Origin of the sequence: Kocuria rosea subsp. polaris (assembly GCF_001483755.1) — a bacterium.
Taxonomy (GTDB): domain Bacteria; phylum Actinomycetota; class Actinomycetes; order Actinomycetales; family Micrococcaceae; genus Kocuria; species Kocuria cellulosilytica.
In genome coordinates this window covers 1-57,671 of record NZ_LQBK01000037.1, presented here as the reverse complement: position 1 = coordinate 57,671, position 57,671 = coordinate 1, and the positions used below count along the sequence as shown (strand labels likewise).

Sequence of the window (57,671 nt, the reverse complement as noted above, 5' to 3'; positions counted from 1 at the left end):
CGGCCGGCAGCATCATCAGGGTCGCGAAGCGGCGGTCCGTCAGCCCGCGACGGCGCCGGCGCCGGGACGGCACCGGCTCGACGGGTCGGGCCGGCGGGGCGGGAGCGGCTGGTGGAGGAGATCCGGGGACGGGGTCCCGGCGGTCGGTCACATGCACGGAATGCACCTTTGCTCGAGGGGAAGTGCCGGCGTGGTGGTGGGTGCCCCACCACCACGCCGTCCACCTACTGGGTGATGGCTTCGATCTGCTGCTTGGCCTCGTCGAGCAGCTGCTGGTTGTCGGCCCCCGGCTCCAGCGCCTTCTGCAGCATGGGCACGAGCACGGAGTCGACGATCTCCTGCCAGTCCTCGGTCGCCGGGCGCGGCTTCGTGTTCTCCGCCGAGAGCGTCTCCACCAGCGCGTCGAAGTGCTCGTAGCCGGGCTCGCCCTCGTACTGCTCGAAGGCCGAGACCCGCGCGGCCAGCCCGAGAGAGGACTCGATGCCCAGGGCGTTGTTGTCGTAGGCGAACTGCAGGAACTCGGCCGCCTTGTCCTGCTTCTCGGTCGACTCCGGGATGGACAGGTACCAGGGGCCGGGCACGCCTGCGACCCCGCCGGGCCCGCCGATCATCGGCGCGGCCCCGATGTCACCGGCGATCGGGGAGTCCTCCGGCGTCTGGGGGTAGGCGTGGGCCCAGAATCGCATCATGGCGGTCTCGCCCTGGTAGAACAGGTTCTGCGCGCCGGCCCAGTCGATCTGCGCGGCTCCCGGCGGGGCGGCCTCCAGCTCGTTGTTCAGCCCGACGTAGAAGTCCAGGGCCGCCAGGTGGTCGGCGTCGTTGACCGTGACCTCGCCCTCGGGGTTGAGCACCATGTGCTCCGCCCCCGCCTGCGAGACGGTGGCCAGCCACTCCGTCTCCACGGCGCCCTTGACGTCCGTGCCGTACAGGTCGGTCTCCCCGTCCCCGTCGGTGTCCCTGGTGAAGAACTGCGCGACGTCCTGGTACTGCTCCCAGGTGGTGGGCGGAGCGAGGTCGTATCCGTACTCGGCCTTGAAGTCGGCCTTCTCGGCCGGGTCCTCGAACAGGTCCGTGCGGTAGAAGAGGATCTCCGAGTTTGTCCACACCGGCATGCCGACGAACTCACCGTCGATCTGAGCCTCCTCGACCAGCGCCGGGAAGAGATCGGCCTTGACCTCCTCGGTGAACATGTCGTCGAGCGGAGTGACCGCATCGGCGAAGGTCGGCAACCAGATCGCGTCCAGGGCGGCGACGTCGAAGGAGGTGCTGCCGGAGGAGAACTCGGTGTTCAGACGGTTGTAGAGGCCCTCGTAGGGCAGCTCCACGAAGGTCACCTCGGTGCCGGTCTCCTCCGTGAACTTCTCGGCGATGCCGGTCAGCTCGGCCTTGCCACCGGCCTCGACCAGCACGGTCAGGGAGTCCTCGGCGGCATCGGCTGTCGCACCGCCGCCCCCGGCGCCGCAGCCGGCCAGGACGAAGGCGGACAGCGCGGCGGCGGTGGAGAGGAAGATCTTCTGCCGAGGGACGGCGGCGCCGTGCACCCGGGGATCAACGGGGTTGGCCATGACAGGGGCTCCATTCTGGGCGGCATCATCGCTGAGAGAGTGACAAAACGTTTTGCCAAAACGTCTTGGCGGTAAGCGTAAAGTGACCTCGGTCACTCGTCAACAGCTTTGGCGGGATTTTCGGGGAGAAGATTCTTTCCGATACGGGAAAGGGGGCTCCGGCTGTCCGTTGAGGCCAGCCGGAGCCCCCGTAGGCGGCCACCGGTCGTTGACGCACCAGGGGTGCGGTGTGGTGAGGCTGCGGTGTCAGCGGCTCCACATGGTCGGTGTGAGCGGGGTGATGTTGAGGCTTTCCAGCCGGGCGGTTCCGCCCTGGCTGTACAGGCCGATCTGTGTGGCTCCTGCGGAGGGGAAGACCTGGTCGGTGATGGTGGTCGTGCCGTCCTGGGCGAAGACCTCTACCGAGGAGCGGTCGAGGTAGATGCGTAGTCTCAGCCGGCCGTTGTCCAGCGCTACCGGGGCGTCGTCGAGGGAGGCGAAGGCCGGGTGGAAGCTGTCGTTGCCGGAGTTGCGCCGGTCTACGTACAGGCGTCCCTCGGTGGTGCTGTAGCCGATGCGTGTGGCCTCGGTGGCGTTGCCGAGCACGGTGAGGCCAAAGTCTTCGGCGGTGCCGGGGGAGAACTCGGCGTCGATCTGCACGAGCTCTCCGCTGACGGGTAGTGCGTGGGTTCCCGCCGGCACGTCCTGGGCCGGTGCGGTGTACTGGGAGGTGGTGTCGCGCAGCGTGGAGATCTCGGCGACCACGTCTTGTCGGAGCCGGGGGCCCTGTGGCGTCTGCGTCAGTGTCACTTCGCGCGGCAGTGCCATGGCACCGCGCCAGGTGGTGGTGGGGGTGTCCTGGCCGTAGTCCCAGTTGTTCATCCAGCCGAGCATGATGCGCCGGTTCTCGGGGGCGTTGTGGAAGGAGACGGTGGCGTAGTAGTCCTTGCCCCAGTCGAGCCAGTCGTGCTCTTCCATCCGGGGCAGGGCGCGGGTGTCCGAAAGGGTGAACTCGTCGGCGAGCACATGTCCCCATCCTGCGCGGTTGTTGTCCGTGATGCGGATGGTGGCTTGTTGTCCGCGGAAGGGGCGGAGGTCCCAGGACTTCCAGTCCAGTGTCTCGCTGTTGTCGCCGGTGGCGGAGCGGACCGTCTTGCCGTCGACGAGCAGGCTCACCGAGGTCTCGGTGCTGCGTGGCTGGGCCGGTGTCGATCCGAGGACCATGTGGTCCAGGGTGAGGTGTCCCCAGGGGCCGGTGGCGTTGTCGACGATACGGATGAACGCAGGCTTGCCGTAGTAGGCGCTCACGTCCCAGTTCTGCCAGTCCAGGGCACCGGAGTTCTTGCCGGTGGCGGTTCTGACGACTGCGCCGTCGACGAGCAGTTCGACCTGCAGCTGCCCGTCGGTACGGCTGCCGCCGCCGAGCAGGAAGCCGATGTTCGTGTCGGTCAGGTAGAACTGCGGCGAGGTGATGGTGCCCCGGTTGTCGTCGCCGAGGGCTCCACCTTCGAAGGTGTTGATCCGCTTTCCGATGGCGAATTCACCACCGGAGGTGGAGGGGTTCCGGGCCGCGGTGAAGTCCCCGGTGATCTGCCACCCGGCCTCGGTGAGTGTGCCCGGGTAGTCGAACCCGTCGAAGAGCAGATAGCCGGGAGGTGGTTCGTTGCCGGCCTGGGTACCGGGGGCGCGGGGATGGTGACCGCCGCCGATGAGGAAGTTCAGGTAGTCGTTGTTCACCGTGAAGGTCGGGGACTCGAGGCTTCCGATGGAGGCGTCTCCTCCTCGGAAGCTGTTGATCAATCCGGATCCGATGAAGCCGGTCACCGGGTTCTGCCCAGGCAGTGTTCCGGCAGCGGGGGCCGAGGCCCAGGGCAGTCCGGTGCTGGTGGGGTCGTTGCGGACGGTCCAGCCGTTGTAGGTCTGGTCGTTGAAGCCGCCCAGGGAGGGGCCCGGTGGCAGGCCTGCCACGGGATCTGTGGTCTGTGAGGTGAAGGTCGTGCCGTCGAAGTCTCCGACGAAGTACTGTCCGCCGCTGCCGCCGGCGACCGATCCGGGGTTGAGGTTGACCACGAGCACCCATTTGGTGTTGGCGGGGTCCCCGTCCACCGGAAGGGGAAAGAGGTCCGGGCACTCCCAGATGCCCTCGGAGGCGTTGGCGGGGCCGAAGTCGCTGAGAAAGGTCCAGGACTTCAGATCGGAGCTCTTGTAGAGGACCACTTTGCGCTCCACAGCCTCCACCGCCGCCATCACCCAGTAGGACCCGCCGTCGCCGTCGTAGCGGAACACTTTCGGGTCTCTGAAGTCGGCGGAGTTGCGGTCGAGCACGGGATTCTGGGCGTACTTCGTCCAGGTCTGCCCGTCATCGGTGCTGTAGGCCAGGGACTGGGCCTGCTTGCCGGCCAGTGTCGGGTGGGCGCTGGTGTACGTGCTGGTATAGATCGCCACCATGGCCGGATCCTGCAGCGTGCCGAAGCCCGTCGAGTTCGTCGTGTCCACCACGACGGATCCGGAGAAGATGTCCTCAGTGGACACCCCGGCATCATTGACGGTCTGGGGGATCGCTACAGGTTGTTCCTGCCAGTGCATCAGATCAGTGGAAGTGGCGTGCCCCCAGCTCATGTTGCCCCACCGTGTGCCGAAGGGGTTGTACTGGTAGTACATGTGGTAGACGCCCTGGTGGTAGACCAACCCGTTCGGGTCGTTCATCCAGTTCTGCTCAGGCGTGTAGTGCAGACCGGGTCGATACGGTTCCGCTTCGGAGCGGGCTGCGGTCGAGGCGGCTGCAGCGGTCTGTGCTGCGGCGGGGGGCAGACCGAGCAGGCTCAGCATGAGTGCGAGGACGACGAACAGCCCCGGCGTGGTCGTGGACAGGCGTGGTGGTGCCATGGGGTGGCGCCTTCCTGGGGAGCGGGTCGAGTCGGTGCTCGACGATCTTGTCGGTGCCGGCACGGCGGGGGGACCGGCAGCGGGCGCGCTGGGAGGGTTCGTGCACCGGCTCAGCCCGGCTCGGGGGAGACCTGAGGTCAGGGGGTCGGGCGGAAGGTGTGGTTCGTCGTCAGGGGGTCGAACTGTGCTGTGGTCGCGCTGTCCAGAACCTTGGTGCGGACGGTGGAGGCGTCCAGGACCACGGCCTTGACCGCGATACTGGCCACGGTGTTGTTGGTGGCGATGAAGTTGTCCTGCCCGGCCGCCACCAGAACGATTGTGGGCGTCCGCCCGGCGGGGGCGACGGCGTTGGCGGGAACATCGAAGGAGAAGTGATTGGTGAGGACGCTGTTGCCGTTACCGCGCAGGTGCACCAGGCCGAACAGATCGTCCAGGCCGTTGTTGTAGGGCTTGAGCGGGTCAAACGGTTCGATCTGCCGCAGGAAGTGGTTGCTCGCCACGAGGTTCTCGTTGCAGCCGCCCTCGAACACCACCATGCCTGGGTAGAAAGCATGGAACCGGTTGGCGGTGATGGTCGAGCGGCTCGAGCTCTTGAAATGAACCATGCTCTTGCCCCGGGGAAAGATGTTGTTCGCCGCGACGAGCAGGCCCCAGTGGTTTTCCGCGAAGATGGAGAAGCCGATGTAGCCGGCCCCGAGGAGGTTGTCGGTGACCTTGCTCGCCTGCCCGGAACCCACCAGCTCCACGCAGCTGCCGCACTCGGCGATGAAGTTGCCGCTGACGCTCAGCGCGTCGGCGTCGCGTACGACCAGCCCCCGCTCCAGATAAACCATGCCCATGCCCTGGACGCGGAAGGCGTCGTTGGCGGACTCCATCAGAATGCCCGTCTTGCCGTTGCGGTAGGAGTTCTGATTTCCCGTGAAGCCGACGCCGTCGAGGCAGAAGTTCTCGAAAATGATCGAGCTCAGCCGCGGATCCCCGGAGCGGAAGACCCGAAACGCCTCGCTGTGCCCGTCGGTGTTCTCCACCCGGATCCGGCTTCCACCGGGGTTGATCTCGAACCACGAGCCGGTATTGCCGGCGTTGTACCGAATGCTGAGAGAGGTGAATCCGTGCCCGGATCCCCGGATGGTGAGGTAGCTGACGTCCACATTGACGCGGGTCTTGAGGGAGTAGTCCCCCGGCGGGATGTAGATGACCGCCCCGGGCTTCGAGGCCTGGTTCGTCTGCTGGGCCTTGATGTCGCTGATGATGCTGTTGATGACCAGCCCGATGTCGTTCGTCGGGCTGGCGCCCGGGTTGTCCGGAACTGACCAGGTCGTCACGTCGTAAACGGTTGTCATGGCACGTCTTCCTGCGAAAATGGAGGGGGTTAGAGGAGACCGATAATTGAGCGGTAATCACTGGTGGGCTCGGCCGCGGCCTCCGGCGCTTCGGGGCTCGACGTGTTTGCGTAAGCCGGCGGATTCGCCGCTACGCAGATGGCCGCGGCAGCTCCTCCTACCAGCATCGCTTTGAGCAGCGAACGACGGTGCATGAAAAGACCAACGTTGGGCATGGGATTCCCTTTCACCGCGAAACGCAAAAACGTTTTGGCTACGCTAAAACAAGGGGAATTTACCCTGGCCGGAACAGGTCGTCAATAGACCTATGGCACCTTTCTGCCTTCTGAGATGTCCGCCGAATCGCTGGCACGAGGACGCCAACATGGCCCAAGTGCAGGCACGCCAGACGGTTGCGAGACCTGTGAGCGAGTAGATCCACAGCCTGACCCTGGGCGAGTGCGGCCAGCAATGCACGTGGGTTTTTCAGCGACGCATCGGCTGCGCCGACGGCGCGGAGGTCAAAGGTCTCAGGCGAGGTCAGGTGAGTCCGAGCGAGGACGGTCCGTTTCAATTCAGCAGCGACCACCACGCCTTCAAGACCGGATAAATATCTGCCGATCGCCCCGAGAGTAGCGCTACGCCATTCACCCAGTTCCGTCGGTTCAGCGCCCCAGCACATCGGGTTGCAACGCAGGCTGACCAGACAGGGAGGCAGGCCGCCCGCTTCCAGCTTCACATAAGGCCCGGTTCTCGGACACCTGCCTACGGGAGCTCTTGAATCTGCTTGCCGGGCGATTCAGTTTACGCTCCAGGCATGCCTGTAGATCCTGCACTCTCCGGCCTCGCCAGGACCATCGAGTCCGGCCAGCCGTGGCCTCGCCCCGCGTGCCCCAATTGCCAGACCGGGTACATCGGGTTCTCATCGCCTACCGAGGATGAGGGCCACGATTCAGTTTCAGCGCGCAGCCATCCTGCGTTCGAGCCAGAGTGGATCTCCGGCACGTTCGTCGTTCGCGGGCAGTGTGAGAACCCTAAATGTCAGCAAGCCGTGCATGGTACCGGGGACTACCGCGTCGACTCCTCCCAGAAGTCCAACCGCGACGACGAGTTTGAATACCAAGGCATTCCCTACTCCTCGTACTACACCGTCAGGCATTTGCACCCGCCGATACTGATGATGCCGATCCCTAAGTCGGCGCCCGACGAGGTCCGAGAGGGCGTCTTGCGCGCTTCTCGCGTGCTCTTCGTTGATCCCGGCCTAGCCGCAACCGCGCTACGTGCCACGGTGGAACGCTTTCTGAGCTCTGAGGGCATCTCGGCGACCCGATCAACCGGACAGTTTCGTAGCGCTCACGAACGCATCGAGGAGTGGCGGGATGCCGACCCCAATCGTCCTCCGGTCGCCGACCTGTTCTTCGCAGTCAAGTGGCTCGGGAACGCCGGAACGCACGAAGAGTCGGACTTGACCACCATCGAGGTATTGGACGGTGCCAGGGCGCTCGACGAAGCGTTCCACCGTCTCTTCACGGGGCCAGATATCGATGCGCACGCGCAAACCATCAACGCAGCCAAAGGGCCCTTCCGGCAACCCTAAGCCGCGACAGGCTTGGGACTGCCGCGCCAGCAGATGACAGTTTGACCTGACCTATGGTTTGGTTTCCAGTCGTGGTCGCTACCTTCCAGCGGTGTTGAGTGCCTGTGGTGTTCGAGCGAGGTCGTATTCGTGAACCGTCCCTTGGCGACGTGTCGTAACTGGGGCTGCTCCTTGTTGATATACCGGAATTGATTGGTGGCACGCAGGACGTCAAAGACTCCTTGATAATGCCTTTCAATCTAAGCTTCCCGCAGAATTAGAGGACGTTTATGTTGATCACAATAGCTGACTCGTGGCATGGTGTCTCACTTTCTCGCCTCCAAAATAGGGCGAGAAAGTGTAAGAACGAACAACTGTAGTTAACTTACCTTAGGTAAGTGTAAAAACTTTGTCGATAATGTCGGCCAGCTGTCGGGGCGGATCTGCGTCTATGCTCCGGGCCACTGTGCGATATATAGCATGGTTCTTCGAGATTACTTCACCGGTAGTTGCCTCATGTGCCGAACAGGAGTGGCTCCACTGTGGCCATTCGCCCTCCAGCAAAGCTTCGAGGTGATCTTCGAAAATAGCGACTCTGTCGCCCACTTGCTTGCAAGGAAGGTCCTCTTCCGCAAGTCCAAAGTGTTTCAGATTCCTACGGTTCATCTTGTGGTTGTTTGAAACCAGAGCTCTAACCTCGGCCGGTTTCTTACCCTTGTCTACTGCGCGGCCTTCAAGGCCTGAGTCTGCGTCGAATACGCTATAGACTGGAATGCCGAGGCTACAGAGAATAGCGTGCGGGAGTGGAATATTAGACTTGCCGTTAGCTGGCACCACTACAATTCCCGAAGCTTCGAATCTTCCAATCGTATGGCGGTCGGCGATACCTTCCAAGATTGCTTGGTCCGTGGTTCCTTCTACTAAAAGTACGGCATTTGCAAAGATTGCAGACGAAAGCTGGTTGCTAATCACTCCGTTCAATTGCCGCTTGATTTTCTCAGACTGAGTGGTGTCATTGATGCGCGCTTCAACGTCAGTCAGTGTGCACGAGTGTACGGAAACAGTGCGCTCTCCAGAGGCATCACGAACGAGTCGGCGCACTTCATCGAAATGAGCCCCATCCACGAAGTATGGGCTGTGCGTAGCATAAGCTACTTGAATGTTCTTGCCAGAGTCACTGGCGAGGTCGCGTAATACCTTAGCAAACGCCTGTGCTTGGACGGGATGCTGGAACAGCTCGGGCTCTTCGATGGCTAGAAATATAACTCCCGTATCTGACGCTGCCCCTACGGCAGCGAGCATCTGAAGGGCGGAGATAAGTATGGTTCGTTGAAAACCATGGCCTTGGCGGTCAACAGTGGTTTCGATCTCCCCGTCCAGTATGCTTACACCAAAAGACGTTCGTGGTGCCTTGAGTTCAATCTCCGCAGGCGAAACTTTCACGCTCCGGCCTGGGCTGTAGCTCCCGACCACTCTATTGAGACGTTCGGCGACGTCAGTCAATGGAGCTTCGAAGTGCTTCTTGTAGATTTCTTGCTGACTGAGGCGGCTGGTCTCGACAATCGCCGCGATTTCCTTGTCTGCAACTGACCTATCGATAGTTCGCTCTAGAATCCTTCCGACGATGCTGGTTTTAATGTCAGACGACTCCTCTGCTGCGCGTAAATCTGCCGTGATCAGTACATAATCAAAGAGGCCACTCATCTTTCCATTGCCGTTAAAGCCGAAAAAGTTGGTCTGCAGCTCTTCGGCAGCGTCCGTCAGAAGATGAGTGTTGGTTGCCTCGAACGTGCGCATTGCTTCGTCGATCGCCGCGCTGGTAGTTGCATTGGTAAGGTTTAGTGACTGATCTTCCTCTCGAAGAGCTTTATATCGTGCCTTTTTTTCCGCAGCGCTCAGTCCTTGTTCACGGATAGTCTCGAATGCCGCGTATGATTTGGCATTGGCTGACAAGTATTCGCGGCCCTCCGCTGTTCGTGTTTTCCACGCAATAAATGTTTTTGACGTTTCAGGCACATATGCGCCGAGAGCGTCACGATCTTCGTCTGTAAGTTCGGTAAACTGCACTTCGACACGGATCTTTTCACCAGAACATCCGCTAGTAAGGTCGTCGTCGCATAGAAGTCCTGTTTTGCCTACAGGCGAGAAGAACCAGTCGAGAGCTCTCAGTACAGATGATTTCCCCACTCCATTGGGACCAATGAAAGTTGTGATAGAGCTGAATTCTATCGTTATATCTCTCAAGGAGCGGAAGTTTTCAATATGTACCCGTGAGATTCTCAAAATTCCCCGATGCTCTACTTGTGATTTATATATTGTGCCATAAACGCGCTGTCTGTTTGCATCTTAACATTTCGAGCACAACGTGGGAACCGCGCCGCGCCGATCAATGTAACGTTGGCTGCAACGGCTGTGGTGCACCTGTGGAAATTCCACAGGGGTGGGTTGGCTGAGAATGAGGCCGAGGAAGCGTACCGCAACCTAAATCCCATGCTGGAATTCAAATTGCCTACAGAGGAGTGACGACAGCCTAGTGCGGACGCTATTTGGGTGATTTGGTACCGCAGAATTCAAAAAGGTTACCGCGATGTCTTGGTGACCTTCGTTATCGCAACGCCTTAAGTTATGAATCATTCTCAATATGGTCGGCAACCTGAGGTATGAAGCCTGGAGCTGCCGCGCCATCATATGACATCCAATCCCGCTTCAGTCTCCTTCCGTTTTACATTTGGTCGGCTACCGGCCACTTTTTAGCAAAAGTCCGGGCTGTTCCTGGCGTGGGGCAGCAGGGGGCGCCCGTTATGGGACGGGTGAAGGGTCCGGCCCTGAGGCTGTGCCGTAGCGCTGCTGGGCGCCCTGCTTGCTGATCTCCAGGGCCCCGCCCACCGTGGACCACGACAGGCCCACGTCGCGGGCATCCTGTACAACCCATCCGCGGGCTGTCTGTGATCCCCTCACGAGCGCTTCAGCGCCCAAGAGCGCGAGATGCGCCCGGCGTTGGGCTTCCCCGGTCTGGGCATCGGCGAAGCCTCGTGCGATGGCTTTCGCGACGTTCGCGAAGCTTCCCGAACTGGCCAGCATGCGCCCGAGCTCTTCGGCCTGACTGATGATCTGCTCGTCTCCGCTCATGGGTCAATGCTGGTTGACGCTGGAGCGCATCGTCAATTGGTATTGACGTCTGATGGCCAACCCGGGGCAGGGCCACTGGCAGTGAATGGTGAAGCCAGGCAAGGCCAGTATGTTGACATATCAACATAAGGAGTGTTGGCTGGTGCGTGTTCTAGAAGATGGTCGTGGAGGTGCTGGGTAGCGTGTGAGGGAGATTCCCGATCGCAATCAGGAGATCCCCCCATGGCCCGAGCCCGTAGAAGGACACAAGTCGAGGGGCAGTTGAGCATTGATGCCTTTCTCTTCCCGGAACCCGAGGAGGTTCGTGATGAACACGTACGGCAAGTTCGCGCAGGAAGCGTGGAGGACGACCGCGCCGGCGGAGTACGCCCTGATCCCGGACCCGGATCAGTGGTTCGAGCAGCTGGGGGAGGAGGCCTCGATCAGGGTGGAGGACTTGACGACGGCGTTGGCCGGCCCGGACCCGGTGGGGGAGAGCTTCCTGGAGAAGTGGGGGCGGTTGAACGCGGCGAAGCTGCAGGCCGAGGAGATCGTGCGGGTCGAGATGCTGACTCCGGACCCGTCGGTGCAGGAGGAACCGGAGGAGGAGGACGAGGAGGAGTCCGGGGTGGCGCGGATGCTCCAGGCGATCCAGGAGTCGAACCGCGAGGACCGGGAGTACTGGGAAGAGGTGAACCGGCTGGACGCGGAACAGGCGTAACTCCAGACGCTCCTGAGCCTGCGGGGCCGGGGCGCTTCGTCCCCCGCGCCCAGGACGACCTGGCCCCGTCCGGGGCGCAGGCGAGGTTCCGGGCCAATCTGGCAGCGCTTCACGTGCTGCGCTCCCTGCAGGCCGAGGATCGGGCCGCCACCGAGGCCGAGCGCACCACCCTGGCCCGGTGGGGTTCCTGGGGCGCCAGCGGGGTGGCGGAGGTCTTCGACGAGTCCCGCACCGAGTACGAGGCCGAGCGGGCCGAACTGCACGAGCTGCTGGATGAGACCGAGTACGCCGCCGCACGGCGCACGGTGATCAACGCCCATTACACCGATCCGGCGATCGCCGCCGAGGTCTGGGGTGCCCTGACCGGGCTGGGCTTTGCGGGCGGGCGGGTGCTGGAGCCCGGCTCCGGTGCCGGCACCTTCATCGGCCTGGCCCCGGAAGGCTCCCAGATGACCGGGGTGGAACTGGACCCGGTGACCGCGGCCATCTCCCAGGCCATCTACCCGGACGCCATCATCCGCCCCGAGTCCTTCGCCGACACCCGGATGCCCGGTGGCACTTTCGACGCCGCGGTGGGCAACGTCCCGTTCTCCCGCAACTCTCTGCACGATCCCCGGCACAACGCGGCGGGGCATTCGATGCACAACCACTTCATCCTCAAGTCTCTGGCCCTGACCCGCCCCGGCGGGGTGGTCGGGGTAATCTCCTCAGCCTTTACCCTGGACGCGCAGAACCCCGCGGCCCGCCGGGAGATGGCCGAGACCGCCGATCTGCTGGGCGCGGTGCGCCTGCCCACCGGGGCCCACCGTCGGGCGGCCGGCACGGACGCACTGACCGACGTACTGATCTTCCGGCGCCGCCTGCCCGGGGAGGAGCCGCTGGATCAGTCCTGGGTGGAGACCGCACCGGTGGAACTGGGCGGCCAGCAGGGCCGGATGAACGTCTACTTCTTGGAGCGCCCTGAGCGGGTGCTCGGTGAGCCGGTGATCGGCAACGGCATGTACGGCTCCGCCACCCTCACTGTGCGCGCTGAGGACCTGGCGGCCACCGGGGCCCGGCTGCACGAGCAACTGGCGGACATCACTGCCGAGGCCCTGGCGGCCGGGCGGGGAATGGTCGAGCGCACGAGTGAGCACGAGCTCGAGGCGGCGGCCCTGGTGCCGACCACCGACCAGGAACAGGTCGGACACATCACGGCGCGAGGGGACGGGACGTTCACTCAGGTCACCCTCGAGGGGGTGCACGCACCGTTGCCGGTGCCGACCACCCAGCAGGCCGAACTCCGTGCCCTGCTCGGGCTGCGTGACCAAGGACGGGCCGTGCTCACCTTGGAGGCCGCCAACGTCGAGGACACTCCGGAACTCGACGCCATGCGCGAGCAGCTGCGCACCACCTACCTGAGCTACTACGACCGCTACGGAGCGATCAACCGGTTCACCGAACGCCGCACCGGCAAATACGACGAGGCGGGGGCGGACATCCTGGCCCGCGTCACCCCGCCGGCGGTCCGCTTGCTGCGCGGGGATCCCTTCGGGCCGTTGGTGAAAGCGTTGGAGCACTTCGACGAAGGCACCGGCACCGCCGCCCCAGCCGATCTGCTGTCGCAGCGGCAGGTCCAGCCACGCCGACCCGTGCTCGGGGTGGACACCCCGGATGAGGCCCTGGCCGTCACCCTGGACACGCTGGGGACCGTGGAGATGGCCCACATCGCGGCCCTGCTGGGCACCGACGAGAAGTCCGCGCGCGAGACCTTGGGGGAACTGGTCTACGAGGTGCCCGGGGAGGACGGGGTCTACGAGACCCGGGCGGAGTACCTGTCCGGGGACGTGCGCGAGAAGCTGGACACAGCCCAGGCCGCAGCGGCCGCCGATGGCCGGTTCCAGACCAACGTGACCGCCCTGGAGGCGGTGCTGCCGGCCCCGTTGGGGGCGGATGAGATCGAGGCCCGCATCGGCGCGGTGTGGGTGGCCCCAGAGATTCATGAGCAGTTCCTGCGCCACATCCTCAAGGACCCCAGTGCGCAGGTGGACCGGATCAGCGGCGCGAACTGGGATGTACGGGCCAGCCGTCATGTCTTCGCGGCCCGCAACGACTGGGGCACCGAGCGGATGGCGGCCGGAGACATCTTCAAGAAGCTGCTGGAGCAGCGCCGGGTGCAGGTCACCGACCCCGACCCGTCGGATCCCGAGGGCAACCGCCGAGTGGTCAACGCCACCGAGACCACCGCCGCCCAGGAGAAAGCGCAACTGATGCAGGAGCGCTTCGGCGAGTGGGTGTGGGAGGACCCGGCACGAGCGGCCGGGTTGGTGGATGAGTACAACCGGCGGTTCAACTCCATCGTGCTGCGCGACTACACCGTCGAGGGGGAACGCCTGACGTTCCCCGGGCTGGTGAAGAACTTCACCCCCCGCCCCCACCAGCGCGCCGCAGTGGCACGGATGCTCTCGGAGCCCTCGGTGGGGCTCTTCCACGAGGTCGGAGCGGGCAAGACCGCCGAGATGGTCATCGGCGCGATGGAGCTGCGCCGATTGGGGATGGCGCGCAAACCGGTGATCGTGGTGCCCAACCACATGCTGGACCAGTTCTCCCGGGAGTGGCTGCAGCTCTACCCCCAGGCCCAGATCCTGGCCGCCTCCTCCGAGGATCTGGCCGGGGACAAGCGGCGGGTGTTCGTGGCCCGGGCGGCGGCCAGTGATTGGGACGGGATCATCATGACCCGTACCGCGTTCGAGCGCATCGAGCTCTCCACGGACTCCCGGATGGCCTACCAGCTGGCGGAGCTCGAGCGTCAGCGTTCCGAGCTGCAAGCGGCCAACGAACGGGCCGCGGCCAGCGGGGCGGACACCATGTCCATCAAGCGCATGGAAGCCCGACTGCAGGCGAGGGAGGAGAAGCTCAAGGCCAAGTCCGACCGGGCCACCGATCCGGGGATCACCTTCGAGCAGACCGGCATCGACTACCTGTTGGTCGATGAGCTGCACGAGTACAAGAACCTCGACACCGCCTCGAACATCTCTGATGCGGCGATCGATGGGTCCAAGCGGGCCAGTGACCTGCATTCCAAGGTGGAGTACCTGCGGTCCCAGCACGGGGATCGGGTGATGACCGGGGCGACGGCGACGCCGATCGCGAACTCGGTGACCGAGATGTATGTGATGCAGCGCTATCTGGGTCCGGAGTTGTTGGAGCGGGCCGGGATCCACGACTTCGACTCGTGGGCGGCGACCTTCGGTCAGGTGGTCTCCGAGATGGAGCTGTCGGTGGCCGGCGGGGACAGCTTCAAGATGAAGGAGCGGTTCGCGAAGTTCCAGAACGTCCCGGAGCTGTTGAAGATGTTCCACACTTTCGCCGATGTGAAGACCGCCGAGGACTTGCAGCTGCCCACCCCGGATCTGGTGGTGCGGGAGGACGGGAAGCGGCTGCCGCGCATGGTCCCGGTGGAGGCTTCTGCGGAGCTGCAGGACTACATCGCGGAGATCGGCCGGCGGGCCGAGGCGATCCAGGCGCGGTTGGTGTCCCCGACCGAGGACAACATGCTCAAGATCAGCTCCGACGGGCGCAAAGCCGCCTTGGACCTGCGCCTGGTGGATCCGGAGCTGGGGTCGGTCGTGGCGGAGACCAAGATCAGTGCCGCCGCGGACCTGATGGCCCGGGTGTACGAGGACCACCGGAACGATGTGTTCACGGATCCCTCGACCGGGGAGGAGCACCCCGCCCGGGGTGGGTTGCAGATCGTGTTCTGCGACCTGGGCACCCCCTCGGAGTCCTGGAACGTCTACGACGAGCTGCGCGCCCAGTTGGTCGAGCGGGGGGTGCCGGGGGAGAAGATTCGGTTCATGCACGAAGCCCGCAACGATGCGGAGAAGGGCCGGTTGTTCTCGGCCGCGCGGACCGGGGAGGTGGCGGTGCTGATCGGGTCCACACAGAAGATGGGGGTGGGCACGAACATCCAGGCCCGGGCGGTGCACCTGGTGGATCTGGACGCCCCGTGGCGCCCGGCCGATGTCGCCCAGCGCCACGGGCGGATCATCCGGCAAGGCAACCAGAACCCGGAGGTCGCCATCTCGCAGGTGGTGACGAAGGGTTCGTTCGACACCTTCATGTGGCAGACGTTGGAGCGGAAGTCGAAGTTCATTGACCAGATCATGCGCGGGCGCCTGGACGTGCGCGAGATCGAGGACGTCGGGGACAACACTCTGTCCTTCGCCGAGGTGAAGGCAATCTCCAGCGGCAACCCGTTGATCCTGGAGAAGTCGAAGGCCGATCAGGAGCTCGCCCGGTTGGAGCGGTTGAACCGGGCCTGGCACCGCAATCAGTCCTCGCTGGTGTTCCGCAAGGACGCCGCCCAGGTGCGCGCTGATGCGCTGGAGCGGGAGATCCCCGTGCTCCGCGCAGCGGCGGAGCGGACCACCGATGAGCTCGGCGGTGAACGGTTCCGGATGACCATCGACGGGGCCACCTACGACAAGCGCGCCGAGGCGGCGGAGGCGTGGCAGCAATGGGCCGGGGTGCACGCCACCTCGCGTCCGCCCCGAGCCGGGGAGACCGATCTCGGTGTCGCCGGCGCCATTGGTGGGCACGACATCCGGGTCGTGCAGCGGCCGGGGAACCTGGCCGATCTCAGTGCGTCCCCGGTGGAGCTGCGCATCGACGACGCCCCCGGTGTGGCCGTGGAAGTCACCCGGGCGACGTCGCTGAACCCGAGCGTGGGCATGATTCAGCGCCTGGAGAACCAAGTCCGAGCACTGCCCGAAGAAGTCACCAAGCGCGAAGCGCGACTGACCGCCGCCCGGCAGGAAGCCGTGGACGCCCGGGAGGCGCTAGGGGTGCCCTTCAAGCACCAGGACGCACTCGAGGCCGCCCGGTGGGAGGTGGAGCGGATCGGGCGCGCCATGCGCGGTGAGGAGACGCCACAGCCGACCCTGGACCCGGAGCTGGAGGCGTTGAAGAAGAGAATGCGGATCAACTTCCCCGACGCTCCCACTGTGGGTCGTAGCAGTGCCGGGCGTGGCGGCAACGGCTCCGGGCGTCCCCCGGAGGTGGCACGACGGCACGACGAGCAGCGACCCCAACAGGGCGGCTTGGAGCTGTAAATACTCGCTCTGCTTGGACTGTTCAGACGGACGGTGCCCGCTCCCCATTGTGGGAGCGGGCACCGTTGATGCGTGGTGACCACGTGCTCGGGAAGCCGTCCACAGTCGGCGGGAACGGAAGTGCCACGGTCGCGCGTGAGGTGACCTGCCGGCTGTGGTCGGGTGGTCGGCGGGGGTCCCCGTGTCCATCATGGGTGCGGGAAAAGCCGCGGAGCGAGGAGAGCTTTTGCCGTGCCCATGTGGGCACGGGGCCAGGAACTCAGCCGCGGTTGTCCAACTCACGGTCCGCTCGAATCTGGCGTGCTTCACGCCAGATGACGAGCAGCGAGACCACCAGGAGTAAGCCAGCCAGCAACCCGATTTTCGAGCCTCGGGCCACCAGGACGATGGAAATGATCAGGAGCGCGCCGTAGCTGGCTGTGAGAACCCAGCGACTGGCCGTCACTGCTCCGGCTCGGTGCCGCCGCCGTCCTGCGCAGACGCGGTATGGGCATCTGGGGAGGTCGAGGTGGCCTTCCGCCGGCGCTGCACGCGCTGCACCTTCTCAGGTGCGGAGAGCCCAATCTTGCGCAGCTCCTCGGCGCTCCAGCCGCCGTTGTTCACCGCGGCCTGGAACGCCTGAACGTCATTCTTCTCAGCTTCCTTGAGGGCCTCGCGGGCCTCGTCGAGGGCGCCGCGGGCGGTGATAGCACGGCGGACGTAGTCCATCCGGTCGTTGAGCAGCCGCTGGGCTGCTTCTTCTGCTTGCTGGGGGTCGGTGAGCTTAGCCATGCCCCTACCTTAACGAACGCACACGGTGCGTTCCAGAGACCACGCCTGCTCAGCTGCCGCTTCGCACCCGTGGTGCCCCAGCGGAGCAAAGCTATGTTTTATGTGCCATAAAACGGGTGCACCGCTGGCCCGCGGGGCTTTGCGGTGGCACACTGGTCGTGTGGGGCCCACGGGAGTGGGGGCGCTGCGCTGGGCCGGCAAGGAGAGGAGGTGCTGTGGTGGAGCAGGAGAATCCGCGTCGGGTGTGGAAGTCCCGTCGCAAGCGGATCGAGGGCAAGACCCAGTACGTCCGGGTGTCCATGTCGGAGTCCGAGCGTGCCCAGTTGATGGTGCTGGAGCAGCAGACCGGGCTGTCCCCGTCGGCGCTGATGGTCGAGGCCGTGTTCGGGTCGGCGGATCCGGTGGCGGTGCAGCTGCGGCGGAACCAGCTGGTCGAGTTACTGGCGATGCGCCGGCTGATGGCGACAATCTCGAACAACGTGAACCAGATCGCCCGGCACGCCAACAGCACCGGTGAGGTGTTGCCGGAGGCGGTCGAGACGATGCGCGAGGCGCGGCGGTTCGGTGAGGAAGTGCTGGCGAAGCTCGAGGAGCTCGCGCCGTGATCCCGAACATCACCAAGGGTGACAAGCCGGTCGGGCTGATGAAGTACCTGGTGGGGCCGGGCCGGGCCAACGAGCACACTGACCCGCACCTGGTGGGCGGCTCGCCGCTCATCATGGCGTGGTACGACGACGTGCAGCTCAACGAGGAAGCCGCGGTGGGGATCGCCCGCGAGGTGGATCTGAACCGGCGGATGCTGGGCTTTGAGGCAGACACCAAGCACATCTGGCACTGCTCGTTGTCGATCCCGTACCAGGACCGGGAGGTCACCGACCAGGAATGGGCCGACATCGCTCAGAAGTTCATGGACGAGATGGACTTCACCGACGCCGGGGCCAAAGCCCCGTGCCCGTGGGTCGCGGTGCATCACGGACGCTCCACCAAGGGCAACGACCACATCCACATCATGGCTTCCACCATCCGGGAGGACGGCACGAAGTGGGCCGACGGCAACGACTACGCCCGGGCGCAGAAGGTCGCCCGGGGCATCGAGAAGGACTTCAACCTCATCCAGCTCGGCAACCACTCCGAACGCTGGCTGCAGCAGGGTGAGATCAACCGGGACAGCACCCGGGAGCCGGTTCGGTTCGCCCTGGAGCGCACCGTGCGCGCGTGCGCGGTGGCCGCCGAGACGGAGGCGCAGTTTGTGCGGCAGATGCGCCGAGCCAACCTGCTCGTGCACCCCCGCTTCGCCGCCGGCACTGACTCAGTGGTCACCGGGTATTCGGTGGCGGAGCGTCCGCCGAAGGGGATGCGGCCGTTGTGGTTCGGTGGCGGCAAGCTCGCCCAGGACCTCACGCTCCCGTCCCTGCGGACCCGCTGGCCCGACACCCCCGAGTCCGCCCAAGAAGGATCCGAGGAGTGGGTGGCGGCCAAGCGGCACCGCCGCATCGTCCACCCCGACGCCCCCGGTGCGGTTTTGGATGAGGAGACCGCCCGGCGGTTGGCCGGGGAATTGAAGGAGGTGCGCCGGCGGCTGGTGAAGATCGCACCGGACGACCACCAGTCCTGGGCGCACGCGGCCCGGGAAGCCTCCGGGGTGTTCGCGGCGTGGTCGCACGCGACCGAGGACGGCCAGGGGCCGCTGGGACGGACTGCCCGGGTGCTGGCACGGTCCGCGCACCGTTCCGGGGTGAAGATCACCACCCCGCTTCAGGCGCCGCTGCGCACCAGCGGCACCACGGCCTTCCTGCTGGCGGCCACCCGGGCCCCGTCTCCGGTGGCCCAAGCCTTGATCATGAACCAGATGCTGCGGATGACCCAGGCGTTCTACGAGATGCACCAGGCCAACCAGGACCTGCGCGAGACCCAGTTGATCAACGACGCTTTCGAGCAGCACCTGGCCGCCGTCGCCGCACCCTTACCGGAGGTCGAGACCTCCGGGCCGGCGCGCTCGGCCTCCCACGCCGGCCCCACCCGTGACCGCGGGGCGCTGCGGGAGACCCAGGGGCCCACCGCCACGGTGCGCCCCTACGTGGACCACACCCGAGACGAGCACGGAATGGAGCTGTAGTGATGAGCACCCACCCCGATGGCGTGAATGACCTGCTCTTGAGGGACCTTCAAGCGGCGATGGCCGTGGCCGGGCGCTGGGGCGAGATGATGGCCCGCCAACGCGCCGAACAACTCCGCCAACGCCAGATGGAGCAGCAGCACCGGCGGCGTGAGCTCGAGGAACGCTTCGAGGCCGAACGCGCGGTGATGCGCACCGAGCTCGCGCCGGTGGCGACGGAGCGGTTCTGGGAGTCTGCGAAGCCGACTGACATCGCCGGCCACTACGGGCTGGCCCGGCAGTGGGAGCACCACGACGAGGTTGCTAAGGCGGCTCGAGGGCGGATCGAGTCGGAGGTGAAGGACCGCCACGGATTGAAAGTGGAGGACTACCTGAACGACCACGCACCGCAACAGCAGCGCACCGATTCCCCGGAACAGGGGTTTGCAGCCCGTGAAGCAACAGACGCGCAGCACGACCACGCCGAAGCCGCCCGCAACGCCGCTATGGCCGCACGAGGTGACCTGCGGAACGACTCGGACACCCGCCATACGGCCGCCGACGCCGAAGAGCTTTGGGACTCAGGAGACCGCAGAGCGCGTCTGGCCGAGACGCTCCTGGCTGCCCTGGGCGACACCGAGGAAGGCCGCGACGGGGTCCAGGCCCGTCTGGCCGCCGAGCGAGACCAAGGCACGCCCCCGGTCGACGCGGTGCGGTCTATCAAACGAGGGCCTAAAGCTGGCAAGAACACTGGGCGTGACGCGGGGCGGGACAGGGGCCTGGGCCTGGGTTGAAATGCAGGTGTGCTGACCGCTGCAGGGGCCGTGGGGCTATCTGCGAGGGTTCCTGGTGCTGTGGTCGGCGTCTTCGTGTGAGAACTCAGTCACGCGGGCGCCGGGCGAGCACGCTGCAACCGATCAGCAAGGCCAGCACATAAACGAGCAGCAGAGCCCAGGAGACAACCGTGTTCGCTCCGGCTAGCAAGCCCAGCAGAACGGCGGCGGCCACGGTGACCGTGCCGGCCTTCCAGGCTCGGCCGACCAGCAGTAACGCGCCGGCCGCGACTGCGGCCAGGGACGCGAACCGCACCTGGCGTGCACCAGCGGCCCGCAACCTGTCAGTCTCATCGGCACCCCAGTCCACCAGCGGGACGGCTGTCACCAGACCGAAGTAGAGAGCCACAGCGGCGGACAGGCCGATCAGCCCGGCCACGACGGCGATCAATGTGCGGCTCATGCGCGACCACCTATCCTGCTCACCGGAATTTGAATCGGACGGTGGCGCTGGAGCCGTCGTCGAAGGTCATCTGCATGTTTCGGCACTGCCCGGCCCAGGCCGCAGATGTCTTCCACACGTAGGTGTAGCGGTCGGTGGCCGGGTCGTACTGCAGGGTGCTGGAGCCGGCTGCCACGGTTTCTTCCACGTCGCTCACCTCAGTGCCGGAATCGCAATCCACTTGCCGCGAGGCAGGGCTGCCCTCGACCAGGATGTCCATTCCCTGGTCTCCGCCGAGACCAAACCGCAGCGGCACCGCCCGCCCGGCCTTCATCGCATTGACCGTGGGCAGCGGCTTCACCGGGTTCTCGAAGCCGGTGAATTCGTAGGCGGAGATCACAACCGTGCTCTGGGCGGTGGCCACATCCACGGACTCGCGGTCGTCGACCACGGTGAGGGTCGCCAAGTACTCCCCGGGCTCGGCGTACTTATGCGTGACGACCGGGCCCTCCAGCACCGTCCCGTCGTCGAACTCCCAGATGTAGCGGACCACCTCGCCGTCCGGGTCGTGGGAGGCGCGCCCGTCCAGGGTGACGGAGCGCCCGTCCTGGGCGAGGTCGAACTCGGCCACCGGCGGTTGGTTCACCGGGGCCGCGGCGTGGGCGCTGAGGGTGACTGGTTCGCCGGAGCCGGCGACATCGGCGCCGTAGAGCTCGATCGTCCATTCCCCTGCTTCGGGGTTCTGCACGTAGTAGAGCTCCTGGGTGGGGGCGACTTGGTGCACCACATCGGCGGCCGCCGTGTCACGGTCGATCACCCGTCCGCTCGGTGAGCGCAAGCGCATCACGACATCGCTGCCCGGCCAGGAGGTGGAGAACCCGACTGCCGGGGAGTCAGCGGGGACCTGGTATGGCGCGGTGAGGGTCTGCTCGGGGTGGATGACCAGCTCTTCCCGGAGGCTGTCGGTGGTGGACCTGGCCGTGAACCCGTTGGCGCCCACGGCAGAGAACTCCTCCTCGAGCCGATCGGCGATCATCTCGAAGCCGAGCCGAGTGGGGTGGAAGGAGTCTTGTCGGTCGTTGTTGAGGGTGACCCCGTTGAGGAACGTCTCATTGCCGTCAGGATTGCACAGCTCCCGGCCCTCGGGGGCGTCGTAAAGGTCAACGGGCCGCACGCCCATGGTCAGGGCGGCGTCGACGATGGCGGTGTCCAGCCGACGGATCTGGTCGTTGATCCACAGCTGGTCGCTGACCCGCAGGTTCTGGCAGCGGGGGACGAACGCGCCCGAGGTCCAGGTGCCGCGTCCGCCCTCGACGGGGAAGAACTTCGGGTAGGTGAGCACCATCGTGTCGGCGCGGTAGGCGTTGAACCGGACGTCGCGGTAGACCTTTTGCAGCGTCGTCAGCCCCTCGGCGTCCGCGGTGCCAGCGAGAGCATCGAACCGGTCATCGATGTTCTCCGCGTGCTCATCCTCGCACGTGCGGAACATGAAGTTCGTGAGAATGCAGTCCGTGAGCACCGGGGCGAAGCCCATATCGTTGCCACCGATACCCAGGGTGACCAGCCCAACGTCCTTGCCGAGATCGCCCTTGAGCTGGTCGAACTGCGGTGGTTCACCGTGCCGGCCGTTGTAGAGATCGTCCGTGGTCGCGCCGCTGCAGGCGAGGAACTCGAGCCGTTTGGCCACGGCGCCGCGGGTGCCCAGCAACGGGGCGTAGGCGTACGGGGAACGTTGGCACTCACCGCTGTCGTCGTAGTACTCGTTAGTGCCGACCCCGGCTTGGTAGGAGTCACCCATCGCCACCCAGGTCTGCGGCGGCGGGGTGCCGTTGCGGACCTCGAACACGTACCGGCCCGGCACCGTGCTCCCCACACTCTTGTTCACCAGCCCCGTCGCCGGGTTGGTGTCCAGGAACGCTCCGGGTTGTCCGGATCCGACCAACTCGAAGTTAGTGCCGACCTGCCCGCTCCCGTTGGAGAATCCGACCCTGGCGGGGGCCCCTCCCAGCCCGTCGGAGCCGCCGGAGGCGTCGCCGGCCTCCCAGGTGATCCCGTCATAGTTGAAGACGATGTCCACGTCCCCGGCACGGCGGTCGCTGCGATCGACCAGCAACAGCTGGAAGCTGTTGAGCTTGTCGAACTGGGCGGGGTAGTAGCCGACCTCGAGCCAGTTCACACAAAAGGCCGGACGCCCCTCGAACGTCGTGGTCCCGTAGCCGTAGCGGACCACGTCAGACCCGGAGCCGCGGGTGTCGACGTCACCAAAGAACGGGGCGACGATGACACGGTTAGTGCCGTCGAGTCCGAACGGCGTATAGGTGGACAACGGCTGGTCGAAGGTGACGTTGCCATTGTTATTCACCCACAACTGCTCGTAGCGCTGGCCGTAGAAATCGACCTCGAACGGCAACTCCACCGCGGGACTGGACCCGTCATCGTTACGGGAGAGATCGGTTTCGGTGCAGGCGGCCTCGGAGACCACCGCACCCGTCCCGACGGCCGCAGCAGGCCCTGCCGTCAGTGCTGGCAGAGCCCCAAAGGTGAGCGCGGTAGACAGGACCACCGGCAACCAGAGCTTCCTCATCGAATTCCTCCATCCATCCTGGTGCGCTCCGGGCGTTGCCCGGGGACGTCACTGCAGCCACCGGGGACCGGCAGGAGCTGGAGGCACCTGGCAGATACGGGGTGGAATTGTCGGTGGAAGCCGTGGGGTCGTGTTCTCGCGGAGTTCGCCGCCGCGACCGGCAACGCTGTCGCGGCGGATCGATGGCCCCGTCCGGCCTGAGCGCTCACATCGTGACACATCTATTTTCTTATGGGAATGAAGCTAGCGGTCACAAAGTGTCGACAAGGCCCCATTGCCTTCTCTCCCGGCCATGGGCCCAGTCAGCAGTGAATGCGGGGGCGGTGTCGCTGCGCTAAGGCGCTGAAGATGTCAGGCCGCGCGGGGGCAGCCCATCCCTGATGGAGGGGACGCCGCGCCCGCCGGGCCGGTTGCAGCGGCAGTCGTGGCTCGGGGTTCGCGCAACGGCTGATCCCTCCCATTGGTGCTCATCCATGCCCACGCCACGTAACCAACGCCGGTGAATTAAAAATCAGCTGAACGGGATCTCCACCAGATGCGAGGACTTCCGTGGAGTGACCGGTAGCGAGACGTGTTGAGGCAGGATGAGTAACTTCCTGCCACGCCGGCAGAGCAGTCGCTGGGGCGGCAGTGCGTGCACTTCCAGCGCTCGAGTCTCAGTCCACAACCACGCGCGCCTTCATCGGCGAAGAGCCGAGGTGTACGACCAAGCGCCGTTCCACACCTCAGCTGTACGCGCGAATCTCTCATAAAACGAGAGTTCTCCATGCTGGCCTGCGTGGACGACGCCGGCCTCACGAGCTCGACGATCCATCCCATCCGCCGTGCACCCTGTCACCGCCTGGACAGACGCCCGTAGGCAAGGTGGGACGAGTACTTGCATCAGATGCGAGAACTCCCCACTGACCGTTAGCCGATAAGAATGATTATGTAAAGTAGGGCTTGGTGCACCTCATTGGCGATGTCGCTGAGCTTCGTAAAGGCTCTCTTCCATAGATTCAGCGCAACGGGTTCTATCTAGCGGTTGCGCCCCGTAGCAGGACGTGGTGTTGAGACGGCATGAAGACCATGGTGAGTCGTGGTAGCCGCTCCTCCGTGCAACAGGGACAAATGAGATCTCGAACGCTCCTGGGATGCCTTGCCGCATTGTTGAGAAGTGATGTTCGCCAGAGCCTGGCCAAACGTCAGATCATGCACTTCGGTGGCTGGAACGCCAAGGCATTGAGCAATTTCTTCTGTACCCCATCCTTTGGATTTATGAAGGGCTGGGAGAATGACACTGAATACTCGTGATGTCTCTCGATCCATCCCCTCGGGCTCGCTGGATCGGTAACCGCGTTTAGTCAGTTCGATGCAGGTCTGACGATAGGACCAGTCCGTCATCAATCCAGCTTTATGCAGAGCATGAGCCAGCGCCATCGCGGAGACACCCAGGTATGTCTTGAGCTTGAGCACAGCGGAGATGGAGGGTTCCCTCCCTACTCGGGCTCGTAGCAGGATGCGTGGCATCAGCAGTTCAGAAGCGAACTGGTCAGCTTCTTTCTCTGCGTTTCGCTCAAGATCCGATGATGCATCAAGGCCGCTGTGCATCACCAGGTGTCCAAGTTCATGAGCCAGGTCAAAGCGAGATCTTTCAGCGGTCTTCATCGTGGAGAGAAAAACGTATGGTCGTCCGTCCTCCCAAATACTGAAGGCGTCCACATCGGCTGTCCCTGACGGCAAGCTCAAAACTCGAACGCCGTGGGATTCGGCTAGGCGCACCGAGTTGGGTAGCGGGTCAATGCCTAGATGCCATTCTGCGCGCACCTGCTGGGCAGCATCGAGAGGGTCTAAGCCCGCCAGATCAGGCACCGTGAGCTCAGGCAGCACGAAATGCTCGGTGATGAGCGCGTACAGTTCCACCCCGGTCCGTCCAGCAGAGGTAGCTGCATGCTTCTGCGAGGCGCTCGAGCGGCGCCGCGCACGGAAGAAGACTCGGTCCTCCTCTAGTGGCGCCGTGGCGGGCATACGAAAGAAGGCCGGGGTGCAATCCAGCGCATCTGCCAGTGTCGGAGCCACCCGATCTGGGGCACCGTCGGTTTCGTAGTTGGTCACCGTGCGAGAAGTGGCCTGAAGTCGGCGGGCCAGCTCGGTCTTACTGAGTCCCGCCCGCAACCTCGCCAGAGTGATCCGAGAGGGTTCGAGGGTCACGACAATTCCACAATCCTGAAGTCGACGTCATCCTGAGGGCCAGCCGGCCGCTGGGGCAGCTCCAGGCCGGTGAGATCCTGGGAAGGCAACAAAATGCGGCTGCTCCACTGGGCGATATCACCGTCGTCGGTCACCCTCACCGGCAGGGACAGCTCAGCCCGCACCACCGGCTCGTCCTTCGACCAGTGGTACAGCAGCACCCAAGTGAGCGGCTGCTGCCGCGTCCAAGCGGCCGGCACATTGATGTCCAGCACCTGCTGATCGTTGCACTGCACTGCAGCTCGAGTCGCCGGACCGCGACGGCGCGCCGTGCGCGGATTCACCGTCAGCGAGATGCCGGTGTCGGCGTTCCCGCCGATGACCATGATCGCCATCGACCCATCCGGGGAAAAAACTCGGGGAGAATTCTGCGGGTCCCCGCGCCTCCACCCTTGTTCCACGAGCTCATGGCGCAGATAGGCCACTGTCTCCGACCACTGCGTGAACCCTCGGGCAGTCACCGGGTGGAACGGCGTGATCTCCTGAGCGCTCTCCACTCCCGTACGCACCGAGCTCACCAAGACCCCGGCATCCAGCCCCAGGGTCCCCAGCACCGAGGTGGCGTCCTCAGCAGCCACGTAGAGCTGGGGGCGAGCAGGGTCAGGGTTCTTCTCGGCGTGCTCCATGCACCTCAGCATAGTGCACAAAACCGGAAAATTTGGTCGCCATGGGGTAATCGGAGCCAGGGTGCATCACCCTGCAAGCAGGGGCCTCGCTTAGAGGTTCCGGGTGGCCCATGCAGACGATGGCTCACCCACACGGGTGTCGGGGGTTGAAAACCGTTCAGCGCACGCCTGGCGGATAGAGGTCCGGATTCGGCGCGGACTCACTACGGGTTAGCGAGCAAACCCCGCGGGCAGTGAGATTGAAGCGTGCCACGTGTATGCGGCACCCCTCGGCGCCGAGGGACCCATTCCCCGAATGCCTGAGGGTCACTACATCTCAACGGCACCGGACGCGCCGGCTGGCGGGGTCGTCACATGCCCCGCCCGGTTGATGCGCCGGGTAAGGCGGTTTTAAAACTGGTGGTCCTAGAGGATGCCCGTTTCCTTCATAACTGTAAGAGCTGATGCAGTCGTATTCATCGCACCGCTGAACGTGCTGGTGGCACCCTTAATGCGTTTCATTAGCGGCTGCAAACGATCGTCTTTTGCCCCCTGATCATCGTTGAGGACTCCCTGTAATTCGTTGGCGAGCTTGCGGATAATGACGGCCTCATCTGGGTCCGCCTTACGTGCATCGGTCAGTAGAGCGATGTGAAGTTCGTGCAGCTTGTCAAGGTGGTCCGCTGTATTGACGTTCGTATGCGTGCTTCGCTGCGAACTGTCACTGATTCCTTCACCCGCCATCATGGCGTTTCCCACACTGCTATTTTCCCCGAAATACTGCATTTGCTTTACACTTTCGATGGTGACTTGGTGAGTCGTTGCTTCCCCATTCCGGATTCGAAGCCAGGTGCGATCACTGAGAACTACACTGTCCGGGGGTATGCATAGCGCTCGATTCAGCCATCCATCTATGCCTTTGATCATCGCGTCGAATGCATCATCCAACATGGCAGCCAGCATGGCGGGCAACCCGTCATCCTTGGGTTCTGGCTTTGACTTTTCGGGTTTTTGCGCAATATACAAAGTTTTATTGTCCAGAAGGGGTTTCAGCACAAAATAACGCCTCCGCCCCCTGATTTTGTTTCGTTTCCAAAACCTCCGCAGTGGCACCTTTTCCTTTTGGTTGCTACTTTCTTCAACCACAAAGTCGAGCAACTTTTCTCGCCAGGCGATGGTCTTGGGGTCATTCAGGTACTTTCGCCGAGCACTCTGCTGGTTTGCCCTACCCAGAACGCCTAGGACGATGATGACGAATAGGATTCCAAGCGGTATTAACCACCAGTACTCCCCCAACCACACTCTGACTGCTTCCTGCTCTGATTCCCCCATAGGAGTAGTCTCACCGACTTACCCCCCTCTCACAAGCTGAGATGCACTCACGCCGGGCTAGCGGGCGTGGTCCACACTCAGCCATACAAGCCTTCTCAGCGGAGCTGACCGTAGGCGTCCCGGGCGGACAGGACACCGACATGAGCAAATCCCGTACATATGAGTGCAGGGTGGTGCCGTGACCAGCAGATCTCAGATAAAGACGGCCTCCGGCACCTGGGTAAAGCGCGGCGGATCTACTCACCGGTACGCCTAAGCAAAACAGAGTGGCGGTAGCTTTAAAAGCGTCCGCGGGAGGAAGTAGGCGTCCCATCAGCCCGCGCCACACAGTGCCATTCGATCGTGCCGGGGCGCTGTAATTGCCGCGGGTCGTAGCAAACTCCCTGATGCCTGGAGGCGCAGCGCAGTGGAGCGCTGCCACAGCCGGGTTGCTGTCTTTTCCAGACTTAGCGCCGCCATGACGACGATCGGACCTCGGTCACTCCAATGGGCTGGGATTGCGCTCGGCGACACTGGCGGGTCCAGCGGTCATGATCTTGGCGGGCTTGGGTGGGAGGTGACGGAAGAGGAGTAACCGCATTAGCGCGGGCACTGGCCAGCAATGGCTCGTAGTGCTTGCTCAGTCGAACAGTCCGGCTGGTGGAGGATCCAGCGGAAGCGGTATCCCCTTGGGACTGTGGGCCCTAGGGGTACAGCCATGGAAAGGTCCCTTCTCGTCGAAGAGCACCCGCATGGTTGGGTCGGCGTAGTCGCGCCACCACACGGCTAGCCCGGTGGTGGGGTCGGTGCGCAGGTTCTCCCAGGCCCGCCAGAGGCCGGTGAGGCGGCTGACGGCTTCTTCGTGGCGCCACCATTGGGCGCACCAGGTGAAGGTGGTGGAGCGGCCGGCGAGGTCGATGTCGCGGCGGTACTGGTAGGCCAGGTGCTCGGTGACGAACTCGGCCACGTTTGCGTATACGAGCTCCCGCTCCCCCTCCCCCGGTTCGGCTTCCGCGAGGGGCTCGTCGTCGATGTCGTCGTGGCTGTTGGTGCGGCGGGCACCGATGTCCATGGCCTACTCCTTCACCAGGGCCGCCCACCGGTTGCCCGTGGGCTTGGTCGGGCTCGGCTCAGCAGCCTGGAGCTCAGGCACCGGCTCCACTTTGGCAGGGGTGTTGTGTGCGGCTTCGGAGGCCGCTGCTGCTTCGGCGTAGGGGCGGGCGCTGACCGGGACGGTGCGCAGCAGTACGGCCCTGGTCCCGGAGCCGAGCATCACCGCCCGGCCCTTGGGCATCGCGGCGAGGTCGGCCACGGAGAGGATGTCGTCGGTGGCGTCCTGGCGGGAAGTAGAGCCTGAGTCCTTTTGCCGGGAGGAGGAGACGGAGGTGTAGGTGTACTTGCCGATCAACTCCGAGAGCATCTTGAGGAAGCCTTCTTCTTTGACGTTGCCGCCGTAGGTGACGACGTTGGCGGTGGAGAACAGCTTCTTCATCCCGGACTCGCCCCACACGTCCACGCCTTGGGACCAGGACTGCAGGAAGGTGGAGACAACGATGCCGCGGGAGCCGTAATGACTGTAGAGGTCGGGCAGGTTCGCCCACCGGCACACATTGGCCGCCTCATCGAGCACGCAGACCATCGGGGTGGCCAGCCGGCCCCCGGCTTGGGTGACGGCGTGCTCTTCGGCGGCGGTCACGGTGGCCACGGTCAGGGCGGTCACCAGCGGACCTGCGGTGCCGGCCCCTTCCTTGGACAGGGCGTAGAGGGTGTGCTTGCCGGCCACGAACGGCTTCGGGTCGAACTGCGGGCGGTCGTCGTCCGGACCCGTGGGGTTGACCCAGGCGGCGATCTTCTCGTTCTTCAGGCACGCGGCCATCTGCAGGGCGGTGGAGTAGACGCTGCCGCGGTACTTCTCGGGCTGGCGGATGGTGCTGGCCACCGAGTCGGCTTCCTTGGACCACCCTGCCGCGTCGAGGAGTTTGGCGGGGGTGTCATCGGTGGAACGGGTCAGCCAGTAGTGCACCCGCTCAATCGGCTCCCCACCGCAGGCGGCGGCGAGCAACAGCCCGGCCAGCAGGTCCTTGCCGGCCGAATCGAAGTGAGCGTCCCCCATCTTGGCCCCGGCCGGGCGGGAGCCGGTAGCGAAGTTGTTCGCCATCTCAGCGGCGCGCTCACTATCGGTGACGTAGCTCAGCGGGTTCCACCACCAGGTCGGCGCCTCCCCGGCCACACCTTGGGGGTCGAAAACCCACACGTCGCCGTTCTCGGCGCGGAGGTCGCGGGTCAGATCGGAGAGGTCGCGCTTGTTGGAGGTGGCGATCACCGGACCCGGGGCCTCGATGATCGACGGGGCCGCCTGGGAGGTGGTCTTGCCGGTACGGGTGCCCCAGATGTGCAGGAGGGTGTCCTCCCAAGAGGCGTAAAGCGTGTGCCCGCCGCGGACCATCTTGCCGATCATCACCCCCGGGACCTCGACGCCGAAGCGAGCAGCTTTGGCGCGCGCCTGCTTCTCGGTGAAGGGAGCGACGTCACGGACCGACGCCATGCGCGGGGCGGCACGGTCGTGCTTGACGACCTTCTTCGCCTTCTGATGACGCTTCCACCCCCACAGTGCGAACAGCCCGGTCAGGAACAACCCGACCGTGGCGGCCAGGACGGTCTCCGTGGTGCGCCACGGGGCCTCGCCCGTGAAGACGCCCAGGGACCGTTCCCAGTACCCGGTAGGCAGCGGATTAGCACGCGGGGTCAGGGCATGGCCGGCGCTGGCGACGACGTAGAGGATGGTCGGAACACCGACGAGGGCGAAGAGCAGAGTCAGCAGCAGGGCTTCCTCCCCGCCGCCGGCCTTGTACTTGCGGTCCAGGGAGCTCATCGTTCGCCCCTTTCCTGAGCAGCGCGGAACTTGGCCTCGTGCCACTTCTTCTCGGTGTCGTGGACCTGGGACCGGCGCTCGGTGGGGGTGAACTCCATCGAGAACGGAATCCCCGCCCTCGCGCCGACCTTGATGAAGAACTTCCCCTGGCCCGGCGGCGGGGAGGTGGTGCGATCGTCGAAGTACCATTCCCGGTTCTCGGGGTCCTGAAGCCAGGCCCGCAGCTCGGCCTCGTTGATCGTGAGCCGGTCGGTGGAGGCGTACACGTCATCGTTGGTGTACTGGATCTCCTCGTCCCCGCGGCGGTTCCAGGCCGGCGGGTCCTGCCAGGCGGCGAGCTGTTCCTGCTCGCGCATCGACAGCGGCACGGACTCGGTCAGCAGCGGCATCTCGGATTTGGCCAGGCCGCCGAGGATCTTGATCCCGCAGCGGTCCATGATGCCCTTGGCCTTCGCCCGGTCCTCCTCGCCCCGCACAGCCATGAGGTCAGACGGGGTGTGGGAGGCCATGATCTGCCCGACCCCCATCTCCCGGTTCAGACGGGTCAGCGCGTTGACCTGATCGACGATGCCGGGCCCGGCCGCCAGGGTGTTCCACAGCTCGTCAAGGATGAGCAGGAACCGCTGCCGGGCGATCACCCCGTCATCGGCGAGCATGTTGGAGGTCCGCACCGTTCCGGTGCCAACCGACCAGCACGCCAACAGCGTGGCCGCCCGCAGATCGGACTCGGACTGGGAGATCCGCGAGAGGTCGAAGACCATCGGCCTCGAGGCGTCAATCTTGTTGGTGGAGGGGCGGGCGAACATCTGCCCGAAGGCCCCGGTCCCGCACAAGGAGTTCAGCGAGGACTCCAGGCCCTCGGTGATGGCCTCGTAACGCTCATCACTGCCGCGATCCAGGGAGACCTCGCGCACCTCGACCGGCTTGTCCTTGAGCACCTGGCGCAGGTCCGCCATGACCGGGACCGTGCCGGTCTCGGTGTGGCGGGCTTCCAGGACGGTGAGGCACCGATCCAGGATCTGGTCCTCGCGCTCGTTCAGCGGCTTCTTGCGCAGGATCGCGATCAGCGACCGGATCAGGTCGAACCGTCGGGTGTGCAGATCGGCCAGCAGCTCCTCCGCCTTCGCAGCAGACAGCAGCTTGGCCGCTGCCACCGCTCCGGCGTCGTCGAGCGGGTTGATGTGCCCGACCCCGCGGCCCAGCGGGAGGACGGCCCCGCTCAGGTGCTCGATCATCGCGACGTGTTCGCCCTTGATGTCGCCGAGGACCATCGGCCACACCCCGAAGGCGGCCAGCCCGATGGCCATCCGCCGCAGCAGGGAGGACTTGCCCAGCCCCGGGTTGGCCATGATGAAGGCCGAGGGGTTGGCGATCACCCGCAGCTTCTGGAACCAGGAGATCGGGTCACAGCACACCGGCTCCCCCGAGAGCAGGTTCCGCCCCAGCGGCACGCCTTCCAGTGGAGAGCCGCCGCCCATGGGGAAGGGGAACAGTCCGCACACCTGGTAGTTGGTGCCGCGCATCTCCCGGATCGGGTGCAGCAGCTGCGCCTCCCCCAACCCCCGGCCCTTGTGACCCCGCGGGCCCGGGCGACGAGTGGAGGAGGCAGTAACCGAGGTGCTGCCGGTGCGCTTGGGCTTGGCGAACACCTTGCCCAGCTTCGTCCGGGCGAAGGCCCGGTCCAGGACGGTGGTCGAGGTGTTGCCCCGGCTGGCCGGGAGGATGATCTGCTTACGGGCCTTGGTGCTCATCAGAGGGCGTTCCTCACGGTCGAGGGCAGGGCCAGGTGATCCGGGATGACCACACCGAGGGGCAGGCCGGCGGCGAAGGTGGAGTCCTGGGCGCCGTAGGCCTCCTCCAGGCGGATCCTCGCCGAGGTGCCGAGGTTCTCGATGATGGCTTCGGCCTCATCCAGCTCGCCCTTGGAACGGACGGTGGCGGTGACGACGAGCCCGAAGTTCAACAACCCCGCCCCGTCAGCTTCCTCGGCGGCGGTGGCCTGGGCTGCGCGGGTCTCGCGGGTGTCCCGTGCGGTGGCGCGGTTGCGGGAGGAGGCGTTGAAGGTGGCGGTGTTGATATCCGTTTCCACCATCTGCGCCGCCCGGGCGGGGTCAATGGGGCGGTAGAGCAGCGTGACGCGCTTACGCACCAGTTCCGGGTTCGGGGCGATCAGGGCTTGGAGGACGTTGGCCTGGACGGTGGAGCGCGGGGGCACCGACATCGCCCAGGACTTCGACCAGGCGTTGTTGTGGTGGTAGCAGTCCCAGAAGGTGTCGGCGGCCTGCGGGCCGACCTCACTCCAGTTCAGCTCCGGGGCCACCCCCTGGGCGTGTGCCCGGTCGAAGAGGATTGCCTCGGCCGGGTCGTAGGCCACCCGGATGACCTCGCACAGCTGCTGGGCCGTGAGCGGGGCGGCCACCCCGGCCCCGGTGTCGTTGAGGGACAGGGTGAGGTTGGGCAGACGCGCCGCCAGATCATCGGCGACCTCTTCCGGCTTGCGGATCCGCCCGCCGGCCCGCACGGAGGCTTTGAAGGTCACCGCGATGTAGGCCCGGGTGACGGTGGCCCCGGTGGGCAGCATCTGCACGGTCTCGTTGATGACGTCGCGGGCGAAGGCCGGGGCGTTGTCGGCCATGCGCGCCTCGATCTTGCGGGCCAGGCGGTATCCGGAGTCCGGGGCGGTCTCGATCGTCACGGAGGCGGCGGTCAGGCCGGGCTCGTCGGTGAGCATGCCCAGCCAGTGCGCCCAGCGGTCCACCCACCGGTTGATGTGTTCCTGGTCGACCATGCCCCCGCCGTCGGGCTCGGAGGAGAACACCACGGTGTAGTGGTGTTTCTGCGGGACCTCAAGCAGGGCGAAGGGGCGGCCGTAGCCGTCGACGTGCTCGGTGATCCTGGAGCGGGCCGAGATCCCGGGCAGCTTCGTCGTGCCTGAAGGGACCCGGGACACCGGCCCGGCCCGGTAGACGATCGCCCCGGCGTAGACGGCGTTGGCCCACCCGGCGCGGCGGACGATGCGCTCGATCAGGGTGCGCCCGTGCTTGTTCTTCTGCATCGACAGGGCGATCAACACCAGGATCACCGCCTCGAAGCCCAGGGCCACCAGCCACAGGTTGAGCATCATCAGCAGAATCCCGCCGACCACCCCACCGATCAGCAGCACGGTGCCGGCAGTCGAGAGCCCGGCCAGGCCCTTGGAAGTGGGGGTGCGGAAGTTGCCGTACACCCGCGGACGGTTCTCGGTTTTAGCTTCGGTCTGCGCCATCAGGGCGGGCCTCGTTTCCGGTCTCGTTGGCGATCTGCGCCTTGAACGCACGCGCCTGCTGCTGTGCGGCCTTCCCGAGCTGTCCCGCACCGGCGGAGCCAGTCGGCCGCGCCCCGGTACGCAGCGGTGTCGCACCGGAGCCACTGCCTGGGGACGGGCTGGCCCCTGTGCTCGTTGTCGGGCGGGCCCCGCTGCCCGGTGCTGCCACACCCGCACCAGGACCCGGGGCGGGTTGCGCCCCGGTGCCCGTGGAGGGTTTTCCGGCTCCGTCGTGGCCGGGCGCGGCGACGGAGGCTGCACCTGCCGAGCTGCTGGGCGAGGTGGAGCTCCCAGCGGAGGTGCCGCCTCCGGCACTGGACTGAGTGGCCTCGGAGACGGTTTCCCCGGTCTTCTTCACCGCGTCCGCGGCCATCATTCCGGCCGCGACCGGGGCCGCGGCCGCACCAGCGGCGGCAGTGCCTGCGGTGCCAGCGGCACTCGTTCCTGTGGTCCCTGCGGCACCGGCCCCAGTCGTTCCCGTGCCCCCACTGCCGGTGGGAGCGGGGCTCGATGTGGTTGGGGCGCTGGCCTTGCTGGGTGGCTGGGCAGCGGAGCTGTCGGAGCCGAAGCCGCGCCCGGACCGGGCCAGGTGGGAGGCGCCCTGCGGGATCGCCGCGCCCATCGCCGCGATCCCCAGCGCCCCGCCGCCACCGCCGGAGGAGGACATCGAGCCCAGGACGGGGCTGAGGAAGCCGATGAGCACGGGCAGGGCGAACACGGAGGCGACGATCATCATCAGCCCGGCGGCGAACTGGATCAGCCCGCTGCCTCCGTCTTCCCAGACCCCGGTGGTGGACATCTTGATCGCCAACCCGTAGATCAACGCGGCGGCGGGCTTGTAGAAGGCGAAGGCCAGGGTCCAGGCGATGACCTTCTGGAAGAAGTTTTTGCCCGTCTCGGTGTTCAGGAAGGCGGCTGAGAGCGGCAGGATCCCGGCCATCAGGAACAGCATCCCGGTGCGCAGCACCATCAGCATCAACTGGATGAGGTTCACGATGATCGCCACGATCCCGCCGACGATGATCAGGATAACGTTGCCGCCCAACCACACCGGATCGGCCGCACCGGCGCTGGTGGCGTTGTCCAGGGCCAGGAGCTTGAGCACGTCGGTCTGGAAGTCCTCGCCGATGGCCGAGTCGATGATCTGCACGGCCAGGGCGTCGGTGCCGGCCACCAGGACGTTGAGGATCGTCACTCCCGAGGCCGTCACCACGGCCAGGGTGAGCAGGTTCTTGAGCAGGTCGCGGGCCGGTTCGGCGCGCTGGGTCCAGGCCATTTGGGCCCCGGCGATCATCACGCTGAGTGCGGCCACGGCGAGGGTGAGGTAGAAGGTCTGGTCCTGGATGAAGCCCACCGACCCGGACAGGTTTCCCGCCCGGGCGGGGACGAGGAAGCCGATCAGGCTGGTGGCCCCACCGATCAGGGCGGCCCCGGAGGCCAGCACGGTGGCCGTGTTCACCAGGCTGGCCCCGTCGCCGCGGCGGGCGTTGGTGGCCAACACGATGCCCAGGAACAGCACCCCGAACACGCACACCCCCAGCCCGATCCAGCTCGCGTAGCTCAGCAGCAGGTCGATGTAGGCGTTGAATTCCCCACGCGCCGGAGCCTGGGAGGCGGGTGCACTGTTGCTGGTGAGGTTGGCGCTGCCGATCAGAGTCCACATGGAGCCCAGGGAGGCGATCGTGTCGACCACGGCAGCGGTTACACCGTCGGCGATCTGATCCAGCGCATCACCGGCCGCTCCGGTGAGTGCGTCGCTGACTCCTTCCTTGACCTTGCAGAAGCCATCGAGTGCGAAGCACTTCTCTTCCTCAGCCATCGTGGGGTCCCCACTCGATGTACCCGTTCAGGTCTGACACCTGGCCGGAGACGGGGCCTGTGCCGCCGTTGTCCTGCAGGGCGAAGCGCCAATCGCCGTCTTGCCACATAAGGTCTGCGCTAGTGGTGATGTATGTCTTTTCGTTCCCGTCGTCTCCTGCCAATACGACCTCGACCGTGGCTCGCTCGCCCGTGTACGAAAGCAGTCGGAAGCCGGCAACCTCGACTGGGACCGTGGAAGCATCCCCCGCGGAGACCCGCTGCTGGACCTGCCCCACGGCGATGTCCTTACCGGGGCCCTCAATGGCAAGCTCGTTGAGAGTGTCCAGCAGAAGCTGGGGATCGTTGCTCGAGGCCAGCATGTTGGCGACGCTCAGTAACGCCCCTTCGGGAGTGTGGGAGTAGCAGGAGCGCACACCCGTTGACTCGTCTACGGTGCCCGGTCCGTGCTCCTCCGAGGACGGTGCGTAGATCGCGCCCAGGGCGGTCCATTCGACGTCCTCGGGGGCCTTCGTGAGCGTGGTGCCGCCGGAGGCGTCCAAACCGCACTCCGACTCCCCGCCCGCCACCGGTTCGGCGGTGGTGGCTGGCGCCGGGGCGGCCTGGGTGGGCTCTTCACCGTCGGGCCACAGCCACAGAACCACCCCCAGCACAATCAGCAACGCGACCAGGACCGCTGAGATCAGGAAGCGGGGGGCCTTCCACCAGGCGTTGTTGTCGTCGGTCTCGATCTGATCTGTCACCTGCTGCTCCTCTGATGCGGGGGGTTGGTCTTGCGGGGGCCAGAGGTCATGCCCCGGAGATGAAGGACAGGATCGAGGCGCCGCCGGAGATCAAGGCCACGGCCAGCACGATCTTGATGATCCCGGAGACCTCCTCGGTGGTCTCTCCACGGCGGGCATCGAAGGCCATCTTTCCGCCGACCACCAGCAGGCCCAGCACAGCGATGCCCAGGGCGATCCATTTGCCGACACCGACCATGCGGTTCCAGGTGTCACCGATCCCGGGAGGGGCCAGCGGGTCGGAGTCGGGCAGGGCGGCCGGCAGCGCCAGCACGGTGTCCTGGGCGGCAAGTACAAGGTCGATCATTGGGGGGTCCTCTCAGAAGTTGCTTCATCGGCTGCCTCACCGAGGGCGGTGAGGACTTTCCTCGGCTCACGGGCCATGGACTCCCAGTCCGTGGCTCCGGTGAGTCGGAGTTCTTCGATCCACGGCACCACCCAGGTGGAGGGGACACCACCGGAAATCACGCGGGTCGCTGCGGCCAGGGGTTTCGGGGTCTTGCCCGGGGTGCCGGCCACGATCACCAACCCCGCGAGCACTACCTCCGGGTGTTGCCCGGAGGCCCAGTCCTGGGCGGCACGTCGAGCTGCTTCCAACCCGCGATGCGTCTGTCGGGCGAGGAGGACAACGACAGGAGACGGTGCCTCTGGGATGGGAGAAGGCCAACGGTGATGGCATTCGACACCGCCCAGCAGCTCCCGGAATGTGGTCTCTCCCGCTCCGCCATGGGCGCCTAACCAGTACGGACCAGCGGAGGACGTGGGGAACCGTTCGAGCCGTCTGTCGCCGTCCGGTGCGGAAATACCCTGCTGGGGCGCCTGCGCCCCCCGAAGCACCGAGGGCGGTTCAGGATGGGTCTCCTCCAGGAGCGAGACCGTCTGGGCCCTCGTGCCGGGTGCGACGAACCCCGTCCACCGATTGCCCATCTAGGCTCCTAAGTTGAATCCAATGCACCGAGGTGCATCCCCGTGGGTCACCTACGGAAACGAATTGAACATGTTCAACTATAGGCGGTTTCGAGCTATGGTGTGCAACCGTAAGCAACTTTTTCCCACTTCGATGTACCGGAGCCGCCGTGATCGCCGGAGCGCTCTCCATGACTGAGTCGCTGGACAGACTCTTCAACGGGCTGCCCGAGCGACTCACCGTGGCCCAGCTGACCGAGGTTCTGGGGCTGTCCAGCACCACGGTGACCTACCGGTGGCTGAGGGATGGGCGGGTGCCAGCCATACAGCTGGGCTCGCACTGGATCATCCTCCGGGACGACGTGAAAGAGCACCTGCGTGCTCACTACAACGTCTCTCAGCAGCCCAACCTCGGAGTGGGGGAGACCGACTGATACGAAAGGCATCCCCATGGCGCAGGCGCTCGACCGTCCGCGATGCACCGCAACGATCAACGACGACGACACCGTTGAAGTCTCCATCGACGGTGTGGTGACCCCCCTGAACTCGATGGACGACGCCATTGCTCATCTAACCGAGACCGCGCGTATCTTGGATCGGCCCGTCAAGGTCGTAGCCGTCGACCCGTCTTCGGGAAGCGAACTCGAGACCTACCTGGTCGTTGGGCCTGACGGGGAGGTCTCCACCGACGGGACGGCCACCCGCCCCTCTCGGGCCGGGCGTCGAGGCAGCCGTGGGGTCAGCCTTGAGGAGCTCGTGCCCGCCGAGTCGGCCCCGGAGCCAACGCTGACCGAGCCCGAGAGTTCCTCTGTTGAAGAAGCTGACTCGATGCCTTCCACCCTCGTCGCGCCGACTCTCGAGAGCGCGTCGCAGCCCCGTCCCATGCACACGAAGCCGATGCCCTCCAGCGCCCCGGCGCTGCAACCATCGGACACGACAGTCTGGGACATCGATTCCGCCCCCAGTTTCATCGCCACCGACAGCTCCCTGACCGACGCACCAGCCACCCACGGCTGGCGCGGAATGCTCAATCGCATCGGGCTGCACCTGCCCCCCGGGCCTGGGGAAGTAGCCGAACGAGAAGACCTGGCCGCGGTCTCACGGCACTGGATCGGCTCCCGCACCATCGCGGTCGTCAACCAGAAGGGCGGTGCCAACAAGACCCCCACCGTTGCCCTGCTCGCCGCCCAGTTCGCCCGCCACGGCGGGGCCGGCGTGCTCGCCTGGGACAACAACGAAGCCATGGGCTCCCTGGGCTGGCGCACCGACGGCGCCGGCCACGACTCCACCGCACTGGACCTTCTCCACCACGCCAATCACTTCCTCACCGCCGAAGCCAAAGCGGCCGAGCTGGCCGCCTTCGTCCACCACCAAACCCAGGATGCCTACGACGTCCTCCGCTCCGACGAATCGCCGTCCAACACCCACGAAATCACCGGGGCCGAGGTGGACGCCCTGCACCGGGTCGCCGAGAAGTACTACCGGCTCGTCATCATGGACAGCGGCAACTCCACCCGGGGCGAGAACTGGGCGCACATGATCGCCCACACCGACCAGATCGTCATCGCCACCACCACCGAGTCCGACAAGGCCCAGGGCGGAGTCAACGCCCTCAAAGCCCTGCACGCCGGAGGCCCCCATGCCGGGGAACTGGCCCGCAATGCCGTGGTGGTCATCTCCGAGCTGATGCCCTCGCACAGCACCAAGGCCCACGCCATCGCCCAGGAGTACGCCCCGTTCGTGCGTGAGGTGGCCATCGTCCCCTTCGACCCACACCTGGTGCAGGGCCGCATTCACCACCGACAACTGCGCCCTGCCACCCGACGGGCCTGGCTGCACGCCGCAGCCCTGGTCTCACAAGGCTTCTGATGGCCGGACCCCGCCCCCGAACCCTCGGCGGCGCGGCCCTGCTGCTCCTTGGACTGCCGGTGGGCATGACCATGGCTTTGACCATGCTCGTGGCCACCCTGGCCGAGGATGAAGACGCCGCGGGCTTGTCCACCAGCTGCACGGCCACCGCCGTCGGCACCAACGAGAAGGCCAATGTGGTGTCCGTTCCCAACGGCTGGGGGCCGCTCGTGGACGCGGCCGCCGACCAGGCCGGACTGTCGGCCAGTCTGGTCGCCGCGCAACTGGCGCAGGAGTCCAGGTGGAACCCGGACACCACCAGCCCCGTCGGCGCCCAGGGCCTGGCCCAGTTCATGCCCGCCACCTGGACCACCCACGGCAACGGCGGCAACCCCTTCGACCCCGAAGACGCCATCGCTGCCCTGGGCCGCTACATGGCAGCCCTGAAAAGCCAAGTTCAGCCCATCGCCGGGGACGATCCGGACGAGCTCGTGCGCCTGACCCTGGCCGCCTACAACGCCGGACCCGGTGCGGTGCAGCAGCACCACGGCGTCCCGCCCTACCCGGAGACCCAGCAGTACATCGAGAAAATCCTCGACGGCGCCCAGGGGAACTTCTCCGTCGGCTGCAAGGCTTCTACCGGTGCGAGGTCCTGGGGCGGCGACCTCGGCGACGGGCAATGGACGACCCCGTTGCCCGGCGGTGTCTTCACCTCCGGGTACGGCGGCCGCGCCCTGGCCGGTGTCCCGTCCTGGGCCAACCAGCACGTGGGCGTGGACATCGCCACCCCTGGGGCCGGCAACGGCAGCGGCGGAGTCGTCGTTGCCCCCACCAGCCTGCGAATCACCGGGTTCAACGCCACCGACGGCTGCGTCATCGCCAAAGAGAACGGGCCCGACCCCGACTTCGGCTTCGCGTTCTGTCACCTGCACTCCTGGGATGTGACCAAGGGCCAGAAGCTCAAACGCGGGGACATCATCGGCGTCGAGGGCAACCGTGGACGCTTCGGCATGGCCACCCACCTGCACTTTGAGATCTACAAGCCCGGCGCCCCCGATCTCGTCTTCCCCTACCAAGGGCACAACCTCGACCCCGAGTCCATCCTCAAAGAGAAAGGTGCGTGGCCGAGATGATGCGCCACCCATTCAGCCTCGCCGCAGCACTGCTGCTGTGCGCGGTGCCGCTTGCCGCCTGTGACTCGCCCAGCGAGGCCCAGCAAAGTTCCCCAGAAGCCATTGTCTCTACCGTGCTGCCACAGCTGGGCGAGGGAACTTTCGCCACCCCGGACGACGCTGAGCGCACCGACGTGGATTCCACTGCCGAGGTCGTCGCCCTGATGCTCCACCTCTGGGACACCACCATCGATCGCACCGAGACCGCTGCCGCGGTCCGGGCCAAGCCGCTGATGTCCGCCGACTGGGCCGCGCATCAGGTCGAGCCCGAACGCAACGCAGCAGGTGCCCCGTGGCTCGCGGCCGCTGAGCACCAGGGGTACAGCGCACCCACCATCGTCCCCGTCCGCGGCGACGTCAATCAGGACGTCGCTCCGGACAAGGCCATCCGCGCCTACACCGTGGAATGGACCTGGAATACCCGCGACGGGGCCACCGTCCACGAAACGGGTCGTCGGCAGGTCACCCTCTACCTCGAGGAGCACGACGGCCAGTGGGAAGTCGTCGGCCATCAGTCCCGCGACATGAGCAAGACCCAATAAAATTTGATCCCACACCACGTCGGTGGGGAACAATCCCACGCCGGCGTCGGTCAGGACAGCAGGAACCTGGCCCGGTACGGCTTCCATCCGAATCTCACTTCACCTCACCGTGGAATCGTGCATCTGATGCAGGAAATCACCGCTCACCAGCGGCCCAGCAACACCCTGGTGAATCATCTGATGCACACTGCAATTTCGCCGGCCGCGGTACGTCGCGGAACTGCTATGGAATCGGCCCGACGGGAGCTCCACCAGATGCGAGAACTCCCGTAGGTTTTTGTCCGGTAATTATTGTTATGTAAATTCATTAGGACAACTGCCCGATAAGCGGTGTCCATGACCGACCGGCACCTGCACAGTGGCACCCCCGGATCTCGGCTGTACCCGCTCACGGGCAAGTCAGATCAACGTCATCTGATTGCGCGGCAGTCCCGTCGGTGGTGTGCTCGCCATGGGTTTGTACGCTGTGGCCAATGCCGCACCGTAGGAGGAGAACCTGTGCCTGTGTGGATTTGTCGATCGTGTGGTGTGGAGCATGCTCTGACGGCCCAGCCTCCGAAAGGCTGCGCAATCTGCGCGGACGACCGGGAGGACAAGGTGCTCCATGGCCCGCGGTGGACGACTCTGGAAGAGCTGCGGAGGGCGGGCCATGAGACCCGGTTCGAGCAGCTCGAGCCGGACCTGTACGGAATCCGTGTCGTTCCCCGTTTCGGGATCGGCCAGCGTGCCCTGTTGTTGCGTACTCCGGCTGGGAGCCTGCTGTGGGATCCGACCGGCTTCCTCGATTCGGCCGCGATCGAGCGGGTGCAGGAGTTGGGCGGGGCCGCCTTCATCATCGCCAGCCACCCGCACATGTACGGGGTGCAGGTTGAATGGTCCCGCGCCCTGGGCGGGGTTCCGGTGATGGTGGCCGAGGCCGACCGCCAATGGGTGCAACGCGAGGATCCGGTGATCAGCTCTTGGTCAGGGCAGCGGCAACTGCTGCCCGGAGTGAGGTTGCACACCTTGGGTGGGCACTTTCCCGGCAGCGCTGTGGTGCACTGGGAGGCCGGGGCTCAGGGCCGCGGCGTGCTGCTGGCCGGCGACACGCTCTACGCCAACCCGGACGGGCGGACGGTGGCGTTCATGCGCAGCTACGTCAATCAGTACCCGCTCTCGGCGGCCGTGGTGCAACGGATCGCGGCGGCCGCCACGGCCCTGGAATTCGACCGGCTCTACAGCAACACCGGGGGCGCCATCGAGGCCGGGGCCCGGGACGCAGTGGCACGCTCCGCCGCCCGGCACGTGGGGTGGGTCCGCGGGGACCACGACCATCTGACCTGAACCCGAACCGGCAGGTTCACGGCCTAGGGTGTCCAGGCCTGCTGCAGAACCTCATGAACGGCGACCAGCGCGACCATGCGGCGACCGCCGCCTCCCGGGACTCCCTGCAAGGGCCGGCCGCTAACCGGACTTGCGTAAGGCCGCGGTGAGCTGGACTGCTCCGAGGCCTCGCCTGCCGTGCGCACCCACCGTGGCCGTCACTGTGTCTGAGTCGAATGACCTGGGGTGATCCCCAGCGACTGCAACTCGCGCCTGCGCTCTTGGAGCTGCGCTTCCATCCGAGCAGTCCACAGGCGCGACTGGTGCTCAAAGTTCGCTACGAACCCGATAGCCAGTAGCACCACCCCAGCCACCAGCAGAGCCATCGAGGCCGGATCCGGCATTTGATCGACTTTAACGGACAGCCACAGCCCGGCGGCGGCCACCACGGCCGCAGAACCGCCGACACCAGTAGTCACCGCGATCAATGCGCCTGCCATTAGAGGCCCTCCTCGAGCTCGAACTAGACTTTAGTCTATTTCATACACTCCAGTAACTTGATATGTCAACAACCATGGATTAATGGGCGCGATGGTCCACGATCACTGGAATAGCGGGCCTCGTGTCTGAGTTGTGGTCGATGCCAGCACCCCCTTCCTGCTCAAAGGAGCACGCACCAGACCATGGCCACCGATTACGACGCTCCGCGCTCCCGGCCCGAGGACGAGCCGGCCAACGAGTCCCTGGAGGCGATCCAGGTCCAGCGCAGCGCCGCCACCCAGACCGCGGTCATCGACGCCGAGGACTTCGACACCGCCGAGGGCATCGACCTGCCCGGGGCGGACCTCTCCCACGAAGAGCTCACCGTGGCCGTCGTCCCGGAGCAGGCCGACGAGTTCACCTGCGGCTCCTGCTTCCTGGTCCGCCACCGCTCCCAGCTCGCCCGCCAGAAGAACGGAACCAGCTACTGCACCGACTGCGAGGGCTGAGCTCCGCAGGCCATTGATGGAACACACGGCTCAGGCCCCGGGCGCGCGATGCGCTCGGGGCCGGAGTCGTTGCCCGTCCACCAGTCAGACGGGCCGAGCGGTGGAAGCTAGTTCTTCGCCGTGGCCGGGCGCCGGCGCCCCAGGACGGTGCGGGGGTTGAGCTTGTCGGTGTAGGCGATGGAGCCGTAGCGGAACAACTGCACCGCCACCCGCAGCACCAGGATCCCGAACACGAACAGCTCGGCGATGACGATGCCGGCGGTGAGCGGGTCGAGGGTGCCGAAGCCGTTGCGCAGCATCGCGGTGACCGGGGCGGTGAGCGGGAAGAACGTGAAGACCTGCACGATGAGCGCATCGGGGTCGGAGATGGTGAGGCTGATGGCGTAGAAGGGGATGAACATGGAGAAGATCAGCGGCCCGAAGATCACTCCGGCGTCCTTGGCGGTGGGCATGATCGCCCCGATCGCCACCAGCACCCCCGTGAACAGCACGAACCCGCCGATCAGCAGCAACACCGCCACGACCATGGTCCCCGCATCCAGTGGCAGCCGGCTCAAATCCAGGTCGGGGATGTTCATCCGGTCGCGGAAGAAGACGTAGCCGATCACCACCGGGGCCAGCAGCACCAGGATCTGCACGGCCCCGACGGCGAAGACGGCCAGGATCTTGCCCAGCACCAAGGTCGTGGGGTTCACGGTGGTGAGGATCATCTCGGTGACCCGGTTCTCCTTCTCCTCCAGGGTGGAGTTGAGCATCTGGTTCGACAGCATCACGATTACCAGGAAGAACACCACCAGTAGCCCCAGCGGGGCGATGGCCTCGGTGAACCCGCCGGTGACCTCCCCGTCGCGGAAGATCGTGGACTCCACCTCCAGATCCCCGGCCGCGGCCGCGGCCAGACCCGGGTCCCCGATCTGGGCCTGGGCGGCGGTGGTCAGCAGGGATGCGGCGACGGCCTCGTAGGCCCCGTTGTCGAAGAGCCCCCGGTCTGCCCCGGTCACTTCGATCGGCTCGGCAGCCGGATCGACCGGGTAGGCGAAGTAGGCGTCCAGTTCTCCCGTCTGTACCGCCTCGATCGCCGCATCGGGGTTGGTGGCAACTTCGCCGCCATAAGCGGCAGCCAACTCGTCCGGGATGGTCCCGGAAGGGTCCGTGTAGGCGAAGGTGAGCTCGGCCTCGGCCTGAGCCTGGGAGGAGTTGCTGATCGAGGTGTTGGAGGTGAAGGACAGGGCGAAGATGATCGCGATGACCGCCGGTACGGCCAGGACCGCGATCCAGAACCCGCGCTTGCGCACGGTCCGGAGGAACTCGAACCCGACGACCGTGGAGAGGTTGTGCTGTCCCATCAGGCCCCCACCCCCGCCGTCTCGGGTTGGCTGGCGTCCTCGAGGCTGTCGGCGCCGTAGACGCGGATGAAGATCTCCTCCAAGGAGATCCGGGCGGCGCTGAAGCCGCTGACCGGGACACCGGCGCCCACGAGCTCGGTGAGCACCGTGGTCTCATCGGCACCCGGGGCCGGGGCGAGATCGGACACCTGCCCCTCCCCTGCCGGGCGGCTGCTCATCACGGTGTAGTGGTGTGAATTTGGTACCACACCGGTGTGGGTCACCCGGTAGGTAGTGCCGCCGAACTGCTCCTGCACCTCCCGCACCGTGCCGTAGGCGTGGGAGGTGCCGTCCTTGAGCAGGATCACCCGATCACAGAGCCGCTCGACCTCTTCCATCTGGTGGGTGACCATCACCACCGTCGCCCCGGCCTTTTGCTGGTCTTCGATGATGTCCATCAGCAGCCGGCGGTTGACCGGGTCGAAGCCCTTGGTCGGCTCGTCCAGGATCAGCAGTTCCGGGGTGTTCATGATCGTCACCCCCAGCTGCACCTTCTGCTGCTGACCCCCAGAAAGCTTGTCCAGGCGGGTGGCTGCTTTGTCGGCCAGCCCGACGCGTTCGAGGTATTCCAGTGACCAGGACCGAGCCGCCTGTTTGTCGAGGCCTTTGAGGCGGCCGAAGTAGGCCATGGTCTCGAGCACCGGTTCCTTCTTGTACAGCCCTCGCTCCTCCGGCAGGTACCCGAGCCGGGCCCCGTCGGCAGGCGCGAAGGACTTGCCGTTGATGTGCAGGGTCCCCGCGGTGGGCTGATAGATCCCCAACAACGCCCGCAGGGTCGTGGTCTTCCCGGACCCGTTAGAGCCCAGGAACCCAAAGGTCTCCCCCGCGTGCACATCGAAGGACAAATCCTCGATCACAGTGGAGTTCCCGAAGATCATCCGGAAGTCGTCAATGTGGACCAGCGGCTCACTCATGGTGTTCTCTTTCGCATACGCCCAGCCTACGGAGGCGCCGTCCACCGCCGCCGGACCCCTGTCTCTGGCACCTCGAGGGAATGCGGGTGCCGAGTCCGCGCTGTCCGAGATGCCTCGGCACCCTCCCCCCTGCTCGGTCGTCTACCCCAGCGGTGGTGGGGGCGTCCCTTCGCCCCGGGACACCGCGTTCTCCCCCGGTGACCCGCAGTCGGCCTCCTCGCACCGATAGCTGGTGACAGCAGGCTGCTACGGGGCCGCACGAGAGCCTGTGGCGGTGACGTTCTTGCGGTGGGCCGTCACATCCGCTGCCTGTTCGCTTTGGTGACCAGCCGGTAGGAAGATGAGAGACGCCTCGATCCCCCGTGCCGGGTACCTCCGTGATCCCCGAGATGACCCGACCCCTCCCCCAGGAGCGACATGCCCCTCCACCCTCCCGTCTCCCGCCGCGCCCGCGGCCGCACCGCCGCTGCCTGGACCTCGGCGGCCATGGCCCTGGCCCTACTCACCGGCTGCACCAGCGCCCCGGCCGACCCCGGTGGCAGTCCCGCCACCGCTGCGAGCACAGCAGCTCCCTCCCCCACGGCTTCCAGCGCGTCTGCGGAGCCCACGACCACTCCGACGCAGGCCCCGGCCGCGCCCGCGGCCGCCTCCTCCGAGGCCTTGACCGCGCTCAACGAGTTGAAGGTCGCCGCCCGGGGCACCATGTCCGACTACGACCGTGACGGCTTGTTCGGCGGGTGGATCGACGCCGACGGCGACTGCGAGGACACCCGCCAGGAAATCCTCAACCGTGACCTCGACGACGTCGTCTCCGCCGACGGGTGCAAGGTCGACTCCGGGGTCCTGGACCCGGACCCCTACACCGACACCACGATCGACTTCGTGCGAGGGCCGGCCACCTCCTCCGACGTGCAGATCGACCACGTGGTCTCACTCGGCAACGCCTGGATCACCGGGGCCCGCAACCTCTCCCAGGACCAGCGCGTGGAGCTGGCCAATGACCCGCTGAACCTGCTGGCGGTGGACGGGCCGACCAACCAGGCGAAGTCCGACAAGCCCGCCAATGAGTGGCTGCCGCCGAACGTGGACTTCCGCTGCGAGTTCGTCGCCATCCAGATCGCGGTGAAGGCCAAATACGAGCTGTGGGTCACCGCCCCGGAGAAGACCGCGATAACCGAGGTGCTCGCCGACTGCGAAGGCCAGGAAGTCCCGACCACCGCGGTCCTCGCCAACATCGACGCCAACGCCCCGGCCCCGGTCGAGAAGGCACCCAAGCCGGCACCTGCCCCGGCGCAGAAGGCACCCGAGCCGGCCCCAGTGGCGCTCGAGCCGGTCGTCCCCGAGCCTGCCCCCGTGGCTCCGGCCCCAGTCGCCCCCGCTCCGAAGCCCGAGCCGGTGCCCGCCGCGCCGGCTGCTCCGGCCGGCCCGACCGGCGGGTTCGCCAACTGCGCCGCGGCCAAGGCCGCCGGTGCGGCTCCGCTCTACGCCGGGTCCCCGGGCTACGCCCCCAAGCTCGACCGTGACGGCGACGGCGTGGCCTGCGAGAGCTGAGCGGCTCCCCCATCAGCACGAAGCCCCGCTTCACCTCGTCCCGGCAGGGATCCGGAGGGCGGGGCTTCGCCGTGTCCTCGGCCGGTACTCAGGAGCTCCAAGAGTCCCCGGGCTGCCTGGGCCGGCCAGCGGTGAACGCCTCACGCACCGCGGACTGCTGTCGTTCGACAGGGGCGGTCTCGGCGTCAGCGATCACCGTGACGAACGCCTTGGTGTCCTCCACCAGGGAGGTGATCTTCTCAGGGTTGTCCACGGCCCAGCTGTAGGCGGTGGCGTAGTCGACGGGCTGGCCGGCAGCCACCACGGCACCGCCCTCGGTGATCTCCACGGACACGGGGTGAGCTCCTCTGCAACGCCGGACTACTGGTCAGCTCGAGCGTAGCCAGCCCACCGGCACCGATTCCGGGCGCCACGCGCTCGCGCGAGGCAAGACCGGCAATTGCCGGCCTAGCGAGGACAGCGCAGACGCACGCCCCACGGGGTTAAGGGTGCAATTCAGTTCGGTGTGGGCGATCCTGGCGGCTCCTGACGACATGGAGGCCGTCCCCGGGATGGGCGCACCCGACACTCTGATCGCCGGCCGTTCTTACTTCGCCCAGACCCCGAGCTCGTTGCCGCTGGGATCAGCGAAGTGCAGTCTCCGGCCGCCCGGGAACGTGTACGGCTCCTGGATGATGCGTCCACCGGTTTTGACGATGGCCCGCTGCGTTGCCTCCAGGTCCTCCGAGTAGAGCAGCACGAAGGGACCTCCACTCGGGCGCGGCTCGGCAGCCGCCAGCAGTCCTCCTACTTCGGCGCCGTCATCGTTTGAGGACGCGATGTCAGCGTATTCGGGACCGTAGTCGACAAGTCTCCACTCGAATGCCTCGGTGTAGAACGCTTTCGCCGCGTCGAGGTCGGTGACGGTCATTTCAATGTAGTTGAGCGAGTGATGGCGGGGCTGCGGTGTCATGGCGGAATGGTTGCCGTGGGGCAACGGCACCCGACAGGCGACCTACTCCAACGCCTTCCGTCCCGGCCGTCAGGGACTTTCAGCCCAGCACGGACCACGGCTCTACCCGGTACGTGGCCCTGGGCGGTGGGAGCCATAACTGCTGAGATGCTGGCTGATCCGGTGGCCTGGTCAGGCCGTCAAGCCCCGATCCGTACACAGCTTCGCTTCCTGGAACCAGTCAGCGCCGTCGTAATCGCCCCTGACAGCCTCATCGTAGCGAGCGGAATAGCTCTGGTGTCCATGATCCCAGGGGACTGACGCAGTTCAGGAGAGCAACTGCGAAGGCCGCATGGTTCCCTGAGCGGGGTAGGCACTCCTGCAACGCGGAATGTGCAACACCGACGCCACGGGTAAGACCACCTCAGAATATTGGCTGTGGAAGGAGTCATATCAGCTTGGGAGGAGGAGGCAGTAACGCCCCAGTAACGCCCACGTCGAGATGGTGTCCTCCAGGTTAGTCGCCCAGGTGCAACAGTCGCCCCACCACAAGGCCAGTCGCGCCTGAGTGCTTAACGCGTGAGGTTACGTGAAGGTAGTCGTGGTCCCCGCCAATGGAAATCGTGTGCGTCGATGAAATGAGAAACGGGCTTCTCGTCGTCGGAAGGCAGAGAAGCTGGCGGATAAATCTCCGAAGTCGCCAATAAGGAGCCAGCGGATGTCTAAATCTGAGCAGCCAACAACAAATGCGAGTGCGTTAGCGCACCGGACAATGGCACGAGATAGTCGAGAAGGTGACGTGCCTGACTTAGCGTCCGAAGCTCTGGGTGCGTTTCTTGCCCAAGCAGGCTCGTTGACGTTGCAGGATCGCCAACTGATCGTCGATCAGGCGCTGCTCCTGGTCGAATCGAACTACGTGCATTTGCCGTTGAAGGAGGCGATGCACGCGGCGAACCCGGTGCGGCGCCTGCAGCTGCTGCGCACGAGGCTGGATCGGCAGACGGACTCGACGATGGATCCGGAGTGGTTGTTTCACGGGCAAATGTCGAGCATCTTTCACTCGGTGCGTGACCTACATACCAACTATCTACTCCCGGCGCCCTTTGCTGGCCGTATCGCCTTCCTGCCGTTCCGGATCGAAAAAGCCTACGACTCCGGTGCTGACCACTACATTGTCACGGAGATCATGGGAGGGGTCCACGCCGAAGGTTTCGGCGTGGGCGCGGAGATCACTCATTGGAACGGAACACCGATCGCACGCGCTGTGGCGGTGAACGGCGCCCGCTTCGCGGGCAGCAATGAGGCGGCGAATCTGGCACGAGGGCTTGATTCACTGACGTTACGCCCGCTGATCATCCAGCTCCCGCCGGAGGAGGAGTGGGTAATCGTGAGTTTTGTTGGCAGCGACGGAGTGGCTCGTGAGTGGCGCGTTCAATGGCAGGTCGCGACCAACTTGCCGCCGGCTACCGACCACGATGCGGTGAGCGTAGAGGCCACCTCGATGGGTCTGGACCTAGATTCCGACGAGAAGTCACGCGCAATGAAATTGCTGTACCGCCCCGATGTCGTGAGCCTCGAAGATGGGCAGAGCTCAGCTGAGTTAACTGAGCCGGTGGCAGCGGCGGACGCTGACATCGCGACCACCATGCCAGGAGTGGTGCGAGCACGGGCGGTGAGCACCACAAGCGGGACATTCGGGTATGTGCGGATATTCACCTTTAACGTCCCGGATCCGGTGGCTTTTCGCGACGAATTCGTACGCTTGATCGGACAGTTGCCCCAGAATGGGCTGATCGTCGATGTACGGGACAACGGCGGCGGACATATTTATGCCGCGGAGTTCCTCCTGCAGACCCTGACTCCGAAGGCGATATTCCCCGAACCGGCGCAGTTCCTCAGCACGGGGCTCAACCTTCGGATTGTTCGCCGGCACAAAGATAACCCGACGGGTCAGATCGATCTAGGGCCATGGTACGAATCGCTGGAGCAGGCCACCGAGACAGGGGCGACTTACTCGGCTGCGCACCCCATCACGCCTGCAAGCGGGGCGAACGAGATCGGTCAGACCTATCACGGGCCGGTGGTAATGATCACCGATGCCCGTTGCTACTCGGCGACGGATATCTTCGCCGCCGGGTTCGCGGACCATCAGATAGGAAAAATCCTTGGAACCGACGACAACACCGGCGCGGGTGGGGCAAACGTCTGGGCCCACAGTTTGCTGGCCCAGCTGCTAAAAATCCCAGATCCAGCGGACGCCGACTCGCCCTACCGCGCGCTTCCCAACGGCGCGAACCTCCGGACGGCTATTCGCCGAACGCTACGGGTCGGTGCGGCGGCGGGAACCCCCGTCGAAGACCTTGGGGTCCGGCCGGACACGACCCACCGGATGACACGCAATGATGTGCTCAACGGGAACGTCGACCTGTTGGCTGCAGCAGGGCAAATACTGGCGTCGATGCCAGCGCGTCGACTGGAGGTAGTTGTCGGAGACCCGACCGGTGGTGTGGCCACCGTGGACCTGACGGTCGCCGGAATCGACCGCATCGACCTCTACCTGGACACCCGCCCCCGGACCTCCCAGGATGTGACAGACGGCGGCGTCCATCTGACCGTCGCGGACGTGGTACCGGGACAAAGACTAGGCGTCTACGGCTTCGCCGCCGGGGAACTCATCGCAGCACGCGCGGCAACCATCTGATCGTTTGTTACCCTGACATCATTATCGGCCTTTTGCCGGAATATCCACAAATCTGTCGCCAGCGAGACCACGAATGCTGCAGTTCGCATTCCGGCAGGGAAACAGGACAAGGTACAAGCTCACGAAGAACGTTCTCGAGACAGCCCTGGAAGCTGAGCTAACCGAGCACCTCGGGCACGACCACGGGCAGGCACCGATCGCGGTCAACATGCGCAACGGGACCCGAATGAAGACCGTGCTGACCGAGATCGGCCCGGTCGAGATCGAGGTGCCCCGGGACCGGGACGGGTCCTTCGAGCCGGTGATCGTGCCCAAGCGCAAGCGGCGCCTGGACGGGATCGACCAGATCGTGCTCTCGCTGTCGGCCCGCGGGCTGACCACCGGGGAGATCTCGGCGCATTTCGAGGAGGTCTACGGCGCTAAGGTCTCCAAAGACACCATCTCGAAGATCACCGAGAAGGTCGCCGGCGAGCTGGCCGAGTGGTCTTCGCGCCCGCTGGACCCGCTCTACCCGGTGCTCTTCGTCGACGCGATCGCCGGTGTTGGTCCGCGACGGGCAGGTGCGCAACACCCCGTTCTACGTCGTCATGGGCGTGACCGTGCACGGGGAACAACGCGACATCCTCGGGATCTAGGCCGGTAACGGATACGCTTCAAGCGACTCGGGGTCGCTACGACCGCACCACAACCACGTTGCTCTCGCGGCTGGTGCTGCTCGCCGTCGCGCTAACCAACCTCCGCCGCCTATGCCGGACGACCGGGTTATAAGATCAGGTGTCATTTGGCCGAAGGCGGACCGGGGAAGCCTTGAGCCCGGACATGGGACCAGCTCTCAAAGAGGCCCGCGAGGTTAGGAGAAGGCCCGGAACCAAGTTCCTGAGCTACTACACCACAGTAATTCCGGAATTCCCGCAAAGCCGCGATCTCGTCCCCCAGCGTCAGATGCCCTCGCACCAGAATGCTCACGGCGCTCTCCCTTAACGGGTCAAGTCGGTGCACGGTACGGGCCAGTTGGAGTGCTCGGCGAGGGTCGCACTGGTCGAGGGCAACAAGGGCATGCATTTCGAGGAAGTCGAAATATTCCTCTCTCAGCTTGTCTGCCTCGGACACGACCCAGTCCTCACACCACCCGGGCAACAGCTCGATGCGGGAGCGGTCCAGCAACCACCGCTCCTCCAAACTGGATAAGACGGAGGACGCCGGCCGATCCAGGACCTGCCGTAGCCTGTGCAAGTCGACGTCCACGAATTCGCTGAGACTGAGGTCGGTGTCGTGGCACACCACTGCTCCAGGCAGTCGGCGGGAAAGCGCGAAGACCGTCGCTCGGAGGCTTCCCTGGGCATGAAATTCCGTGCATTCGGGCCACAGTAAACCGTTGAGAAATCTGCGAGAACGGGTACCGTGCACGGCCAACGCCGCCAGCAGACGTTCCTGCCGGCGACCCACCTGGACGCTGTATCCCCGGACGGACGCGCTCCACCGTCCGAGCAACTCAATTCGAATGACGTTTTGATCATCCAAGGACTAAACCCCGCTCTGACTAGCCGGTACACCGACTCGGGCTCACAGACATATTGAGGGCCACTCCGCCCGCAAGTCAACGAAATGTCATGGGCCCGCGACGGCATGTCTTACATACAACGATGTGGTTGCGATCCAGGGTCTGCCATGTCTTTCACGCTTACCCGTGCATGTATCGCCTCGCCATTGGTTGGTATTGCTGGCCGCCAACCAACTAAATCCTCCATAGCCCTCCCTATATGTAGCCAATCATGAGGTTGGTCGCAGACGGCTGCCCACCGGATGCCCACCGAATGCGCTACTGGAGTCCTTCGATGTTGTAGTGCTCGATCTAGAAAATAAAGGCCGCGGTGCGTAAGTACTTGCCGAAGTGAACTTGCCGGTAAGCTCAGGCATTAACGGTCATTGCCCGCTCGATTTGGAAAATGACGCGGGCGGCAAAGTAGGACGCGGCCCCGGCCAGGAATCTCGTGCAGGCGTAGCTATCCTTATCGCCACAATATCCATATACGCAAGCCTCAATGGGGCATCGACTATTGAGTGGACGTAGTTAAAACCAACCCGAGTGCTGCTGTCCCGAGCGATATTACCGCCCCCACGACCACCGGCATGCCATCCGTACCCATAGGCAATAAGAGACTGCATGAACATAGGCACAGTAACGTAAGGACGTAAATCTAGGTGCCGTTGAAAACAAGACCCATAGACACTCATACTATTTATATCCGATCTCACCACTAGGGCGAGACCGTAGAAAGTTGAGAGAAGTACATGACTAATATAATTATTGAAATTATGACCGAATTTAGTGAGGCTTTCATCTCTATCGTTATGCTTGTTTTCACGGTGACGCTTGGGGTCTCCTGAGAATCTATGCCGCAAAGGAATATCAAGTCATAAATTTTAGTAGACGGGGAGGGCTGTCAGTCCATTGGCAATGGACTGACAGCCCTCCGTATAAAAATATTTGCACCTATATGCATTTCTCTTCATAGGTTCTCCGATTAAGCTACTAGCATCAATTAGGACGCTGGCTAAAATGCCCAGAGCAATAATAGCGGCCGTGGTGTGAAAAAGAATCAAATTCATGGAAAACTCAAAAAAGCCACAAGAAAAGCTCAGCCCCGAAGCTAAACAAATATTTATAAAGGCATCATTCTGGCGTCAAAGATTCGCAGAAAATAAGCAAGAAGAAACGGACGTTCTTGTGCGAACGACGCGTCCACTATCGGCACCTGACGATGTGCTCATTTTCAAGTCAGTCGGGGCAACGGTGCGAACAATTGCGAGCGACATCCTTACAGCGTCTATTCCCTCGAGTCAACTCCAAGAGCTAGCTAACCTTGAGATCGTTAAATTCATCGAGGTCAGCCGCCCCCTCCCGTCTGAGTCAATGCACGCTGACGATAATCCAAAAGCCAGCACATAGGCATGACGTCACGTAGATCGGGTGCATGCTCGACGGGCAAAATGCCCACTGTGGCGAAGTGTTATCGTTTCCTACTCTGGCCAGAATAACTTTTGGAGATTCACGGAAAACTACCCCAAGCAATTATACGGTAATGCTGCCGTAGATAATCGAGGATTACATTGCCGCGTATACTCAAATCAGTTCCGTGGCACTTTGCAATTTATTATATGCAGTAAGCTATGGTTGGCGATACAAATGGCCTTGCACTCACACCTAAGGTGCAGGTGTTATGCAGAAATTTGCCCGCGACCGGTACGACGGTAGAGGCATCGATTCATTCCTCTGGAATAGGGGCAGACTCAGCGCTATATCCAGGATAGATGACGCCTCCAGGTGTTACCGCTCCGGAGCTAGCGGGATTCGTCACCATGTAGTCTTTCGTTTGTCCGTCCATTGTGATCCGAATGATATCGTAGTAAATAAAGACAGTAACGACCCCCTCATTATTACCGTACAATGTGAATTTAAGTTGATATGAGAGTTTTTTAGTACTGGATTTTTCAAAAATACTTTTCAAATTTTGATTGTCCGACGAACTCACATAATTGCGGAACCATTCTTCCGCAGGAACAGTCGATGTCAATTTATATATTTGGAAAATATCGTTATAGTCGTATCCAAAATACGTTCCATTAATGTCACCAGTTGTGACCCCGCCGGAAATTAGCACCGGCACGGTGGAACTTGTAATAGGCCGCTTGCCTCGATATACTTGTAAGGCGCCAGAGGTTTTCTCTATCAGTGCAGCGATACTTGAATTTTCAAGCGGGTCACTAATTGGGGTATTTCTCTGATTTCTACCTAGTGCTATACCGCAGCGTAACTGCTGCAGCTCCAGCGTCTCGGGCAGTATGAGTCTTTCATTTGTTGACAGCATGTCTTAGATTTTCCTTTTTGCCGTTCCCGTACTGCTAGCGTGCCCCTCCTATTTGCTTTACCTCAGCTAAGTAGTAGGTGGAAGGGGAGGTGGCAGGGCATTATTTTATCGATCATTCCTGATAAGTGTCATTTTTGGAATAGCGGGCAATCCGGCCTCTGACAATATCAACTTCCCTTCGAAGTTCGTTATTCTCATTGCGAAGCGCATAAAGTTCAGCCTGGACTTCGTCGCTCAGCTGGCGGCTGCTCCCGAATGCGTCGAGCTTGCCTGCTCCCCAATCGTTGTTGGGTACGTTGCCCGTGAAATTGTCGTCGCGCGCCGCGCCTACCAGCCGATTAATAACTTCCCGCTGAGTGAGGGTCGGCGACGCTTGGAGCATAAGTGCAACCGCCCCGGCCACATGTGGACTCGCCATGCTCGTGCCCGACATACTGATGTATTGCATATCCGACGAGCTGGCACCGGAGTTGGCGGATAGGATGGCCTGTCCTGGCGCTGCTATCGTCGGCGCAGACCGTCCGTCACGGGTTGGACCCCGACTGGAAAACGTCGAGAGGTTTCCTGTGCCAGAACCTTTGGTGATGTAACTTCCGACCGTAATCACCTCGGTGCTGGTTCCAGGAATAGAGATAGTGACCTTGTCATTGCGGTATTCCCCGATGAATTCTGGAACCGTTGTGCCGCGCTCGATCCAGCCGTGCCAAACACCGTCGACCACCGAATCCCCTATGAGCTTCACCGTCCAGGTGCCCGATTCCACAGACGGTGCCGCACCAGGGTGTAACTGGACGTATATGCGATTGTCGCCGTTGTTTGGATAATTGACGACAGAGTCGACAAAGACGCGGTTTCCATTGTCCATGGCAAGCGTGGCGCTCGTGCCTGGGGCAATCGCTTCAGTTTCCGTACCCGATGGTGGTTTCAAAGCAAAACCAATGCGGTCCGTCGCTTTATACCAAAAATCTAGAGTGTCCGGTGTTTTGTCACTCTCCGGCACGATGAACTGAATTGCGCTCGTGCTGTCGGTATTTACCGTGCCGCTCGCATGTACTCCCCCATTCGCGGCGTTGCCAGCGGACTTAACGAGTGCACGCCCACCACCTCCGAGTAGATTATCGATGCCCCGTTCCAGAAGGGCAGTTCCATCATGGGCAGACAAATTGTCACCCTGGCTGATGTTAATTACGGCGGGTCGGCCAAAAGTCTGAGCGACGCTATAAATGTACTGAATGGCGTCCAACGTCGTCGCGGAGTCGCCAAAAGCTTCAGTCGTCACTTGATTGGTGACGATGATAATGTCTGCCTCCGGTGCAACGCCAACGAAGTTGAACGGTGGCACGCCATTGCCGGCAGCGGAGCCGTCTCCTGCGGCAACGCCAGTAACGTGTGTGCCATGCCCACTGGGGCCATCCATGCTACGAATCGTATTACGTGAATTTGCCGTCGCGAGAGCGAAGTCGATTTGCCCTTGCTGATATTCCACTCCATAGTTAAACTGGGCGGGTGAGATTTCACCGGCTAGAGGGAATAGCGTCTGATCCCATATGCGAAGCACCCGGCTGTTGCCTGCGCCGTCCCGGAAGCATGGGTGCATCCAGTCGATTCCCGAGTCAATGATGCCGAGAATGACTCCTGCACCTCGATGACCCGGCGGACTTTGATGCACAAGATTGGCGCGAGTTTCTGGCAGGCTTATATCTAGTTCGAAGGCCATCGGTCGGGCTGCCTCGACAAGGACTACCCCCTCGACATTGCCAAGGCTTTCGACGGAGGATAAAGCAATGTCGCCGGATATAACATCTCCCGCTCGAGTGTTGATTCTTAAGCCATGCTCCCGGAGTTCAGTGTCCCTGACTCCGTCAACCTGGACTAGAATACGTACCCTCAGCTCTTCCTCACTAACAAGACCAAAGCGACCTGTAGATTCCAGTGTGGAAAAAATTTTCTCGCTCCCGTCCTGTTCTTTTAGAGTATTCAGAAACTTTAATCTCGAGTCGAGCATGATGGGCACCTTCTAGCATGGTTATTATTTTCCCAGCGTGTTATCTAGTTTTCCCAAACTGCAATGGTTCTTGAGATAGGATTGAAGCTCACCCCGCAAACCGAGACTAAATACTCACTGGATGTTTTTTGAATAAATGGTTTGGTGGAACTTGCAATGGCGTTGGCGGACAGATAAACGAGAGTTTTAAGAATTGTCGCATCGTCATTCCGAGGTCTGGCTGGACAAACCGCCGTGACAGTCGGGCCCTACGGGTACGTATTACACGGTGGTCGTAGAGCCCGACTGTCGACGCCAATCGAGAAGCTATGCTCCGGCGATCAGCCAGGCGCGTAATAACTGTCTAATCATCCGCCGCCGCTTTGCTCAATGGGCGTGAACCCTCCCGGGTAAGGGGTCCCATCAGGCGCAGCCGCACCCGAACTCTCTGGATTCGTTACGACGAAGTCCTTGGTTTGACCGTTAAACTTAAGGCGGATGGTCTCAAAGTAGATAAAGACGCTAGTGATGCCTCGATCATTCCCGGTGAGCTCAAATTCAAGATTATAATTGAGCCGAGTGGTATTCGCTGTACCTGCCACTTCCTTTAGCGCAGAGTTATTGCTTGACCTGCTGTAAGTAATGAACCAGTACTTTGCCGACGTGTTCGACGGCAGGTTGTAAACCTGATACGCCCTTGTGTAGTCATAGCCAGTGAACGTGCCGCTGATTCTGCCCTTCGCCTTTGCCCCAGAGCCCTGGACACCGATGCCGTAACGCTTCGCAACTGACTTCCCTCGGTATACCTGGAGATTGTCAGGGGTGTCTTCTATCAGCGCTGCGATCGCTGGATCTGCCAACACGTCGCGGACTTGGGACCCCTCCATGGTTCCACTGAGTGCTGCGCCAAAACCTGCTTGCTGCAACTCCAGCGTTTCCGGGATAATTAGCGTTTCATGAGTTTCAAACATTTTGTGGATTCCTTTCGTACACGCCCGATGCAGGGGCTATGCCCTTCGCTGGACTAGCGCTCAAAAGCGATCGCATGTAGGTGCGTATCTTTATTGATCCGACCTTTGACATTAAGAGTATTCGCATTGCGTGCGTCTAGAGCCGCCTCGGGATTTAGGACCCTCCGTAGCCAGCCATGGACACTTATGATTATTTTTAACGCTAATTGATTTTTCCCATAGTGACTCCCTCATCTTAAATCCGAAATCGATTTATTTCGCATTTGTATAATGTGTCATCGTGCTGATGGTCTGACGTGCGTTGCATGCGATATGATATGCGACTGCTCTATTAATGTTGTTTACTAGTTGAGCAATCGATGCGCTACCTTGTGTGCGGGGCTCTTGCGTCACAGTATGCGAGTGCAAGGCTTTGCACAGATACAGTACATATACCGTTGCGTTATAGGTGCGTGATTACTCTGCAGTTGGTTACGCAATAGTATGTCACTATCATCGTATTTTGCACGATCATTGTGTTGTGGCTCCGCTGCGCTTTAAAGGTCGTAGGGCGACGCTTGTGAGAGTGACTGCCAATTATCCGGCCCCTTATCGGTGTGGAAGTTCGCCACTGGTCAAAATGAAAAATGCACATAGGGAGCGGGCCGTGTGGTTTCCATGGCTCAGCTCCTGTCTTAGACGGTATGTAGTGACCGCCCGGGTGATCTGGGCGGTCACTACATACCGTCTAGTGGCCCGTAGTTGAACTACATGGACGCTTGGCGGGGTGG

Annotated in this window: 44 protein-coding genes and 1 pseudogene (1 of these 45 running past the window's edge); 16 read left to right on the top strand and 29 right to left on the bottom strand. The window is 63.9% G+C overall.

The genetic code is table 11. The features are described from left to right. The 4 genes from AVL61_RS13715 to AVL61_RS13700 form a co-directional block, all read right to left on the bottom strand. Positions 1-16, bottom strand: the beginning of a protein-coding gene (locus tag AVL61_RS13715) for a carbohydrate ABC transporter permease (protein ID WP_058874901.1). The gene continues 839 nt to the left of window position 1, outside the view; only the first 16 of its 855 coding nucleotides appear in the window; its start codon is at positions 14-16; the stop codon falls past the left edge of the window. A gap of 208 nt (positions 17-224) precedes the next feature. Beyond that, positions 225-1,565: an ABC transporter substrate-binding protein gene (locus AVL61_RS13710; RefSeq protein ID WP_058874882.1), complete on the bottom strand. Its 1,341-nt coding sequence runs from the start codon at positions 1,563-1,565 to the stop codon at positions 225-227. 246 nt (positions 1,566-1,811) lie between these two features. After that, on the bottom strand, positions 1,812-4,373 hold the full coding sequence (locus AVL61_RS13705; RefSeq protein ID WP_058874900.1) for a GH32 C-terminal domain-containing protein: 2,562 nt from the start codon (positions 4,371-4,373) through the stop codon (positions 1,812-1,814). A gap of 194 nt (positions 4,374-4,567) precedes the next feature. Continuing rightward, on the bottom strand, positions 4,568-5,773 hold the full coding sequence (locus AVL61_RS13700; protein ID WP_058874881.1) for a NosD domain-containing protein: 1,206 nt from the start codon (positions 5,771-5,773) through the stop codon (positions 4,568-4,570). A 1,030-nt stretch (positions 5,774-6,803) separates the two neighbouring features. Between AVL61_RS13700 and AVL61_RS13695 the strand changes: the two genes are divergently transcribed. Beyond that, the gene (locus tag AVL61_RS13695; protein ID WP_058874880.1) at positions 6,804-7,349 is read left to right on the top strand and encodes a DUF4145 domain-containing protein; all 546 of its coding nucleotides are present in this window, start codon (positions 6,804-6,806) and stop codon (positions 7,347-7,349) included. Positions 7,350-7,718: 369 nt separating this feature from the next. Here the strand turns inward: AVL61_RS13695 and AVL61_RS17570 are convergent, their stop codons facing one another. After that, entirely contained in the window at positions 7,719-9,611 is a 1,893-nt protein-coding gene (locus AVL61_RS17570) for an AAA family ATPase (protein WP_082697172.1), read from the bottom strand. A gap of 516 nt (positions 9,612-10,127) precedes the next feature. Then, a complete protein-coding gene (locus AVL61_RS13690) occupies positions 10,128-10,457 on the bottom strand; it encodes a hypothetical protein (RefSeq protein WP_058874879.1) in 330 nt (109 codons plus the stop codon). Positions 10,458-10,764: 307 nt separating this feature from the next. Here AVL61_RS13690 and AVL61_RS18635 point away from each other — a divergent pair, with 307 nt between their 5' ends. Together AVL61_RS18635 and AVL61_RS13680 are read left to right on the top strand one after the other, a co-directional pair. Beyond that, positions 10,765-11,157 (top strand): hypothetical protein, encoded by a 393-nt coding sequence (locus AVL61_RS18635; RefSeq protein ID WP_058874878.1) that lies wholly within the window; start codon positions 10,765-10,767, stop codon positions 11,155-11,157. A 113-nt stretch (positions 11,158-11,270) separates the two neighbouring features. Beyond that, the gene (locus AVL61_RS13680; RefSeq protein ID WP_269433318.1) at positions 11,271-16,250 is read left to right on the top strand and encodes a helicase-related protein; all 4,980 of its coding nucleotides are present in this window, start codon (positions 11,271-11,273) and stop codon (positions 16,248-16,250) included. Between the two features lie 441 nt (positions 16,251-16,691). On the opposite strand, the gene AVL61_RS13670 is transcribed toward AVL61_RS13680, so the two are convergent. After that, entirely contained in the window at positions 16,692-17,021 is a 330-nt protein-coding gene (locus AVL61_RS13670) for a hypothetical protein (protein ID WP_058874876.1), read from the bottom strand. A gap of 215 nt (positions 17,022-17,236) precedes the next feature. Between AVL61_RS13670 and AVL61_RS13665 the strand changes: the two genes are divergently transcribed. Genes AVL61_RS13665 through AVL61_RS13655 form a run of 3 tightly spaced genes read left to right on the top strand, consistent with a single transcriptional unit; the run spans position 17,237 to position 19,910 of the window. Further along, on the top strand, positions 17,237-17,626 hold the full coding sequence (locus AVL61_RS13665; protein WP_058874875.1) for a MobC family plasmid mobilization relaxosome protein: 390 nt from the start codon (positions 17,237-17,239) through the stop codon (positions 17,624-17,626). After that, on the top strand, positions 17,623-19,137 hold the full coding sequence (locus tag AVL61_RS13660) for a relaxase/mobilization nuclease domain-containing protein (protein WP_058874874.1): 1,515 nt from the start codon (positions 17,623-17,625) through the stop codon (positions 19,135-19,137). Before AVL61_RS13665 ends, AVL61_RS13660 begins: the two co-directional genes overlap by 4 nt. A gap of 2 nt (positions 19,138-19,139) precedes the next feature. Beyond that, a complete protein-coding gene (locus AVL61_RS13655) occupies positions 19,140-19,910 on the top strand; it encodes a hypothetical protein (RefSeq protein ID WP_058874899.1) in 771 nt (256 codons plus the stop codon). 85 nt (positions 19,911-19,995) lie between these two features. Here the strand turns inward: AVL61_RS13655 and AVL61_RS13650 are convergent, their stop codons facing one another. From AVL61_RS13650 to AVL61_RS18745, 13 genes are all read right to left on the bottom strand, one after another. Continuing rightward, positions 19,996-20,352 (bottom strand): hypothetical protein, encoded by a 357-nt coding sequence (locus tag AVL61_RS13650; RefSeq protein ID WP_058874873.1) that lies wholly within the window; start codon positions 20,350-20,352, stop codon positions 19,996-19,998. Between the two features lie 19 nt (positions 20,353-20,371). Then, on the bottom strand, positions 20,372-22,915 hold the full coding sequence (locus AVL61_RS13645; RefSeq protein WP_058874872.1) for a PxKF domain-containing protein: 2,544 nt from the start codon (positions 22,913-22,915) through the stop codon (positions 20,372-20,374). A gap of 1,017 nt (positions 22,916-23,932) precedes the next feature. Next, on the bottom strand, positions 23,933-24,817 hold the full coding sequence (locus AVL61_RS17565) for an ImmA/IrrE family metallo-endopeptidase (RefSeq protein ID WP_197412716.1): 885 nt from the start codon (positions 24,815-24,817) through the stop codon (positions 23,933-23,935). Positions 24,818-25,101: 284 nt separating this feature from the next. Next, positions 25,102-25,770, bottom strand: coding sequence for a hypothetical protein (locus AVL61_RS13640; protein WP_058874871.1), 669 nt, complete (start codon positions 25,768-25,770; stop codon positions 25,102-25,104). A gap of 405 nt (positions 25,771-26,175) precedes the next feature. Beyond that, on the bottom strand, positions 26,176-27,081 hold the full coding sequence (locus tag AVL61_RS18005) for a hypothetical protein (RefSeq protein ID WP_157571440.1): 906 nt from the start codon (positions 27,079-27,081) through the stop codon (positions 26,176-26,178). Positions 27,082-27,700: 619 nt separating this feature from the next. Continuing rightward, on the bottom strand, positions 27,701-28,132 hold the full coding sequence (locus tag AVL61_RS13635) for a DUF4913 domain-containing protein (RefSeq protein ID WP_058874870.1): 432 nt from the start codon (positions 28,130-28,132) through the stop codon (positions 27,701-27,703). A gap of 3 nt (positions 28,133-28,135) precedes the next feature. Then, the gene (locus AVL61_RS13630) at positions 28,136-29,932 is read right to left on the bottom strand and encodes a type IV secretory system conjugative DNA transfer family protein (RefSeq protein ID WP_058874869.1); all 1,797 of its coding nucleotides are present in this window, start codon (positions 29,930-29,932) and stop codon (positions 28,136-28,138) included. Next, the gene (locus tag AVL61_RS13625) at positions 29,929-31,683 is read right to left on the bottom strand and encodes an ATP/GTP-binding protein (RefSeq protein WP_058874868.1); all 1,755 of its coding nucleotides are present in this window, start codon (positions 31,681-31,683) and stop codon (positions 29,929-29,931) included. Before AVL61_RS13625 ends, AVL61_RS13630 begins: the two co-directional genes overlap by 4 nt. Then, on the bottom strand, positions 31,683-33,197 hold the full coding sequence (locus AVL61_RS13620) for an SCO6880 family protein (protein WP_082697168.1): 1,515 nt from the start codon (positions 33,195-33,197) through the stop codon (positions 31,683-31,685). Before AVL61_RS13620 ends, AVL61_RS13625 begins: the two co-directional genes overlap by 1 nt. After that, the gene (locus AVL61_RS13615; protein ID WP_058874867.1) at positions 33,178-35,055 is read right to left on the bottom strand and encodes a TrbL/VirB6 family protein; all 1,878 of its coding nucleotides are present in this window, start codon (positions 35,053-35,055) and stop codon (positions 33,178-33,180) included. Before AVL61_RS13615 ends, AVL61_RS13620 begins: the two co-directional genes overlap by 20 nt. Next, entirely contained in the window at positions 35,048-35,797 is a 750-nt protein-coding gene (locus AVL61_RS13610; RefSeq protein ID WP_058874866.1) for a DUF8175 domain-containg protein, read from the bottom strand. Before AVL61_RS13610 ends, AVL61_RS13615 begins: the two co-directional genes overlap by 8 nt. A 46-nt stretch (positions 35,798-35,843) precedes the next feature. Then, positions 35,844-36,143, bottom strand: coding sequence for a hypothetical protein (locus AVL61_RS13605; RefSeq protein WP_017832684.1), 300 nt, complete (start codon positions 36,141-36,143; stop codon positions 35,844-35,846). After that, positions 36,140-36,763 carry a DUF6668 family protein gene (locus AVL61_RS18745; RefSeq protein ID WP_408669426.1) on the bottom strand — a complete coding sequence of 208 codons (624 nt, stop codon included), beginning with the start codon at positions 36,761-36,763 and terminating at the stop codon, positions 36,140-36,142. Before AVL61_RS18745 ends, AVL61_RS13605 begins: the two co-directional genes overlap by 4 nt. A gap of 170 nt (positions 36,764-36,933) precedes the next feature. On the opposite strand from AVL61_RS18745, the gene AVL61_RS13600 reads away from it, so the two are divergent. From AVL61_RS13600 to AVL61_RS13580, 5 genes are all read left to right on the top strand, one after another. After that, on the top strand, positions 36,934-37,176 hold the full coding sequence (locus tag AVL61_RS13600; RefSeq protein ID WP_157571439.1) for a helix-turn-helix domain-containing protein: 243 nt from the start codon (positions 36,934-36,936) through the stop codon (positions 37,174-37,176). A 16-nt stretch (positions 37,177-37,192) separates the two neighbouring features. Then, on the top strand, positions 37,193-38,611 hold the full coding sequence (locus tag AVL61_RS13595) for a hypothetical protein (protein ID WP_058874864.1): 1,419 nt from the start codon (positions 37,193-37,195) through the stop codon (positions 38,609-38,611). Continuing rightward, entirely contained in the window at positions 38,611-39,723 is a 1,113-nt protein-coding gene (locus AVL61_RS13590; protein WP_058874863.1) for a transglycosylase SLT domain-containing protein, read from the top strand. Before AVL61_RS13595 ends, AVL61_RS13590 begins: the two co-directional genes overlap by 1 nt. Further along, a complete protein-coding gene (locus tag AVL61_RS13585) occupies positions 39,720-40,304 on the top strand; it encodes a hypothetical protein (protein ID WP_058874897.1) in 585 nt (194 codons plus the stop codon). Before AVL61_RS13590 ends, AVL61_RS13585 begins: the two co-directional genes overlap by 4 nt. A gap of 504 nt (positions 40,305-40,808) precedes the next feature. Then, positions 40,809-41,627: an MBL fold metallo-hydrolase gene (locus AVL61_RS13580; RefSeq protein ID WP_408669427.1), complete on the top strand. Its 819-nt coding sequence runs from the start codon at positions 40,809-40,811 to the stop codon at positions 41,625-41,627. 197 nt (positions 41,628-41,824) lie between these two features. Here the strand turns inward: AVL61_RS13580 and AVL61_RS13575 are convergent, their stop codons facing one another. Beyond that, a complete protein-coding gene (locus AVL61_RS13575; protein WP_058874862.1) occupies positions 41,825-42,106 on the bottom strand; it encodes a hypothetical protein in 282 nt (93 codons plus the stop codon). Between the two features lie 183 nt (positions 42,107-42,289). Here AVL61_RS13575 and AVL61_RS13570 point away from each other — a divergent pair, with 183 nt between their 5' ends. After that, the gene (locus tag AVL61_RS13570) at positions 42,290-42,595 is read left to right on the top strand and encodes a DUF4193 domain-containing protein (RefSeq protein WP_058874861.1); all 306 of its coding nucleotides are present in this window, start codon (positions 42,290-42,292) and stop codon (positions 42,593-42,595) included. Positions 42,596-42,702: 107 nt separating this feature from the next. Here AVL61_RS13570 and AVL61_RS13565 read toward each other — a convergent pair whose 3' ends face one another. Next, the gene (locus AVL61_RS13565; protein ID WP_058874860.1) at positions 42,703-43,941 is read right to left on the bottom strand and encodes an ABC transporter permease; all 1,239 of its coding nucleotides are present in this window, start codon (positions 43,939-43,941) and stop codon (positions 42,703-42,705) included. After that, positions 43,941-44,894, bottom strand: coding sequence for an ABC transporter ATP-binding protein (locus AVL61_RS13560; protein ID WP_058874859.1), 954 nt, complete (start codon positions 44,892-44,894; stop codon positions 43,941-43,943). The genes AVL61_RS13565 and AVL61_RS13560 overlap by 1 nt, the downstream gene beginning before the upstream one ends. A gap of 417 nt (positions 44,895-45,311) precedes the next feature. Between AVL61_RS13560 and AVL61_RS18510 the strand changes: the two genes are divergently transcribed. After that, positions 45,312-46,445, top strand: coding sequence for an excalibur calcium-binding domain-containing protein (locus AVL61_RS18510; RefSeq protein ID WP_082697165.1), 1,134 nt, complete (start codon positions 45,312-45,314; stop codon positions 46,443-46,445). A gap of 88 nt (positions 46,446-46,533) precedes the next feature. On the opposite strand, the gene AVL61_RS13545 is transcribed toward AVL61_RS18510, so the two are convergent. Together AVL61_RS13545 and AVL61_RS13540 are read right to left on the bottom strand one after the other, a co-directional pair. Then, on the bottom strand, positions 46,534-46,779 hold the full coding sequence (locus AVL61_RS13545; protein WP_058874856.1) for a hypothetical protein: 246 nt from the start codon (positions 46,777-46,779) through the stop codon (positions 46,534-46,536). A gap of 252 nt (positions 46,780-47,031) precedes the next feature. Then, positions 47,032-47,397, bottom strand: a complete 366-nt coding sequence (locus AVL61_RS13540) for a VOC family protein (protein WP_058874895.1) — start codon at positions 47,395-47,397, stop codon at positions 47,032-47,034. A gap of 778 nt (positions 47,398-48,175) precedes the next feature. On the opposite strand from AVL61_RS13540, the gene AVL61_RS13535 reads away from it, so the two are divergent. Continuing rightward, on the top strand, positions 48,176-50,077 hold the full coding sequence (locus tag AVL61_RS13535; protein ID WP_197412714.1) for a S41 family peptidase: 1,902 nt from the start codon (positions 48,176-48,178) through the stop codon (positions 50,075-50,077). A gap of 115 nt (positions 50,078-50,192) precedes the next feature. After that, positions 50,193-50,709, top strand: a pseudogene (locus AVL61_RS13530) (IS256 family transposase); the annotation flags it as partial. A 145-nt stretch (positions 50,710-50,854) separates the two neighbouring features. On the opposite strand, the gene AVL61_RS18235 reads toward AVL61_RS13530, so the two are convergent. After that, on the bottom strand, positions 50,855-51,187 hold the full coding sequence (locus tag AVL61_RS18235) for a bacterial transcriptional activator domain-containing protein (RefSeq protein ID WP_197412713.1): 333 nt from the start codon (positions 51,185-51,187) through the stop codon (positions 50,855-50,857). Positions 51,188-52,685: 1,498 nt separating this feature from the next. Between AVL61_RS18235 and AVL61_RS18000 the strand changes: the two genes are divergently transcribed. Next, positions 52,686-53,027 carry a hypothetical protein gene (locus tag AVL61_RS18000; protein WP_157571438.1) on the top strand — a complete coding sequence of 114 codons (342 nt, stop codon included), beginning with the start codon at positions 52,686-52,688 and terminating at the stop codon, positions 53,025-53,027. Between the two features lie 316 nt (positions 53,028-53,343). Here AVL61_RS18000 and AVL61_RS17995 read toward each other — a convergent pair whose 3' ends face one another. From AVL61_RS17995 to AVL61_RS17990, 3 genes are all read right to left on the bottom strand, one after another. Further along, complete coding sequence (locus AVL61_RS17995) at positions 53,344-53,946, bottom strand: hypothetical protein (protein ID WP_157571437.1); 603 nt, start codon at positions 53,944-53,946, stop codon at positions 53,344-53,346. Positions 53,947-54,058: 112 nt separating this feature from the next. Next, the gene (locus AVL61_RS17560; RefSeq protein WP_082697163.1) at positions 54,059-55,951 is read right to left on the bottom strand and encodes a S8 family peptidase; all 1,893 of its coding nucleotides are present in this window, start codon (positions 55,949-55,951) and stop codon (positions 54,059-54,061) included. A 347-nt stretch (positions 55,952-56,298) separates the two neighbouring features. Then, positions 56,299-56,901 carry a hypothetical protein gene (locus tag AVL61_RS17990; protein ID WP_157571436.1) on the bottom strand — a complete coding sequence of 201 codons (603 nt, stop codon included), beginning with the start codon at positions 56,899-56,901 and terminating at the stop codon, positions 56,299-56,301. Positions 56,902-57,671 lie beyond the last annotated feature (770 nt).

Bases quoted from the DNA above. Each gene is read 5' to 3' on its own strand.
- AVL61_RS13710 (WP_058874882.1), bottom strand. From the start codon at position 1,565: ATGGCCAACCCCGTTGATCCCCGGGTGCACGGCGCCGCCGTCCCTCGG.
- AVL61_RS13705 (WP_058874900.1), bottom strand. From the start codon at position 4,373: ATGCTGAGCCTGCTCGGTCTGCCCCCCGCCGCAGCACAGACCGCTGCA.
- AVL61_RS13700 (WP_058874881.1), bottom strand. From the start codon at position 5,773: ATGACAACCGTTTACGACGTGACGACCTGGTCAGTTCCGGACAACCCG.
- AVL61_RS13690 (WP_058874879.1), bottom strand. From the start codon at position 10,457: ATGAGCGGAGACGAGCAGATCATCAGTCAGGCCGAAGAGCTCGGGCGC.
- AVL61_RS18635 (WP_058874878.1), top strand. From the start codon at position 10,765: ATGAACACGTACGGCAAGTTCGCGCAGGAAGCGTGGAGGACGACCGCG.
- AVL61_RS13670 (WP_058874876.1), bottom strand. From the start codon at position 17,021: ATGGCTAAGCTCACCGACCCCCAGCAAGCAGAAGAAGCAGCCCAGCGG.
- AVL61_RS13655 (WP_058874899.1), top strand. From the start codon at position 19,140: ATGAGCACCCACCCCGATGGCGTGAATGACCTGCTCTTGAGGGACCTT.
- AVL61_RS13650 (WP_058874873.1), bottom strand. From the start codon at position 20,352: ATGAGCCGCACATTGATCGCCGTCGTGGCCGGGCTGATCGGCCTGTCC.
- AVL61_RS13645 (WP_058874872.1), bottom strand. From the start codon at position 22,915: ATGAGGAAGCTCTGGTTGCCGGTGGTCCTGTCTACCGCGCTCACCTTT.
- AVL61_RS13640 (WP_058874871.1), bottom strand. From the start codon at position 25,770: ATGGAGCACGCCGAGAAGAACCCTGACCCTGCTCGCCCCCAGCTCTAC.
- AVL61_RS18005 (WP_157571440.1), bottom strand. From the start codon at position 27,081: ATGGGGGAATCAGAGCAGGAAGCAGTCAGAGTGTGGTTGGGGGAGTAC.
- AVL61_RS13635 (WP_058874870.1), bottom strand. From the start codon at position 28,132: ATGGACATCGGTGCCCGCCGCACCAACAGCCACGACGACATCGACGAC.
- AVL61_RS13630 (WP_058874869.1), bottom strand. From the start codon at position 29,932: ATGAGCTCCCTGGACCGCAAGTACAAGGCCGGCGGCGGGGAGGAAGCC.
- AVL61_RS13625 (WP_058874868.1), bottom strand. From the start codon at position 31,683: ATGAGCACCAAGGCCCGTAAGCAGATCATCCTCCCGGCCAGCCGGGGC.
- AVL61_RS13620 (WP_082697168.1), bottom strand. From the start codon at position 33,197: ATGGCGCAGACCGAAGCTAAAACCGAGAACCGTCCGCGGGTGTACGGC.
- AVL61_RS13615 (WP_058874867.1), bottom strand. From the start codon at position 35,055: ATGGCTGAGGAAGAGAAGTGCTTCGCACTCGATGGCTTCTGCAAGGTC.
- AVL61_RS13605 (WP_017832684.1), bottom strand. From the start codon at position 36,143: ATGATCGACCTTGTACTTGCCGCCCAGGACACCGTGCTGGCGCTGCCG.
- AVL61_RS18745 (WP_408669426.1), bottom strand. From the start codon at position 36,763: ATGGGCAATCGGTGGACGGGGTTCGTCGCACCCGGCACGAGGGCCCAG.
- AVL61_RS13600 (WP_157571439.1), top strand. From the start codon at position 36,934: ATGACTGAGTCGCTGGACAGACTCTTCAACGGGCTGCCCGAGCGACTC.
- AVL61_RS13595 (WP_058874864.1), top strand. From the start codon at position 37,193: ATGGCGCAGGCGCTCGACCGTCCGCGATGCACCGCAACGATCAACGAC.
- AVL61_RS13590 (WP_058874863.1), top strand. From the start codon at position 38,611: ATGGCCGGACCCCGCCCCCGAACCCTCGGCGGCGCGGCCCTGCTGCTC.
- AVL61_RS13585 (WP_058874897.1), top strand. From the start codon at position 39,720: ATGATGCGCCACCCATTCAGCCTCGCCGCAGCACTGCTGCTGTGCGCG.
- AVL61_RS13575 (WP_058874862.1), bottom strand. From the start codon at position 42,106: ATGGCAGGCGCATTGATCGCGGTGACTACTGGTGTCGGCGGTTCTGCG.
- AVL61_RS13570 (WP_058874861.1), top strand. From the start codon at position 42,290: ATGGCCACCGATTACGACGCTCCGCGCTCCCGGCCCGAGGACGAGCCG.
- AVL61_RS13565 (WP_058874860.1), bottom strand. From the start codon at position 43,941: ATGGGACAGCACAACCTCTCCACGGTCGTCGGGTTCGAGTTCCTCCGG.
- AVL61_RS13560 (WP_058874859.1), bottom strand. From the start codon at position 44,894: ATGAGTGAGCCGCTGGTCCACATTGACGACTTCCGGATGATCTTCGGG.
- AVL61_RS18510 (WP_082697165.1), top strand. From the start codon at position 45,312: ATGCCCCTCCACCCTCCCGTCTCCCGCCGCGCCCGCGGCCGCACCGCC.
- AVL61_RS13540 (WP_058874895.1), bottom strand. From the start codon at position 47,397: ATGACACCGCAGCCCCGCCATCACTCGCTCAACTACATTGAAATGACC.
- AVL61_RS18000 (WP_157571438.1), top strand. From the start codon at position 52,686: ATGGAAAACTCAAAAAAGCCACAAGAAAAGCTCAGCCCCGAAGCTAAA.
- AVL61_RS17995 (WP_157571437.1), bottom strand. From the start codon at position 53,946: ATGCTGTCAACAAATGAAAGACTCATACTGCCCGAGACGCTGGAGCTG.
- AVL61_RS17560 (WP_082697163.1), bottom strand. From the start codon at position 55,951: ATGCTCGACTCGAGATTAAAGTTTCTGAATACTCTAAAAGAACAGGAC.
- AVL61_RS17990 (WP_157571436.1), bottom strand. From the start codon at position 56,901: ATGTTTGAAACTCATGAAACGCTAATTATCCCGGAAACGCTGGAGTTG.